This is a genomic window from Nocardia brevicatena NBRC 12119 (assembly GCF_000308495.1).
In the GTDB taxonomy this organism is placed as follows: Bacteria; Actinomycetota; Actinomycetes; order Mycobacteriales; family Mycobacteriaceae; genus Nocardia; species Nocardia brevicatena.
Genome location: NZ_BAFU01000032.1, coordinates 1 through 57,671 on the forward strand (window position 1 = coordinate 1; position 57,671 = coordinate 57,671).

Consider the following 57,671-nt stretch of genomic DNA (forward strand, 5'->3'; position numbering starts at 1 on the left):
TGAAGGCGGTGCCGATCAGCCCGGAGGCCAGGGCCGCGCTCGGCCTGCACGAGGACGTGACATCGCTCGCCCCACCGGAACTCATCCGCGCGATCCTGCTCGCCCCGGTGCAACTGCTGTGGAACGGCGGTATCGGCACCTATATCAAGGCGAGTACCGAGTCCAATGCCGAGGTCGGGGACAAATCCAACGACGCGGTTCGGGTGGATGCGAACCGGTTGCGGGTCAAGGTGGTCGGTGAGGGCGGCAACCTCGGGGTCACCGCGCTCGGCCGGATCGAGTTCTGCCGGGGCGGCGGCAAGATGAATACCGACGCGCTGGACAACTCGGCGGGTGTGGACTGCTCCGACCACGAGGTCAATATCAAGGTCCTGCTGGACGGCGTGGTGAAATCCGGGCTGCTGCCGGAATCCGAACGCAACCCGCTGCTGGCCTCGATGACCGACACCGTGGCAGATATGGTGCTGCAGGACAACGTATCCCAGAACTTCCTCATGGGAATCTCCCGCGCCGAAGCGCCGCGTATGCTCAATGTGCACCGCCGGCTGATCGAGGAATTGGAGTCCCGCGGACTGGACCGGGAACTGGAAGCACTGCCCACGGACGCGGAAATCAAACGCAGACTGGACGAGGGCACCGCGCTCACCTCACCGGAACTGGCGAATCTGCTGGCACATGTGAAACTCACGTTGAAGGCCGAGCTGCTCGCCACCGATCTGCCCGACAGCGCCTATTTCGCGGCGCGCCTGCCCGAGTACTTCCCGCCGCCGCTGCGCACCCGGTTCGGTGCCGCGATCAAGAAACACCGGCTGCGCCGGGAGATCGTCACCACCATGATCGCCAACGAACTGGTCGACCATGGCGGTCTCACCTACAGCTTCCGGCTGGGTGAGGAGGTCGGTGCCACCGCCACCGACACGGTGCGCGCCTTCACTGCGGCCACCGAGATATTCGGCCTGCATGACATCTGGGCCCGTATCCGCAGCGCCGACACCTCGACCGCCGTGCGGGACCGGCTGGAACTGGAAACCAAGCGCACCCTCGACCGGGCCTCGCGCTGGCTGCTCACCAACCGTCCACAGCCGATCGCCGTCGGCGCCGAGGTCAACCGGTACAGCCAGGGTATGCGGGAGCTGGCGCCGAAGGTACCCGGCTGGTTGCGCGGGCACCACATCGCCTCGCTCACCGACCGGGCCGCCGAGGTGATCGCTCACGGCGCGCCACTCGACCTGGCGACCGAGGTGTTCGGGCTGCTGAACAAGTTCCCTTTGCTCGATGTGATCGATATCGCGGATATCACCGACCGCTCCGGCGACGAGGTGGGTTCGCTGTACTACGCGCTGAACGAACACCTGCGGATAGACTGGCTGCTCGAGGCCGTGAGCCATCTGGAACGCGGCGATCGCTGGCATGCCTTGGCCCGGCTCGCGCTGCGCGATGACATGTACAGTTCGCTGCGCTCGCTCACTCTCGATGTGCTCACCGGCGGTGATCCGGAGGAGACAGCGGACGAGAAAATTGCATACTGGGAATCCAAGAACCAGTCACGACTCGGGCGGGCCAGGGCGGCGCTGTCGGAGCTGTTCGAATCCGGAGCCCACGACCTCGCCACGCTGTCGGTCGCGGCGCGGCAGGTGCGCAGCATGGTGAGCGGGGTGGGCGCCCAATCGGAGGTACCACGGTAACCAAGGAACGTAGCGCGCGGGCATTTGTGTTCAGGCCGAGGTCAGCGCATCTGGTACGCTCCAGGACTGTCGCCGCCGGGCCGGTGGGGACATGAAACGCCTGCGGAGCGGACGTAAGGCTGTGCAAGGCTCGCCCTGCCCGCTGTCTGCGGTAAAACAGGAAACCCAGCTTGCGAGGGTTGGAATTCCCTCCTTTCCAGGAGGGGAGGAGGTCAAGGATGCCGTTTCGCGCAACGGGTAATGCAACGGGCGGTTCCCACGATGCGGGAGCCGTACTCGCTCCCCGGCGTTTCCACACCCCGGTGGCCATCAGGTGGTCGGATATGGATGCCTTCCAGCACGTCAACCACGCGCGAATGGTGACCCTGCTGGAGGAGGCACGGATTCCGTGGCTGTTCGAGGACGGTCGTCCCACGGCCGCGCTGCGCAACGGCTGCGTCCTCGCCGACCTGCATGTGCGCTACCGCGGTCAGCTGCGCCACGAGGACACCCCGCTCGATGTCGCCATGTGGATCGAACAACTGCGGGCCGTGGACTTCACCGTCGCCTACGAGGTGCGGGCCGCGGGGACGGCGCCGGATTCGCCGCCGGCCGTCCTGGCCTCCACGCAGCTCGCCGCCTTCGATATCCAGACCCAGCGGCTGCGCCGGCTCACCGACGAAGAACGCGAATACCTGTCGCAGTGGAAGTTCTGACCGCCTCCGGGGTGATGGTCCGGCCGTGAGTTCCGACCAGCGGGTTCTGCATGTCGAGGACCCGGCCGAACGCGAGAATCTCGCCACCTTCCTCACCCGGGCCATGCGCTTGGACCCGGCGGCCGTGGTGCGCCTGCGCCGTCGCGGTGACCGGTACGTGGCGGCCTGGGTCGCCACCGGTTTCGAGGCATTGGCGGCCCGCACCGTGGTAGCCGCCCTCGGGGTCGACGATGTCACGGTCGGCGCCGATACCGTTCTGAGCGGTCTGCGCACGGGAAACCCCATCGACCTCGGGTATTCGCTGGATTCCGCCTGGCGTGGTGCGCTGCCCCCGGACACCGGTTTCGGTCATATCGACGACGTCCCGGCACGGACCCTGGTGGAACTCGCCGAACGGGGCGTCGGCCTGGCCAGGGAACACGGTTCCGGACACGGCCCGCCCGTGTCCCTGTTGGACCAGACCGTACTGACCGTCTCCGGGGAACAGACGCAGGTCCAGGTACCGATGCGGGTGGTGTTCGCCCTCACTGCCATGGACTTCATCCCCCACTCGGGCGAGAAGGCGGATTCCCGTCGCATCCCCTCCTCCGAAATCGTCCGTGTACGCGCCACCAACACCTGGTTGCGCCTGGACGCCCGCTACGGTTCGGTCGCCCGTCGACGTACCGGGCCTCTCCCCCTGACTCCTCGATAACGCCGCCGATCCGCCCTCTCGGGCTCCCTGTTGTGGTGAGCGGTGCCCTCGCCGCACGCCTTCGACCGACGTGGAAGGGATCGCTGCGTGAACCGGACAGGTGGTAGGAGGCCCGGCCACAGTGGCCGGGCCTGCGATTGCGGGGGCCGGCACGGTATTGCCTGCCTCGGAGTGAGGGGTCGGCGGATTGCTTGACGGGTGCGCTGCTGCGTCCTTGGTGTCGCCCGCTGAGCTCGGCGTCGAGTATGATCTGAGCCACTCGCATGACCTCGGCGTACACCGGGTCCTGCAGCCGTTGCCACATCTCGTCCTCGGTGACGTATTCGACGCGGCCGGTCACCCACCAGAGGTTGCCGAAGGGGCCCTTGATACGCCCTCCACGCTGCCCGAAGCGTCATCGGCCACGGGAGTGACGACCTGTCCGCCGGCAGCGAGAGCTCGAGAGAACGCCTCGTCCGCGTCGGCGCCGACCGGCCCAGCTCAGGCCGCGCCTTCGCCCAAATACTGCAACCACACCGGGTCTAGTTCGTTGACCGTTGACAGCAACCGCCAGTGCGGTCCCTTCGGCGATATCAGTTGGGTGCGGAGGGTCCAGCCCAATTCGCTGAGCAGTTTGTCGGCCTTGCGATGGTTGCAGGGAGCGCAGCTGGCGACGCAGTTTTCCCAACTGTGTTCACCGCCGCGGCTGCGCGGTATGACGTGGTCGATGGTTTCGGCCTTGCCGCCGCAGTAGCCGCAGCGGTAGCGGTCGCGCTGCATGAGCGCGGCGCGGGTCATGGGGACGCGGGCCCGGTAGGGCACACGCACGTAGGTGCGCAGCCGGATCACCGAGGGTATGGCGACCGAGCCGCCTGCCGAGCGCAGGACCGGCCCGGTGGGGTCGTGGTGGATGGCGTCGGCCTTATCGCAGACGAGCAGGACGATGGCGCGGCGCGCGGTCAACGCGGTGAGCGGTTCATAGGTGGCGTTCAGCAGCAGCACCCGGCGTTTGAGCCAGTTGGTGCCGACGACCGGCGAGGTGGACCGGGCGGATACGAAAGCGGGGTCGGAATCGGCGGAATGGGCGGAACGAGCGGAGTCCCCGGCGTACCGGGAACCGGGATGGTGATCGGACAACAACTGCAACGGAGGAGCCCCCGACCCACGAGCGTGGACGTCGGCGGGCTTCAGTTGTCGGTGAGCTCTCGCCTCCTGTGATCGGGCGCCGTTCCGGTGCTTCATGTCGACCCCAATTCCTGCTTCCAAGATCATGTGGTATCGCGTCCGGATACTGCAACCCAGTTGACCATGGAACGGGCCGCTGCGCACGACTATTTTGCACAATGAACGGTTAACTGTGGCTGAAGCGCGACGGGCACAATGGGGTGCGGGGGCAAATCGGTGAATCGAGAGGTGTATGAGTTCGGGAGAGCAGACAGCGACATCGTTCTACGAGGCGGTCGGGGGCGCGGAGACGTTCCGGCGGATCGTCGCCGCGTTCTACCGGGAGGTGGCCGCCGACGAGATCCTGCGCCCGATGTACCCGGAGGAGGACCTGGGCCCGGCCGAGCGGCGGCTGCGGATGTTCCTCGAACAGTACTGGGGCGGTCCGCGCACCTATTCCGACGAACGCGGTCATCCGCGGCTGCGGATGCGGCACATGCCGTTCGAAGTGGGACCGCTGCAGCGGGACGCCTGGCTGCGCTGTATGCGTATCGCGGTCGCCGAGGTCGAACCGGAGACCCTCGACGACGCGCACCGCCGCCAACTGCTCGACTATCTCGAAATGGCAGCGAATTCCCTGGTCAACACCGCATGGTGACTACCTCGTGATCAACTACTACACGCCATCGTCTACCGTTGTTCCGTGAGCATTCTCGAGACAGTGGCGGTTTTCGCCGGCATCCCGCTGGGGATCTACCTCATAATCGCCGGCTTGTCGTTTCTCGGTAAGCCGTTGCCCGGCGAGAAGCCGGTCCACTACGACCTGAGTAAGCCGTGGACCTCGGAGCCCGTGCTGTGGAGTGCCACCGACGAGGTGACCGGACTCGGCCACTACGACGTCAGCGAATCGTCGCACGGCGAGCATGCGGCGTTCGAAGCCCTTGAATCGAACCGGAAAGAGCTGATCGGAGGCCGGGCAAGTGGCAGGTTCTAAATGGCCGGCGGTGATCGAGTCGGAGCTGCCGCGCGGCTACACGGTCACCAGCAGCGGACGCGTCTCGGGCGTGCACGAGGCCGGCGACGTGTTCAAGGAAGCCCCGTTCAGCAATAACGAGCGGTTGGCCTTGGACAATGTGCTGACCGAGGTGACCCGCTCCACCAAGATACGGTTCAACATCTACATCGGTGATCTCGGTGAGGACCCGGGCGCCGCGGTGGACGCGCTGTTCCCGACCACCCCGGAGGCGACACGCTCGGTGCTCATCGCCGTCTCCCCGAACGACCGGGCCGTGGAGGTCCGCTCCGGCAAGGAGGTCGCCGACCGCGCCAACGACCGGGTCTGCCAGCTGGGCGTGACCGCGGCGCTGAGCTCGATCCGTCAGGGCGACCTCATCGACGGTCTGATCTCCGCCCTGCGGGTCATGGCCGCCGCTGTATAAAATCGCCGCCTCCGGCGGCGTGGGGTTGCGGCCCTATCGTGCCTCGGGTCTTCCCTCCCTCCTCGATTCCGCTGACGCGAAATCGCTCCGGTCGGTCCAGACCCGGCGCGGGCCGCAACCCTTTGAGTGATCCCTTCGACAGGTCGTCCACGGTGGTCGAACAAGCCGATACCTTCAGAGGGTAACCATCAAGATCGGGTCACAAGTCCCCGAAGGGTTGCGGCCCGTCTCGCGTTTCAGCGCCCGAAGCGCATGCGCCGAAGGCGCGAGTCTCGGGCGCTGAAACGCGAGACCCGTCAGGGCCGCGACCCCGCGCCGGCGGAGCCGGCGCCATTAGACACGGTCGAAGGCGCGGGCGCGCAGCGACCGTTCGATACCCGCCTTACCCTCGCTGACCAGGCGGCGCAGCGCCGGCGGGTGGTCCTGGGCGAGGAATTCGTCGGCCTTGGCCACCGCTTCCTCGCTGATCGCCCATGCGGGGTAGAGCCCGACGACCACCGTCTGCGCCGCCTCGCTGGAGCGTCGCTCCCACACATCGGGGATCTCGGCGAAGTACCGATCCACATACGGCATCAGCAGCCCTTGCTGCCCGGCCGGGGCGAATCCGCCGACGATCGAGCGGGCGGTGATATTGGGCACCGAATCGTCGCCTATCACCGTGGACCACGCCATCTCCTTCACCGCGGCGATCGGGCGCGCGGTGGCCGCCGCGGCGGCCTGGCGCCGTCCCGCCGCCGTCGGATCCTTGCTCAGTTCGGCGTCGATGGCCGGGGTGTCCGGGCCGTCGGCGTCGATCTCCCCGGACGCCGCGAGCGCGGTGATCAGATGCCAGCGCAGGTCGGTGTCCACGACCAGCCCCGGCAGGCCGACCCGGGCCGGGTCGCCGTCCAGGAGCTCACGCAGCACCTCGGTATGCCAGGCGGAGAGTTTGGCGCCGGTGAGGGCGTTGACGAAGGCCAACTGGTGGTCGGAGCCGGGTTCGGCTTCCCGGGCCAGTTCCAGCAGCCGGTTCGCGAAGTCCGGCCAGCCGGATTCGTCCGCCCACGTGGGGTCGGCGTAGCTGCGGATCGCGATATTGGCCTGCATGAGCAGCCGCTGCACCACGCCGATCTCCGATTCGGTGCCGATCCCGCGCTGCACCAGCGCCACGAAATCGCGGGCCCGCAGTTCGGCCTGCCTGGTCATCTCCCAGGCGGCCGACCAGGCCAGGGTGCGGGGCAGCGGTTCGGCGATATCTGCGATGCGGTTGACGAGAACATCGAGCGAATCGGGGTCCAACCGTATCGAGCAGTAAGTGAGGTCGTCCTCGTTGACCAGCACGAACTTCCCGCGCGGGATACCGACGAGGTCCGGCACCTCGGTGCGTTCGGCGGCGTCCAGGTCCAGTTCCATCCGGTGGGTGCGGACCAGGGCGCCGTCGCGGTCGTCGTAGACGCCGATGGCCAGCCGGTGTACCCGGCGTTCCCCGGCACCGGGTTCGGCGCCTTCCTGGATCACCGCGAAGGAGGCGAACCGGCCGTCGGCGTCGACGGTGAAGTCCGGGCGCAGGATGTTCAGGCCGGTGGTTTTGAGCCATTGCGCGCCCCAGGTCGACAGGTCCCGGCCCGAGGACTTCTCCAGCGCGGACAGCAGGTCGTCGAAGGTGGCGTTGCCGTATGCGTGTTCGGCGAAGTAGTCGCGCAGACCCGCCAGGAACGGTTCCGCCCCGACATAGGCGACCAGCTGTTTGAGCACGCTCGCGCCCTTGGCGTAGGTGATGCCGTCGAAGTTGACCTCCACGGCGGCCAGATCGGGGATATCGGCGGCGATCGGATGGGTGGACGGCAGCTGGTCCTGCCGGTACGCCCACGACTTCTCCACATTGGCGAAGGTGGTCCACGCGTTGGTGTATTCGGTGGCCTCGGCCTGGCACAGTGCCGCGGCGAACGTGGCGAACGATTCGTTCAGCCACAGATCGTCCCACCACTTCATGGTGACCAGATCGCCGAACCACATATGCGCCATCTCGTGCAGTACGGTTCCGGCGCGCCGCTCATAGGAGGCCCGGGTGACCTTGGACCGGAACACGTAGTCCTCCAGGAAGGTCACCGCGCCCGCGTTCTCCATGGCGCCGGCGTTGAATTCCGGGACGAAAAGCTGGTCGTATTTGCCGAACGCGTACGGTATCCCGAAGTTGCGGTGGTAGAACTCGAAACCCTGTTTGGTCTCGGTGAACAGCCGGTCGGCGTCCATGAACTCGGCCAGCGAGGCGCGGCAGTAGATGCCGAGCGGGATACTGCCGTGATCGTCGGTGTAGGTGTCGGTCCATTCGGTGTACGGGCCGGCGATGAGCGCCACCAGGTAGGTGCTCATCCGCGGGGTGGTCGCGAACCGGTGCCGACCGGACTCTCCGCCCGCGAGCGGGGCACCGTTGGAGATGACCTTCCAGTCGGCGGGGGCGGTGACCTCGACGTCGAAGGTGGCCTTGAGGTCCGGCTGGTCGAAGCAGGCGAACATGCGCTTGGCGTCGGCCGTCTCGAACTGTGAGTACAGGTACACCGCGTTGTCGGTGGGGTCGACGAACCGGTGCAGTCCCTCGCCGGTGTGCGAGTACTCGCAGTCCGCCTCCACCACCAGCTCATTGGTTTCGGCCAGCCCGGTCAGGGAGATACCGGTGGATTCGTCGTAGTCGGAGACGTCGATCGGGGTGCCGTTGAGCACGGCCGAACGCACCGAACGGGCGACGATATCGACGAACGTGCTCGAACCCGGTTTCGCGGTGAAGGTGACCGTGCTGCGGGAGGAGAAGGTCTGCTCGCCCGGTACGCCCGCCCCGTCGGTCAGGTCGAGTTCGATGCGGTAGTTGTCGACCGAGACGGTCTCGGCGCGCTCGATCGCCTGGTCGCGGGTGAGATTCGGTGCGGACATCGGACTCCTCGAGATCGGGAAACAACACGGGCTACAAGGGACACACTGTCACGTCGGTAGGGTGGCCCGCGCGGACAATATGTTCGTGGGAAACCCTATCGATGATCGGAGCCGCGACGTGAAGCATGTGCATGCCGGAAAGGTGCGCGACCTGTATGCCGACGGCGACACTCTTCTCATTGTCGCCTCCGACCGGGTCTCGGTCTACGACGTCTCCCTGCCGACCCCCGTACCGGACAAGGGCGCGCTGCTCACCTGGTTGTCGGCCTGGTGGTTCGACTACTTCACCGATATCCCCAACCATGTGCTGTCGACCACCGATGTCCCCGCGGAGTTCGCCGGTCGCGCCCTTCGGGTGAAACCGTTGAAGATGGTGTTGGTGGAGTGCGTCGCGCGCGGTTACCTGGTCGGGTCGGGTCTGAAGGAGTACCAGCGCACCGGCTCGGTGTGTGGGGTGCCGCTGCCGCCGGGTCTGCGGGAGGGCGACAAACTCCCCGAGCCGATCTTCACGCCCACCACCAAGGTCTCCGACACCGGGCACGACGAGCCCATGACCTTCGACGATGTGGTGAACCAGGAGGGGCGTGAGGTCGCCGAGAAACTGCGCCAGCTCACCCTCGACATCTATACCCGCGGCGCCGCGCACGCCGCCGAACGCGGGGTGATCGTGGCCGATACCAAGGTGGAGTTCGGCTGGGACGGGGATGTGCTCACTCTCGGCGACGAGGTGCTCACCTCCGACTCGTCGCGGTTCTGGCCGGCCGACGAATGGGAGCCGGGCCGCCCGCAGCATTCGTTCGACAAACAGTTCGTCCGCGACTGGGCCACCTCCACCGGCTGGGACAAGGAACCGCCCGGACCGGAGATCCCCGCCGATATCGTCGAGGTCACCCGGCGCAAATACATCGAGGCATACGAGCGCATTACCGGTCTAACCTGGTGACAGCCATACTTCGGCCCGCGCTCAGGACAGGTTCGGCCAGTCGACGCGGGGCTCGAGCCGTCCGGCCTCGACGAGACGCTGCTTGGCCTGGCGCCGCAGCGGGCAGACCGTGCCCCAGCAGTCGATATGGGTGCGCATCACCAGGTGCGCGGTCGCGATATCCATCACCGGAAGCGCGGCGTGGCCGAGGCAGGGTTCCAGGACGTGTGCCGGGTAGCTCATCGCAGGTCCTTCAAGGCGTTGAAGATGCGTTCGATCTGTCGCGGTGACATGGGCTGCCGCTGAAAGGTGTGGAAGGGGCGCAGGGTGATCACATCGGCGTAGTTCACGATCGCTTCCGGTTCGTCGTGGAGGTGACGGCGGTCCGGGACGAAGACCGCCTCGGCGATGGCGGCGTGGACGGCGGCGATGATCGGGGTGCGCCAGTCGGTGTCCTCGGGTTTCACTGTGATCGGAACCGGGCACAGGTCGTAGCCCAGCCGCCCGGCCAGGGCGTGGATACGGTCGCCGTCGCCTGTCCGTTGCCTGTCCGCGCGCAGGCACCACAGGGCGACCGGGATCTCCGGCAGGTCCATGACAACTCCTGAGGCTCGTGGGGCCACCAGGGATCGAGGCGGGGCACGCCATCCGCGTCGGCGCTACATGGCCGTCGTGGATGCCCGTGCCGGAAGTGGGGAGGGGATGACGACCCATCCGGCGCGGTGGCCCGATCCCTGGTGGTGGCGGTAGAAAACACCACGTCACCCATCCAGGGCATTCCGTAGTGGGTGGTTGGGCCGAATTCCTTCGTTTCCGCAGCAGCGACCCGGAGTAAGGGTCAAAATGCTTCCCGCCGGCGCGGTTACGTACCGCCCGGCCCGCGAATTCGTATCACCCAGTACTCGGCACACGTATCACCCAGGGGAGGACCACTGTGTCCGGTAAGCCACCGACCACGCTTCCGCGACGACGGCTGGGGCGGCGTCTGCGCGAACTCCGCTTGCAGGCGGGTCTGTCGATAGTCGATGCCGCCCGGCTCATCGAGCGCGGTTCGGGGACGCTACAGCGTCTGGAGAAAGGGGAGACGCCTCGAATTCGGCTGTTGGATATTCAGGCACTGTGCCAGATCTACGACGTGCCCGAGGAACTGGAAGACCTGCTGGAGTTGGCGAAGGTCGCCGCCGGGTCCGACGGGGAGAACGGGCTGTGGTGGCACGAGTATGGCGAGATGATCCGTGCGGACTTCGAGTTGTATGTGGGATTGGAAGCATCGGCATCCGATCTGACCATGTACCGGTCGGAAATTATCCCCGGCCTTTTCCAGGTCCCGGCATATGCGAGAGCCTTGGATGCGGCGTACTTTCCCGGAGCAACTTCGGAAGATCTGGATCAGCGAGTCAATGTCCGGCTGAACCGGCAACGCTTGGTCACTCGCAAGCGGAATCCTCTGCGGGTCGACCTAATCGTGGATGAAGCCGCGTTGCGGCGCATGGTAGGTGGCCCCCGCGTGATGGCCGAGCAGCTTCGCTACTTTGGCCGATACGCCGCCGAATGTTGTCGTGCGGATGCTCCCCTTCCGAAGCGGGCATCCCCTCGGCGCTGCCAGCGGGCCCTACGTCATCCTGGATTTCGACCCAGCCACCGGGGAGCCTTCGACCGTGTATGTGGAGGGGTACCGCGGCAACATGTACTACGACAAGCCCGAGGCGGTCGAGCAGTATCGAAAAGCGCACGAAGTACTGGGCAAGGTAACGTTTGGCCCCGCAGACAGCAAACTGGTGCTTCGCAAAATGGCAAGGGAGTACGGTCATGAACGTTGACCTGTCCAGCGCATCTTGGTACAAGTCCAGCCACAGTGCCGGGGGAAACGAGTGTGTAGAGGTCGCGCATCTGAATGGCGGTCGCGTCGGTGTCCGGGACTCGAAGAGCCCGAATGGCCCCGCCTTGGTGTTCACTCCTGCGCAGTGGGACTCTTTTCTGTCCGGAGCGACGAATGGCGAGTTCGACCGTTCCTGACCGGGCTCGCTTGGGCATTTGGTTGAATCCGCCCGCACGACATCTGTACAGTCGAGACGTCACGTAAGTGGTGCCGAGCGGGTGGAGCGCCGGGCCAATGACGCCCCACCTGGTGGGTCTGGCCGGCCCGCCGGACTCGACGGACCGTTTATGAGCGCCCCGGCGATCACAGCAGCTATCGTAAGTACGATGCCGTAGTCGACCGGGGCCTTGCTCTTCCTCCGGCGATGTTTGCCATTCCCCACCACCTCCTCACTGGGCGCGATGTCTGGACCGATGTCCACCGCCCCTCGTGAAGAGGTATCGACACATTACGGCACAACGCAATTCGCTGATGTGGGCAGACATGGCGCATCTGAGGCCACCGGTACGCGGGATCCGGGTGAAAGCGGGCCACGACGGCCCGGTGGCGTCTCGGTGGTGCCGGAGTATTTGCGAGCCGCTCCGGATCGACCGGGTGATCGGCTCGCCGCGGGCGATATTCGATAAGCGGCTCGATGAAGGCGAATCGCGGGCTACCGCCGGGGCTCTACTCGGGGGGACCGTTGGTGTCGGAGTTGTCGGTGCTGTCGCCGCTATTGCTATCGGCGCTGTCTGTATCGCTTCCCGGGACCACGCCGGGTATGTCGAGTCTGTCGAGCTCGGGTGGCGGTGTCCCGGTGAACCTCTCCCAGTCCTTCTCCAGTTCTTCTCCGTAGATGTCGAGATATGCACCGGGGTTACCACGCAGATGGTTGGCGATCCGACTGACCGCGTCCTGTCTGGTCAGCTCACCGTCGGCGTAACGGCGGTAGGTGTCCTTGGTGATGTCGTCGACGAGGCCGATATCCCGCCCGCCGTTGTCGAGGATTTCCTGCCGCGCCTGGGCGTTCGCCAACATCGCATTGGACTCGACCTGACACCTCTTGTACAGGTTGCCTGCGCGCCACTGCCAGTAGTTTTCGCCGGGTCGGGGCTCGGTGGGCGTAAAGGTGTATTCGGGGCCGGCGGTGGCATGACCGGTCTCGTGCGCCAACATTGCTGTGACCAGCAGTGGATCATTCTTATTAGCAGGGTTGATAAGGATCGTCTTCTTGTCATGGAAGGTGACGGCCCCCGCCCGATAGTCGGTCGGGCCGTAACCGATCGTCCAGCCCGCGGCCTGAAGTTCCCGCATTTTTTCCGACAAGGTGGGTGACATCGCGACCAGCCGGTACACCTCCGGACCCAGGTCGGTGGACAAGACCTCCGGGTCGTCGGTGTGCTCGCGGAGTGCGAGTCCGGCCTGGACACCCATAACGGCAGCAGTCCCGATCATGGCAGCTTTCAACAGGGTTTGTGCTCGGGTGTCGTTGTGGACCAGGTTGGTGTCCACCGCATGCAGGGCGTCAATAGTTTCACGGTAACGCGTCGAGAATACCGTAGCGGTGTTTCGGAACGCGGAGTTCAGCGCCCGTGCGGCAGCGAGAGCGCTCTCGGCAATCGGTGTCTTCATTCTGCTCTGGCCCTCGATACCCGAAATGCGCCGCCGGCGCGGTTGTTTTCTGTCGTGACCTGGTCGGATTCACCTCATCGAGCGGGCGGCCGCTGCCCGGCCCGCTGCTCGGCAACCGTGTGGGCGTGGGCTGCACGCTCGCCGGTGAAGGTGCGTTCCATCTCGGCGAACAGCACCGCCACCCGGCCCATCGCCTCGCCGGAGGTGTCGATCGATACGGATCGGCAAGGGATTTCACACTGATGCCCTGCTCGCTCAGGTTGTGGACGAGGTTCGGCACCTCCCGCTGGTGGTCCAACCGGTCCAGGGTGCGCACCACGATCCGGTCTCCGCCCGTGCGTGGGTCACCAGCCTGGTCGGGCCGGGCCTATCCACGGTCGCGTCGGTCTTCTTGCCGGCATAGGTCCGCGAATACGGAATCACAGCGTCGGCGAGCGCAGCCGGCCGGCGCTCGAGGTCTTGCTTCTGCTCGGAATGTGGGCATGGCCGAGATCCCAACCGCCCCCGCGTGCGGATCCGCCGTCATCATGGGGCAACGATATCGGAATCCGTTTCCGTACAAGGGTTCCGGAACATATCCCGATGGTCTTCAGCGGAACTATTTCCGGAACGAGGGGTGACCGAGTCGAGCCGAGTCATAACCAGGACAATTGCCCAACTATTTACCGATTCCGAGCTGCATCAGGTGCGTTCCCTTTCCAAGGAAGTGGAACGCACCTACGTCACTCGTGCTTCCGGTGGTGCGAAACCGGAGGCTGCTCGTGTCAATATGCTTTGACTCCCGAATGTGGCCCGGCGTCTCGCTCCTCGTCGGCATCAGCGCTTCGCTGGTGCCGCGAGCGGCATATGGCTCGATCGGGTATTGCGGTCGAACCGGCCCGGTACGCGGATTCGGGGCCGGTCCGAGATCCGGGCCATGGCGGCACGGTGGCATCACACACTGGTGTCGAACTATCCCGGGCCACTCCGGACCGGTTCGCTCGAGCGGGCTCGCGGTCGAGCGAAGCGGTTCAGACTGGTAGCTGTTCGATGGCCGATCCCGTGACATCCTATAAGTTCCTCGTGAGATTGTAGGAGTTCGATGAAGTACTACGGTGCCGTCGTGGGGTGCACGCTGACGGCAGCAGCGTTTCTCGTTTCGACCGCCGGCCCGGCGGCGGCCGATGCGCAAGCGGACAAGTCTCGGTCCACCACCACCGATGACGGCTGGGTTTTGCAGGTCACCAAGGCGGCGGAAACCTTTGACCGGGTTCCGAACCTGGCGGCCACACCGTTCACACGCGAAGGGTTCGTCAGTCTGAAGGCGGTGGCCGATATATCCGGGGAGGGGAAGTTTCCGGTGAACGCGGCCAGTGTGACCTACGGTTATCAAATCGGTTGCCAGGTGGATGTTTCCAACGGTGTCACGGTGGGGTTATCGGCGGCGATCGGGCCGAATGTGGGAATCACGGTGCTGCCGGTGCCGGGAGTCACCGTCGGCGGGAGCGCCCTGGCACTTCCGAACGTGTCCTTCACGCCGAAACCGGGAACCATCACCACCATCCCGTTCGGCACGAAAGAACTCGCGGGGCCACATGGTTCGGTGACGGCGGAGCAGGTGCAGGTCAAAATCGATGCCTGTGCGGGGCCGGTCAGTTTGCGTTCGTATGCGATCGCGACCATGTCGACGCCCACCGCGGACAATTCGGTTGCCGTGTACGGCGACCCGATCTGGTGGTGATAGTGATGCGAGGTATACAGGCCGCCGCGGCCCCGGTTCTGGGACTGCTGCTACTCGTCACCGGAATCGAATGCTCGCCCGCCCGCGCGGAAGGGTTCATGCTGCTGCCGTGTGGCACCGCGCCGCAGACCAACCCCGAGAAACCGTGCGACGGTTCGACGCCGACCAACCCACCCGGGCAGAAGCCGTCGACCGGTATGCAACCGGCGACGCCATTGCCCCTGCAAATGCTGGCCCCCTCCCAGCGAGCGGGTGGTAATCCCGCGCGTCCTTCCGGGCCCCCGGCGGCAGCACTGACCCCGCCGCCGGCAGGACATTCGAATCCGGTGAAACCCATCGTCCCGGTACCGGGCGACTGATCGGCGCGGTATCGGACGGTCACCACGACTCGATGAGGGGTTCGTCGTGCTCACGTCGGCGCCATTCCTCGGAGAGACGACCGAGTCGGGCCGTGCCGGCCATACCGCGCAGGGTAGCGATCCTCCCGTCGCGGACCTCCAGGACCACGACACCCACCACCCGGTCGTCGACCGCGGCGATCACGGCCGGGCAACCGTTGACCACGCCGGCGTGGAACGAGGGAGAGCCGCCGACCAGTTTCCGCTTCGCCGGGGACGGTTTGAAGGCCGCGCGTATCGTGGCGGCGATCCGCTCGGGCACAGTGGCCCGGATCAACTTCTCGGCCAGGCCGGCGCCGTCGGAGATCGCGGTCGCGTCGTCGGTCAGCAGCGCCACCAGCCGTTCGGTCCGGCCCGAGGAGGCGGCGGCGATGAACGCCTCGACGATTCGGCGGGCGGAGGCGTGGTCGATCTCATGGGAGTTGCGTTCGGCGGCGATACGGCGCCGGGCCCGGTGGGCGTGTTGTTGGCTCGCGGATTCGGTGATGTCGAGGATCTCGGCTATCTCGGCGTGGCTGTAGGAGAATGCCTCGCGCAAGACGTAGACGGCCCGCTCGACCGGTGACAGGCGCTCCATGAGCGTCAGCACCGCCAGGGTCACCGATTCGCGCTGTTCGACGGTGTCGGCCGGGCCCAGCATGGGGTCACCGTCGAGGAGCGGTTCGGGCAGCCAGGCGCCGACCGCGCGTTCGCGCCGCGCCTTGGCCGAACGGAGGCGGTCGAGCGCCAGATTGGTGACGATCTTGGTCAGCCACGCCTCGGGTACCTCGATACGTCCCCGGTCGGCGGCCTGCCAGCGCAGGAACGCGTCCTGCACCGTGTCCTCGGCGTCGGCGGCCGAGCCGAGTAGGCGATAGGCGAGTGAGGCCAGTCGATCACGACCGGCCTCGAAACGCTGGGCTGCGACAGTGTCCATGGGCGCCACCCTAGGCGGCAACCGCCTCGGTCAAATGCTCGGACGCGGTGGCCAAGCGGTATCTGCGGCTCGGTATTCCGTAGGTCGGGTGGGCGATGTTCCACGGGCCGGCCGCGAGAATGGCCGACTTGAAGTGCGCGGCCGGCCTGCCGCGTAATGCCCACGACTTCGACCGGGCGTCACCGTCGACCATTTGGAAGATCCCGTCCTTGCGTCCGAGGCTGATGTGGTTGCCGACGTATGCCAGCGAGGTCTGCACGATCTTGCGCCCTGTCAGGTCTCCGATGATCGCGGTCGCCGCCTGCATACCGGTGAATCCCGCCGAAGCGCAGGACATCGGCAGCGGCCTGCCGTTGTCGCCGATGACGAAGGCGCTGTCACCGGCGACGTAGACCCGCGGATGCGATACCGACCGCATCATGCGGTCGACCGTGATCCGGCCGTTGTCTTCCACGGCGAGGCCACTGGCTGCGGCGATGGGGTGAACGGCGAAGCCGGCCGCCCACACGGTGGTGTCGGTGGTGAAGACGGTGCCGTCGGAGGTGACGGCCCTCGTCGCCTCGACACGTTCGATTGTGGCGTGCTCGTGGACCGTGATACCGAACCGGTCGAAGGCGCGCAGCAGGTGACGACGGGCCTTCGGACCCAACCATCCGCCCAACTCGCCGCTGGTCGCCAGGGCGACCCGGAGGCCGGGCCGGGATTCGGCGATCTCGGTGGCGGCCTCGATCGCGGTCAGGTTGCCGCCGACGACCAGCACCGTCCCGTTCCCATCCAGCTCGTCCAGGCGCCGGCGCAACCGCAGCGCCGACGGCCGTCCGGCAACGTGGAAGGCGTGCTCGGCCACACCCGGAACGCCGTGGTCGGCGGCGGTACTGCCCAGCGCGTAGAGGAGGGTGTCGTAATCGAGGCGGTCGACGCCCGTGCCGTCGGTCACGGTGACGGTTCGGCGGGTGGCGTCGACGGCGGTGACGCGCGCGACGCGCAGCCGGATACCGGTGCCCGCGAATATCTTCTCCAGTTCGTGGCGGCGCAGCTCCTGGCCGGCGGCGAGCTGGTGCAGGCGCATCCGCTCGACGAAGTCGGGTTCGGCGTTGACGACGGTGATCTCGACGTCGGCGCGGTGCAGGCGGCGGGCGAGGATACCGGCGGTAAAGGCTCCGGCGTATCCGGCCCCGAGGACGATGATGCGGTGCTGCATGGTCTCGCTCCTGTCTGGTTCGCTTGCCCTCTGAACGAGACGGCCGCCGGATTCCTGACAAGATCCTTCTATGACGTGGGTCACCTCGGGCGTCGGTCCGGGGAGCCCACTACCGGAGGTGGTCGGGCGGCGCCGCGACACACGAATGCGGTGAGCCGGTGGGTGGTGGATTATCGGTGTGCGCGTAGTGCGTCGGCGAGCCAGGCGAAGGCGGGCACGCTGCGTGGACCCGGCGGGTGATTGTTGATCAGGCTCAGTAGTTCCCAGTAGCGTTCGACTCGGGGTTCGGCCACCAGGTCCAGCCATTCGAGCAGTGCGTGCGTTTCGGTGTCGCCCAGATCGGTGGGCACGATGCGGTCGAGGATCGCGCGGCCGGTGTCGGATTCGGGTGTGATTCCGTTGTCGACGGCCGGGCCGGCGTGCTCGAGGACCAGTGGCCGGATGCTGAGGCCGAATTCGATGCGGTTGTCGGGTTCGCCGCCGAGCACCATCTGCCGCATGGTGTGTCGGAAATCGTTGTCGGAGACGAGTTCGGCCAGTCCTATCCAGGCATCCACCTGTGCCGAGGTCGGGTCGTCGGGTAGCTGTGGGGGCATCTGTCGCATGAGGTCGGCGATGACGAGAGCGTCGGTGTCCTCGACGCCGGCGAAGACCGTGTCGACGAAGTCGTCGATGAGCTGTTGGCGTTCGCGGGCCGATGATCGGGCGAGATTATACATCAGGGTCAGTCCTTCGGTGGTGTTCTCGCGGTGGATGGCGTTGTGGAGGACGGCTCGGTTCAGCCGCAACATCCGGATCTGAGTGTCGAGCGCTTCGACGTGGATGGCGGCGACCTCGGCCAGGGTGGATGGTCGGTCGAGTACCTTGCGCACCGTGTCCAGGCCGAGGCCGAGTTCGCGAAGGGTGCGGATCAGTTGAAGGCGAGCGACGGCGCCGGCGTCGTAGAGGCGGTAGCCGCCAGCGGAGCGTTGCACGGGTGGAATCACTCCGCTGTCGGACCAGAATCGGATCGTGCGTGTCGACAGTCCGGTGCGGCGAGCGAGCTCTCCGATGGTGTAGCGGTCCGTCTCTGCGTCCATGCCACCAACCTGCACCTTCCACCCACTGGAAGGTCAAGCCGGACACCGCCCCCGGCGCGCCTACAGCAGCGGGACGAGATCGGAAGAGGGTGTCGCGGTGCCGCGGCGGCCGTATCCGCAGCGCCGCAAGGAGGCCGAACGTGATGTCGGCGAGCCTTCGGCTGTTGGGTCAGCGCGTCAGCGAGTGTGACGTAGCCGGGCGGCCCGGAGGGTGAGGTAGTCACGTTCGGCGACACTGCCGGTCCGGTGGGCCGCCGCGGCGTATTGCGCGATGGCGGCCGGGATATCGCCGGACATCTCGTAGAGGTGGGCGCGGACGGCGGCCAGACGGTGTGTGCCGGACAGGGGTTCGTCGAGATCGGCGATGAGCGTGAGAGCGGCCTCGGGGCCGTGCACCATGGCGGTGGCGACCGCGCGGTTGAGCGTCACCAGCGGGCCCGGTGCCACCCGTTCCAGCAGGTGGTACAGCCGCAGAATCGAGGCCCAGTCGGTGTTCTCGTGATGCGCGGCCTGGGCGTGCAGTGCCGCGATGGCGGCCTGGATCTGGTAGGGGCCGGTGAGGCCGTGCCGCATGGTGGCGGTGATCAGGCGGAGGCCCTCGGTGATCGTCGCGCGGTCCCAGCGGTGTCGGTCCTGGTCGGACAGCGGGATGAGCTCACCGGCGGGTCCGGTGCGGGCCGCGCGGCGGGCGTCGGTGAGCAGCATGAGGGCGAGCAGGCCGCCGACCTCGGGGTCCTCGGGAAGCAGTCGGTGTACCCGGCGGGTGAGTCGGATCGCCTCGGTGGACAGGTCGGTGCGCTGTAGCCGTGGGCCGGACGTGCTGGTGTGTCCTTCGGTGAAGATCAGGTACAGCACGCGCAGCACCGCGACCAACCGCTGTCGCCATTCGCCCGGGCCGGGTGGGGCGAACGGGCGGGCCTGCTTCGCGAGAAGCCTTTTGGCCCGGGTGATTCGCTGCGCCATGGTGGCTTCCGGCAGGAGGAAGGCCCGGGCGATCTCGGTGGTGGTGAGTCCGGCGACGGCCCGCAGGGTCAAGGCGATGGCCCCCGCGGGTGGAAGGGTGGGATGGCAGCAGAGGAAGAGCAGGGTGAGCGTGTCGTCGGGTTCGGGATCGGTGGCGTGCGGTGGCGCGGTGCGGGACGGTCGGGCGGGCGGGGGTGAGAGATCGCCGGTCGTCGGATCGGTGGCGGCGGCCGGTCGGGCGTCGTGGGAGCGGCTCTTCCCGGTGTCCGCCCGGAGGTTGCCGGAACGGCCGACCGGGGTGGGCGTCGGTGGCTCGGCCTGCCCTTCATGGCGTGCGGTGGTGGACGGCCCGAGATCCAGGGGGAGGGGCGCGTCCACGACCACCGATTCGGGTGTCGTCGGGGCCGGGCGCGTGTCCCGTGCGGCCGCGATGGCCTCTCGGTTGCGGCGGGCGATATCGGCGCGGATGGTGTCGGTGATCCGGCGCTGCGCCACCTGCAGCAGCCAGGCCTGGGGATTGTCCGGTACCCCGTCGGCGGGCCAGCGGGTGACGGCGGCGAGCATGGCCTCCTGCAGTGCGTCCTCGGCGGCGGTGAAATCGCCGAATTTACGGATCAGCGGGCCGAGGACCTGCGGCGTGAGATCACGCAGCAGGTCCTCGATCGTCCGGGTTCCGGTCATTCGCGGGTCACATATCGGTGGCCGGGGCGGTCATCAGCGGACGCACCTCGATGTACTCGCCGATGGGTTTGCCGCCGGGGCCGGGGGCGGCCGACGCCTGGGCGGCGATCTCGAGGGCGCGTTCTTCGCTGTCCACGTCCACGATCCAGTAGCCGGCCAGGAATTCCTTGGTTTCGGCCCACGGGCCCTCGGTCACCACGGGCGCCGAGCGGCCGTCCGAGCTGACGATCCGCGCCTGCTCCGGCCCGCCCAGTCCCTGGGCGTCCACCAGTTCCCCGGCCGCGGCGAGTTGCTCGCCGAGGGTGTGCTGGAATTCGATATGGGCGGCGATGTCCTCCGGCGCCCAGTCCGTTATCGGGGTGTCGCAGTACGCGGCGGGGGCGTAGGTCTTGATCAGCATGTACTTCATGGGTTCGACTCCTTCGTCGCGGTGCGCCCCGGTGGCGCTTTCGTGGACGGGTCGGAGCCGGCGCCGGCCGTTCGACGTATTTCCCCGAAATATTTTGTGATGCGTATCACATTCGCTACAGCGGTATCGAGGTGTCCGCAAGGCGTTCCGGATCGACCGGGTCGCCCGAGAGGATGAGTTCTCCGATCCGGTCGCCCACATCCCAGACATTGACATTCATCCCGGCCAGCACGCGGTTGACCGAGTCCAGCCAGAAGGCCACGAACTCCCGTCCCTCACGATCACCGCGCACCACGACCTGCTCGTAGTCGCCGGCGGCGGTGTAGCCGGTGTACTCCATCCCGAGGTCGTACTGGTCGGTGAAGAAGTACGGCAAGCGGTCGTAAACCGCGTGCTTTCCCAGCATGGTGGCCGCGGCCACCGCGGGCTGGTTCAACGCGTTCGCCCAGTGCTCGACCCGGATACGGCGGCCCAGCAGTGGATGCAGCTGTTCGGCGATATCCCCGACGGCCACGATATCGGGATCGCTGGTGGTCAGACCCGCATCGACCAGGACGCCGCTGTCGACCTCGAGCCCGGCCTGGGCCGCGAGCTCGATATCCGGCTTCGCCCCCACCGCCACCAGGACAGCGTCGGCATCGATGGTGGTCCCGTCACCCAGCCGCACACCGCTCGCACGGCCCCCGTCGGTGACGATCCGCTCGACCTGTACCCCGAACCGCAGATCGACCCCGTGCACGCGGTGCAGATCCGCGAACATCGCACCCATCTCCGGGCCGAGCGCACCGAGCAGCGGTGCCTGCGCCGCGTCGACGATCGTCACCTCGACACCGGCCGCGCGGGCCGCGGCGGTCACCTCGAGCCCGATCCAGCCCGCCCCGATCACGGCGAGCCGGCGCGCGGTGCCGAACAGCCGGATGAGCGCGTCGGAATCCTCCAGGGTGCGCAGGGTGTACACCCCCTCGGCGTCGGCGCCCGGGATCGGCAGCCGCCGCGGCGTGGCCCCGGTGGCCAACGCCAGTTTGTCGTAGCCCAGGGTCGAGCCATCGGGCAGCGAGACCGTTTTCGTGGCCCGGTCGATCGCGGTGACCTCGGTGCCGAGCCGGAGGTCGATATGGTGGTCGCGATACCAGGCGGCCGTCTCGACGGTGAAATCCCTCAGGGCCTTCTTCCCCGCCAGGTGTTCCTTGGACAGCGGCGGACGCTCGTACGGGAGGTGCTCTTCGGCGCCGATCAGCGTGACGACGCCTTCGAAGTCGTTGTCGCGCAGCGCTTGCGCCACCTTGGCGCCGGCCAGGCCACCGCCTACGACGACGAAATGGTGCGCAGAGGTCATAGCGGACTCCTTGATCGCGGTCGAACCGAACAGCGAGCCGAACTTCTGAGCGTCACCCTACTGGCGATACCGGCCGCCGTTCCGCAAAAACCGGGAACGAATACCGCGTCGTCATGGTTGCTGGATAGAGAGCGGTGATACCCGCCACTCCACGATGAACGGAGAGGACAACCCTGTGACCGAGCCTGGCAAAGACACTGCCAAAGACGTAGCCGACTTCTGGTTCGACCCGCTGTGCCCGTGGTGCTGGATCACCTCCCGCTGGATTCTCGAGGTCGAGCAGGTGCGTGATATCGAGGCCCGCTTCCACGTCATGAGCCTGGCCGTACTCAACGAGGATCGAGATCTGCCGCCGGAGTACCAGGAACTGATGAAGTCCGCCTGGGGTCCGGTGCGGGTGGCGGTCGCGGCCGCCCGTGAGCACGGCGACAAGGTGCTGTCGCCGCTCTACACCGCCATGGGCACCCGCATCCACAACCGCCGGGCCGAATACGAGCGCGACAGCCGACAGGAAACCCTCGCCGCGGTCGTCGCCGACGCCTTGGACGAGGTAGGGCTGCCCGCGTCGCTGGCCGCCGCCGCCGAGAGCACCGACTACGACGAGGAACTGCGCGCCGGCCACCACGCCGGTATGGACAAGGTCGGCAAGGATGTGGGCACGCCCACCATCCACGTCAACGGTGTCGCCTTCTTCGGTCCGGTGCTGTCGCGGATTCCGCGCGGCGAAGAGGCCGGGAAGCTGTGGGACGCGGTGGTCACTCTCGCCGCCTACCCGCATTTCTTCGAACTCAAGCGCACCCGCGACGAGGAACCGACCTTCGACTGAAGCCTCACCGCACGGTGGCGCGGCCGCGGGGTTCGACGGGCGAACGGGCCCGTCGGGCCCCCTGGCCTGTTCGCCCTGTCGCGCCGCGGGCAGACGGCAGCGGCGGCAGGTCCTCGCGCCGGTCGTGGTAGCGGTCGCCACCGGCGGACTTCCGGACGGTGCCGGTCCCGCACGGTTGCGGCGGGACCGGCGCGGCAGGGAATCCGTTCTGGGTCCGCAGGGGTACCCGCCCGGCTCGGAGGCCGGTTCGGCCGCCTGACACAATCGCACCCATGCGCGTATATCTGGGTGCCGATCACGCCGGTTTCGAACTGAAGAACGCCGTCAAGGCTCATCTGGAACAGGCCGGTCACGAGGTCGTCGACTGCGGTGCTCTCGCCTACGACGCTCTCGACGACTACCCCGCCTTCTGTATCGAGGCGGCGCGGCGCACCGTCGCCGACCCGGGCAGCCTGGGCCTGGTCTTCGGCGGTAGCGGCAACGGTGAGCAGATCGCCGCCAACAAGGTGCCCGGCGCCCGCTGCGCGCTGGCCTGGAGCGTGGAAACCGCCACACTGGCCCGGGAACACAACAACGCCCAGCTGATCGGGATCGGCGGCCGGATGCACTCCACCGAAGAAGCGCTGGCCATCGTGGACGCCTTCATCTCCACCCCGTGGTCGGGGGAGGAGCGGCACCAGCGGCGCATCGATATCCTCGCCGACTACGAGAAGACCGGCGAGCCCCCGGCGCTGCCCGCCGAATAGTCGGTCGTCGACGGTGCCGGAAGGTCACACCCTGCACCGCCTGGCACGTCTGCATCAGCGGCGGCTGAGCGGCGGGGTGGTGCGGGTATCCAGCCCACAGGGCAAGTTCGCCGCCGGGGCCGCCCTGGTGGACGGCCGAGTGCTGGTGCGGGCGCAGGCGTGGGGCAAACACCTGTTACACGAATACGAGTCGGACCTGACCGTGCATATCCACCTCGGGCTGTACGGCGCCTTCACGGAGTCGACGCTGCCGATGGGCGAGCCGGTCGGGCAGGTGCGGATGCGGATGTACGGCACCGGACGCGACGGTATCGGCTTCGGCACCGATCTGCGCGGCCCGAACACCTGCGAGATCCTCACCCCGCCGGAGGTCGCCGCGCTGATCGACCGGCTCGGTCCCGACCCGCTGCGCCGCGACGCCGACCCCGACCGCGCATGGCAGCGCATCCACCGCTCCCATCGGCCGATCGGCTCACTGCTGATGGATCAGCGAATCGTGGCCGGTGTCGGCAACGTCTACCGGGCGGAAGTGCTGTTCCGTCACGGCATATCCCCCGCCCGACCGGGCACCTCGGTGAGCGCACGGGAGTGGGCGGCGATCTGGTCGGATCTGGTGGAGCTCATGCGGGTGGGGGTGCGGCGCGGCAAAATGCACGTCGTGCGGCCCGAACATGATCACGGCGCGCCGTCGTACGCGCCGGATCGGCCGCGCACCTACGTCTACCGGCGGGTGGGGGAACCGTGCCGGATCTGCGTGACCCCGGTGACCCATTCGGTGCTGGAGGGCCGGAACCTCTTCTGGTGCCCGACGTGCCAGCCGGAGTGATCCGACTCGGCCGCCACCCGCAACGGCGCCGGCCGCGTGCGGCCGACCGTCGCGTCAGCCGGCGACGGCCGGAACCTCGTCGGCCTCGGCATGCACGAACCGCCGGCCGCCCGCCGTTTTCGCCGAGTACATCGCCTGATCGGCCCGACGCAGCAGCTCGTCGAGTTCGCATGGTGTCCCCGGCGGGGCGCAGGCGGTGCCCACACTCGCCGAGACCGGAACCGGGCCCGCCGAGGACCACACCGGATCGTTCAGGGTGGTCACGATCCGGCGGGCCAGCTCGCCCACATTGTGGGTCGAGTTGACCGCCAGTACGAACTCGTCTCCGCCGTACCGGCAGACCACGGCGTCGGGCGGACACACCTTCCGCAGCCGGATGGCCAGTTCGACCAGCACCTCGTCGCCGACCGCGTGCCCATAACCGTCGTTGATCTGCTTGAACCGGTCCAGATCCACCACCAGCAGCCCGACCCCGCGGTTCGGGTCGCCGGCCATCAGCCGGACCCGGTCCCGCAACAGGGTCCGGTTGGCCAGATCGGTGAGCGCGTCGTGGGTGGCCTCGTGCTGTAAGCGGTGCTGTAACGCGGTGATTTCCTGAACCCGCAGCGATACCGCCGCCGACAGATTCTGCTTCTGTTCGGCCAGGGCCCGTTCCTGGAGGGCCTGGGCGTAGCTGTCGATGGCCTGACTGGCGACCAGCGGCCACCGCGTGGCCACCAGCGACCCCCGGGGACCAGCGGGAAAGCCGAGCAGCGTACGGGTGGACAGGGCCAACATCCTGATGCGCTCACACGGGGCGGCGCACAGCCGCGCCCCCAGTCGTCGCGCGGGAAGGATCGGGAAGGGCTCGGCCGCGGCGAGCTCGAGCAGCCGCTCGATGATCTCGACGAGGACAGGTTCGACATCGTGCGGCCGTACCTCGGTGCCGGCCTGGGTACATGCGGCGGTCGCCCATTTCCTGGCGGCCTCGCGAATCGGTGGGGTGGTGTCGGTGCCCATGCCGATCACCGCGGACGGACGGCGTCGGCGTGTGGTCGGCCGCTGCCCGAGTGGGTTCCGAACCGACCCCGATCCTCGCTACCGCAATGCGGATGGTCCACCTTGCTCGGGTGCACGCTCACCGCCCCCTTTCCAGCTACCCCGCTCCAGCACGACGATGGTAGCAAGCGGATCCGACCCCAATAACCCCGATATGCAACAAGTTCTCGCCTTTCGGGGGAAATTGTCTCCCGCCGCGATCGCGGCCGAACCGCTTGTGCGCCATCCGATTGCCATTCGTTCGCGCGGTGCTCGTTCACGCGGGGCGGCCGAGGTGTCGCCACGACAGGCGGGGGGCTGATTGGCGTAGGGAAAGTGTGATTGGGTACAGTCGCTCATGCACACGACATCGTGGCGATCCCATCGGTGTCGTATGCCTGCGGGTGTAGTTCAATGGTAGAACCTCAGCCTTCCAAGCTGATGGTGCGGGTTCGATTCCCGTCACCCGCTCGTACGCGGCATGCTCGCCTGGTGGCCCCGGGCGAAGTCACGGGGTGTAGCGCAGCTTGGTAGCGCATCCGCTTTGGGAGCGGAAGGTCGCAGGTTCAAATCCTGTCACCCCGACACCTTTTCACGGTTTCGTGGTGGGGATACCGGGGGTATCGCTACTGGCCGAATGCCTGTTTCGCCTGCGCGGGCAGCGCCGCGGTCGGTAGTTCGGCGTAGCGGCCGAATGCCTGGTCGATCAGCTCCGACGCGGCCCGGGTGGCGATGAGCCGGGCGATGGCCAGTTCGGTTTCCAGCTTGGTGCGGTCCTTGGGGCTGCGTTCGGACCTCTCGTAGTTCTGACCCGCCAGAACGTAGAACAGCTCGTTCGCGTAGCGGCCGGCGATGCGGTCGCAGTCGGACCGGAGGCGCTCGACCAGATGGAAGGTCTCCTGCGGCGGGAGACCGGCGTCCGTCAGGCGGGTCGCCAGATCGCAGCAGCGTGGGTTGGCGATCCGGTACACATCGAACGGATCGCCGTCGGAGGTCAGCGCCTGCTGTACGTAGTCGGGCAGTTCCGCACGGGGGTCGGACTTCGGGGGGGCGGGTTCCGACTTCGGCGGTGCCGCGGTCTCTGCGGAGCCCTTCGCGGTCCCATTGGCGGCCGGTTGCTCCGCGGAGCCGTCGGCCGGGGTATCGGTGACGCCGAGGACCTCGGCCAGCCCGTCGCCGCGGTCCCAGGCCGCGAGCAGCTCCCTGATCCCGTTCAGCTTCATGCCCCGGCCGAGTAGCCGGCTGATCGTCTGCAGTCGATTGAGGTGGTCGCTTCCGTAGTACCCGATCCGTCCACGCACTTCGGGCGACGGCAGGAGCCCCCGCTCGTGGTACACGCGGACACTGCGCACGGTGGTCTCGGCGGCCCGCGCCAGCTCGTCGATCGTGTACTCGGACTCTCCAGACATATGTATAGGAAACCATAATCTGTGCCATAGATAAACGGGTCGTAAAGGAATGAACCGTTACCCAGTGGTCAGAACAGTCATATCGCAGGTCAACAGAGCGTTACATAACGGTAAGGGCGGTTGCCCGGCGCTCGACCGTGAGCTACCGTGCGTGGTGCAGCTAACATCAACTGCATTCCGGGGACTGTCGAGCAGCCCTGACGAACCTCCCGACCAACGGGCTACACACCGCTAGTTCGGTCATGCCCTCGGCAGTTCCGGAGATGGCCATGCGCACTGTGCAGATTCGTTCGCGCGCAACGAGTTCCCTTGCACCCAAGAAGATTTCGGTACACGCCCCAGAAGTGACGACGCTCCCCGTCAAGTCGGCGCAACGTCCTCCGTGTGCGGATCTTCCGGACAGCTGGGATCTGGACACCGGTACTCCGGATGCCTGGCAGTCCGCCGTGCGGACCTGCAACAGCTGTCCGATCATCGCGCAGTGCCGTCAATTGGTGCAGACACTCATCGACCGCGGCGACGGTCCTCGCGCGATGATCTGGGCGGGGATCGCCTACGACAACTCGGGTAATATCATCGAGAACCTCGACCGGCACCGCACGGTTCCGGTCGACCACAAACGTCCGCTACGGATCATCCGCAACGGCGGCCGGCCGCTACCCAGCCAGTCGGTGACGAGTGTGCCGCAGCGGCATATCGTCCTCGGCCGTCCGCTGCGGCCCACCGGAACCGGAGTCTGACCGTGGGCGGGGGTCTTTGTCGAAGAAACTAGTTCTGGTGGGTGTATAGATGACAGTCCTCGCCCTGGAGATCGGGCCCAGCCGGTTCGCCGCCATCGAAATCGCCGACAATGTCGGCGCCGAGGGGGTACGGCAGATTCCCGTACCCGAGCGTCAGGCCTGGGAACAATGCAAGGAGCTGCTGCTCGATACCGCGGCGGGCCGGGAGGTCGTCAGTGTGGGGATAGCCTCGAGCGGCCCGCTCGATATGGCCGCCGGGGTTGTGGCGCCCGCCGAGATCGCGGAGTGGGAGGCCGGCTTCCCGTTGGTGGACTCCGTGAAGAAGCTGTTCCCCACGGCCGCGGTGAATCTGGCGCTCGACGGCGTATGTCTCTCACTGGCCGAACGCCATTTCGGGGGGACCAGGGATGTCATGGACTCGATATCGATGATCGTCGCGGACCGGATCGTGGGTGGGGTGATGGTCGGTGGTTTCGTCGTCGTCGGACGAACCGGTAATGCCGGGCAGATCGGACATGTGCTGGTGCCCGGGTTCGATGATCCGTGCACCTGTGGCGGCCGTGGTTGTCTGGAATCCGTGGCCGGTGGGGCATCCCTGGTGCGCTGGGCGAACGGTCAGGGCTGGGGCGGTGCCTCGCTGCCGGCGCTGGTAGCCGGTGCGGAAGAAGGCGATCCGGTTCCCGTGGCGGCGCTGGAACGGGCCGGGACCGCGCTGGGGCGTGCCATCACTTCGGTGGCGGCGCTGTTGGATCTCGACCGTGTGGTGATCGGTGGTCCACTCACGCAAGCGGGGACGGCGCTGTGGAAACCGCTGAAGAGCACCATGGCCATGCATGCCCGGCTCAGTTTCCTGCCGGGATTGCGGGCGGTGCCCTCGGAACTGGGCGATGTCGGGCTGCTGGCGGGGGCGGGAGTACTCGCGTTGTCATCATCCCAGGAGAACTGACTTCGATCCCGTCGATCCGCCTCCGCGGTTGGCCGGATATTTGCCAATGCGGATAACCGTGACGAACTCGTGCGTTGCGGGGAGCTGTGCGCTCCCGGGCTGTCCAGGGATATTGATCCAAGATCGCTTGTGCTACAAACGATTACGTATCAGGTGTGTTGTATGCGACCGGAGGGGGTGCCGTAGCCGCTCGATTCGCCACGTCGAGCCGCTTTTGCGCGCCGTGGGCTCACTATTGAACGTGCCGCTGGGCAACGGTACATTGCACTTGCGGTACGTGTCTCACATGGGGCAACGATCGTGGATGGCTGGACAGACACAGGCGATGAGAGAAGTGGCGTGGTGATCCCCTGGGTGACGATCGAAACACTGGCACCGGAAGGTTTTTCGGTTGTCTCCGTGGGGGATGAGCCGCGTCGTTTCGTCGATTGGCGGCGGGTGCTGCAACGACAGTTGGCGAAGACGCCCGCCCTCTATGACGGGCTCACCACCCGCGATCTCATCGACGTCATCCGCACCGCCATAGAACAGGCGGACGATGTGGACTCGACGATCCCCACCGCGTCCGGCCCGCACCGGTTGCTCATCCGCCCGGTGTTCGGACCCGCCGGTGATGTGCACGCCGTGCAGCTGTGGGCCGGTCCCGAAGCGGCGCAGTTGCCGCCGCAGCCCGTGGCCGTCGGCGCCATCTGGGATCTGGCCAGTCAGACCATTCAGCTACCGAGCGGCATCACGCGGCTGTCGGGTATCGCGCCCGAGGAATATGTGCCGCGGCTGTCCATTGCCGAGTTCTTCCACCGAATCACGACATTCGACCGACACGCCGAAGTGCTCGACCTGCTCTACAGCCCCGAGTCGGAAGAGAAACTCCAGTTCGATGTGTCGATAATGCATTCGGCGGGGCGCGCCACCCGGTGGCGGGTCAGCATCCGGGCGCGTGACGACAACCGCACCCGGGGAGCCTGGTGGCTGATCGAGGACGTCAGTACGGACGACGAACCGGCGGTCTGGCCGACGCTGGAAAGCGTCGGACTGCGGGAAGCCCACCGTCGCGCGGGCAATCACATCGCCGTGGTCCAGTTGGCGCATACCAGCATCTCGCATTGGCTCACCGAGCCCGCGCCATGGATCCGATGGGACTACCTGTTCCGTCCGGTGGACGTATTCCACCACGAAGACCGCCTCCGATTGATCGAAATCGGCGCCCGCGTCCGTGCCGGCGATACCGCGGGGGTGACGGTGCGAACACTCAACTACAGCGGCGGCTACACGCCGACCTCGTTGTTGCTGTATCCCTATCCCGGTTTCTCCACGCGTGAGCTCGCCATCGCGCAACTGGTTCGGGTGGCGGAGGAGGGCACCCCGGTGGTCGAGCCGGATCCGGCTCGTCTGGGGTCGGCCGCATCGGATACGCCGATCGGCTACGACGACCAACTCCGGTACCGCCTGTCGGGGCACTTGCGAAGCAGCACAGTGCCCTGATCTATGTCCCCACTTCTGGGAACAGTGGGGACGGTGACGACCACAGTGCTCTCTACCATTTCGAGAGTGAGGACAGGGGCCGGCGGACGCGCAGATTCAGGCGAGGCTTTGCTTCGCCAGATGGCCGCGCGCCGTCGGCGGGACAACATAGTGGTCGCCGTCCTGGCCGTCCTGGCCGTCCTCGGGGGTGGACACGCGATATTCAGTCTGTTCTCCGCCGACCCCGCGCCGCCGGGCGACGAATCCACCATCACAACCCTCGGGCATGCGCGGCTCGCGGAATCGTTCGCCCAGGACTTCGTCGTCACCTACCTCGGTGCGTCGGCAGGGCAGCAGGACCGGCTGGCCCGATTCGTCGGTGGGACCGAGCAGGTCACTCTGCCGAAGACCGCGCAACATGTGAGCGACCCGCTCGTCGTGTACACCACCCGGAGCCTGAACAGTGGCTCGGTAGAGGTGTGGGCGGTGACTGTCTCGGTCAATACCGGCCGGCCCGGGCCCGACCAGGCACGTCACTATTACCGGGTGCCGGTGCTGGTCTCGGAGGGACGGCTGCGTGCGTTGACGTTCCCCACGGCGATCGAACCTCCCGCCGTCGGGCCGGAACTGGCGCAGGCCTATTCCTCGCCCTGCGCCGAGGACACTCCGCTCGCCCAGGTGGCCACCGGCTTTCTCAACGCCTTCCTCACCGGCTCCGGCGATGTGGCTCGCTACGTCACCGTCGATTCCGGTATCGCGCCCTTGGCTCCACCGCCCTATACCGCACTCGTCACCGTGACCGTCGCGGCCGACCAGTCCGCCTGTGGCACCACCGGTTCCAGTGCACGGGTACTCGCGACCGTCTCCCCCAAGGCCGACAGCGGCACTATGCCGTCCCTGGCCTATCCGCTGACCATGGTGCGTGGCGAAGGCCAATGGCAGGTACGGACCATCGATCCGATACCCGCCCTGTCGAATCCCCTGGCCGTGGTCGCGCAACAGGAGAACACACCGGGGCAGGCCTCCGCCTCGTCCACACCACCTACCACGACGGTGTCGATACCGCCGGCCACGCAGAACTGAAGCAGAAGAGGCAAGCACCATGAGCAATCTGAGCAACATCCTTTATGGCGTGCTGGTCTTCATCCGCTGGGCGGGACTGATCCTCATCACCATTATCAGTATGGGTGTGTTGATCGCCGAAGCCGCCAAATCCAAACTCTCGCCCGCCAAGATCCTCGGCGTGGCCGGATCGGCGATCCTGGCCGCGGTACTGTTCTGGATGCTGCCCACCCTCGTCAACTACGCTCGCAGCGACGCCAACATCATCGTCCCCGATCACCCCGTCGGTAGTTATCGATGACCCAGGCGCAGCAGGTTGTCAAGGTCTTCACGCCGATCAAACGGGTTCCCACCGTAATCGGCAAGGCCCAGAACGGGCAGAAACTGCCGTTCGGGCCGTACACCCTGCCGCAGGTCGCCGGGGTGGCCGTGGGCCTGCTGCTCACCTCGGTCTGTGCGTTGACCCTGCCGATGAATCCCGCGGTCACCTTTATCATCGGTGTGGTCTTCACCGTGGTGATCGCGTTCCTGCTCGGCCTGATCCCCTACACCGGTGTTCGGCTGATCTCCCGGGTGTGGTGGTGGGGGCGGTTGATCGTGGACCCGCGACCGGTCTCCGCCTCCGGTATGCCGGTATCGCCGGAGTCGGGCCGGCTCACCATGTTCATCGAGGAAACCGTTGTGCTCATCCTGCCGGACCGCGATCCGGCCACCCGGTCGGTGCGGGTGAAGGACGAACAACCGAACGGTCTGTTTCGAGATCTATTGGACCGCAACCGCGCCGAATTCGCGGCGAATGCCCCTGTGATGAAAGCCATCGCCTCGTCGTCGAGTTGGCGGGCCATGACCAACGGTAACGGGGTGCGAGCGACAGCCGGAGAGAGACGCTGATGGGATTCAACCGAGATCTACAGCCCACTGCTGCCATTCGCGGCCACCTTCAGTTCACCCATTCAGGGCTTGTCACCGCGACGTATTTCATCAGCCCGCTCGGGTACGGTCTGCGCAAGGCGAGCGATAAATTCGACGTGAAACTGGCGCACCACGCGCTGATCAACAACCTGCCCAATGGGTCTTTGCTGCTCGGCATACAAGCCCGTCAGAACACCATCGACGTGCTGAGCAAAATGGTGGAGGGCATAGACCTCGACGAATGCGAGGACTACGCCGACGAGGTGGTCGCCTCGTTCGAGCGGGTCCGGGCGATCGCGCCGCAGACCAGGATCTTCCTGCTGTCGATTCCGGTGGGCGCCTCCAACGCGAGTATGTCGGCACTGTCGCGGATGTGGCGGGGCAGCACCCCCACCATCGACGCTACCGCCTTGTCGCGGGCCGAGCTGGACAAATATGACGACGAGGCCAACGAGATCCTGTCTCGGATCGGCACCGACTTCGACCCGGTGCCGGTGCCCGCCGCCATGTTCCAGTGGCTGTGGGAGCACTACCTGGCCCGCGGCGCGGTGAACGACCCGGTCGCGCCGACCCGGGCGGGTGCCCTCGACGACGCGACGGCGGCGGTGTTCCGGTCCGCCGCGCTCGACGAAGGCGCGCGCACCGACAGCAACCGTCGGTTGCGGCCCTCCTTCGTGCCGGTGATCAAGGTCGTACAGCCGGATTCCGGGTACCGCCCCTCCTACCAGGCCATGCTCACCCCGCGGTCGTTCCCGTACGCCGGGATGGCGTTCCCCGGGGGCAGCGAATTCCTCACGGTGGTCGAAGGTCTCGGTGATGTCACCATCGACTGGGGGATGCGGATCTCCACCAAGCCGGCGGATGTGGTGTTGAAGAACAACGAGGTGAATCTGCGTCGGCTGGGTGAGCAGATGGACCAGCGTGACCAGGAGGTCTCGTTCGCGCAGAACACACTCATGTCCAAGGCGCAGATGCTGGGCGAATACAACCAGCACTTCGAGATGAACGGTGGCGAATCCGAGGTGTCGTTCACCACGGTGATCGCGGTCGGCGGTTCCACCCAGGACGCGACCATGGACGCGGTGAACACCTTGCGTCGCCGCTACAAGCGGTTCCAGGTGGAGATGACCGCACCGGTGGGCGCGCAGGTGGACCTGTGGTCGATGCTGGTTCCGGGCAGTCCGCACCGCCGCGCTTTCGACGATTTCGCGCATATCGTGCCCTCGGATATGTGGGCCGGTTTCGTGCCGTTCACCACCAGCCAGATCGGCGACGACAGCGGGCCGGTGATCGGCATCAACCTGCTGTCGGGGAATTTCGAGCCCATTCATTTCGGGATCATGGAAGCGGCGCTGCACGACCTGTCGGCATCGTTCGCGGTCACCGGCGAGCTCGGCTCGGGTAAATCGTATTTCCTGAAGCTGATCGCGGTGCTGGTACACGATATGGGCGGACAGTTCCTCGCCATCGACCGCAGTCAGGTGGGGGAATGGGAGCATTTCGCCTCCGCGATCGACGACGCGGTGGTCATCGATCTCGCCAATCCGTCGATCTCGCTGGATCCGCTGCGATTGTTCGATCCACGAGTGGCCGGGGAGCGCGCGCTCGACTCCATCCTGCCGCTGCTCGACCTGTCGCCCACCTCCGGCGCCGGTGCCGCGATCAGCTCACTGCTATCGCAGAAGGGTATCGCCCAGCACAATATTCACAGCATGCTCGACCTGTACCGGGTGGTGTGCCGGCTGCGGGACGAACCAGGAGTATCCGAGGAATACACCGACCTGGCGGCGCGGCTGGGCAGCATTGTCGAACGCGTCCCGGTGCTGTTCGATCCGACTCTGCGCCCCTTGCGGCTCGATGCCGCGGCCACCGTGGTCCGCAGCCACAAACTCGCCCTGCCGAGCGCGGAAGAACTCACCACCCCGCACCTGTACAACCGATTGCCCCTGACGAAACGGCTCGGGACCGCGTTGTACGAACTCGTCGGTGTGACGGCCCGCGAGGCGTTCCTGTCCGATAACGGACGCTTCGGACTGCTGGTGGGAGACGAGGCCCACCACTTCACTCAAACCCAGGTCGGTGCTGCGGTGACCTCCGATTTCAGCCGGGACGGTCGAAAGCATCTGGCGGCCATCGGACTCGCGTCGCACGATCCGGCCACCGACTTCCAGGGCGCGGCACACAACCTGATCCCCAACCGGTTCGTCTTCCGTCAGCGGGACGAGACGCTGGCTCGGAACAGCCTCGAATGGCTCGGGGTGGATCTGGAGGAGGCGCCGTTTCTGCTGTCGATCCTGCGAGAGGAGACCTCACCGCCGGTGGGGCCGGGACGGCAGGTTCCGGAGGAGCGGCGCGGGGAGATGTTCATGCGGGACGCGTTGAACCGGATCGGACGCGGGAAGGTGCTGGGACCGGCGCGACTGGACCGAGCCGCGGCCATCACCAGTACGCCGACACTTGCCGGTCGGTCGGAACAGCGGGAACCGGAGGTGGTTCGATGAGTGGCGATATCGTGGTGGCGGGTACCGCTCTCGCTGCGGTGCCGGTCGGTTCCGTGATGCGCTGACCGCGGTCGGGCCGAGCGATATCCATGGACAAATCCGTCAGAAACCTGATCGTGGTACTGGTGGTGCTGCTCGCGTCGTGCGGGCTGTGCCTGTTCACTCCACTGATGACCGTGGGAAACCATGTCTCCAACGGGGCGTTGGACTATCGGAACCAGTGCGACAGCGCCATCGGTATCGATCCATCGGTCACCGTGACGGCGACCACGACCCCCCGCGCAACGGTTTCGCCGTCGCCTCTGCCGAGCACCAACCCGTACGTATCGCTGACGCTCGAACCGGACGATCCGAATATCACCGACCGCGACCGGGCCTGTGTTTCCGCGCTGAAATCGGCTCCGTACCAGCCACCAGGAGACGTCGGGGAGCCGAATACCGGGATCGCGGTCGTATGCGCGCAAGAACTCGCGTTCCACTATGTCGATAACGCGACCGGTGATTCGGCCGTCATGACACGCGATGTGATCTATGCGGCGTCGGCGGCCGCGCTGAGTGGGAGGTGCGCTGTGCTGAGGACACCGGCGGGATCGGATACGAATCCGAGTGGATGCGGTGATCCGAACGGATCGGCCCGGGCTGTCGTGCTGCCGGAGACGGTGGGGCAGCAGAGTCACTGCGGTCGGCGGGTTCATTCATCCGCGATATCCGCGGGGGATCTCGTTTTCTGGGACTTCCGCAACGCGGCGGCGACACGAGTGGGTGTCGCAGTCGGCCCCGAGGAAATGGTGGCGGGCGATCCCGGCGGCGGCCGGTTCGTCCGTCAGCCGATTCCGACGAGCCGTGATGTCCTGGTCAAACGGGTGTTGGGCGGTAGGCGATGACGAGTGCCGAAGTAGGGCCACCGGTTACGGACCCCGAGGTCGAGGCGGGGGAAGGTGAATCGCCCGGCAAGGAGTCGCGTGAGTCGCCTATCCCATGGCAGCGGGGAGGACGCAAGTGGGGAAGCCCGGCCAATCCCGGTACGGCACCGGGGGCGCCGGCCGGGCAGCCGCCACCCACCGCGTCAAATCCGGCTACTCCGGCGCCATCCGCTCCACCCGGGACGGTGGCTCCCCCGGCAGGAGCAACCGCACCACCATCGGGAGCAGTGGCTCCTCCGCCCGCGGAAGTTCCTCCGCCCGCGGATCCGGGCCAACCTGCCGCACCGGCCGCAGGGGATTCGGCGCCGTTACCGGAGGTTCGGAAATCCGAGGAACCCGGTCCCCCTCAAGCCGAGCCTGCGGGGCCTGTGGTGGATCCCCAGTTGCTGGCGGATATGGCACCGATGGCGTTGATGGCGGGGGCGGGACTGTTGCCGATGCTCGGATCGGCGTTGTCGGGCCTGCTGGGCGGCGGCGGTAGCGGTGGTGCTGCCGGCTCGCCCCAGGCGGGGGCGGCCGGGCAGAGCGGGGGGATGACACCGGAGACCGAGCGCGCGCTCGCCGCGTTGGACATGCTGGCCGAGGTGTACGGCGATGGGCCGACCGATGACCCGAAGGTCCAGCAGCTGCGGGATGAGTTGGGTGTCTCCGGTGGTTCGTCGGATGGTACCTCCGGTGGTTCGTCGGGTGATACCTCCGGTGGTTCGGTGGGTTCGGGGGAGACCGCGACCATGGTGAAGGCCCGGCAGCTGTACCAGGCGAACGCTGCCATCGCGTTCAACAATCTGGACAACCAACTGGCCAACTACATCACAGGGATGGCCGGGTCGAACCGGGTGGACAAGCAGGCCGTCAGGTCGTTGATCCGGGAAGTGAACGCGGCGCTGAACGCGGCGCTGTCGGAGTTGGGTGTGCAGGCGTACACCAAGGAAGGACATCAGCAGGTCCGAAAGATCCTGACCGCGGCATTGAAGAAGGCGCAGACGATCGTAGCGGGCGGCCAGGCCAAGGCCGGTGACACCGCCACGGCGATCGATCGGCTCACCAACCAATACCTGTACAACATCGCCGGTACCGATGTCTCCGCCGGATACAACGGCGCGTCCACCGATTCCGGCGCGTCCACCAAGGCCCAGCGTATGGTGGAGGCGGCGCTCAAGCAGCGCGGTAAGCCCTACGTGTGGGGCGCGGAAGGGCCGAACGGTTTCGACTGCTCCGGGCTGGTGTATTATGCGGCCCGGCAGGCAGGGGTGAACATCGACCGCACAACCGCTGCCGGATACTACAACAAGCTGCCCAGGGTGAGTTCCCTCAAGCCAGGTGATCTCATCTTCCCCAAGGACAGTTTCCCCGGGAAGAATTTCGCGAATGGGCAACCCGGCCACGTGATGATCTACATCGGAAACGGTCAGTGCGTCCATGCTCCAGGGCGTGGGAAATACGTGACCACGACATCGCTGCCCTCCCAATATCAGGCCGCCCGCATGACGGGGTAGGGCAGGTTCGCCGCTTGTGCGCCGCGTGGTGTCCGTGCCGATACGGACCAATCGCCGCATCGGCACGAATACCGGTGGGGCGGTTTACGGATCCCAGGGATCGAGCCCCGAGGCCGGGTCGAGATGGTCGAGGTTGGCGATTCGGGTGGCCCACCGGGTCAGTTCCGTGCGGTTGGCCTGAGTGGGATTCGCGTAGTACGCGTGTGCGGCGTTGCGATGTGCGGTCGCGGCTTCCGTTGCGATGGCCCATCGAGTATTGCGCCCGACATTGTTCCACTCGTTCCCGGTGATCGCGGCGCGCAGTGCGGTATCCGAATCCCAGTTGCGGCGCACTCGGCCGATGAACGCGTGATCGATCGCCATACCGGGTATCGGCGCATTGGTGTGCCTGAAGAAGTTGTCCGCCGCGATGACCGCTTGGGCGGCGAAGGCCCGTTGAGCCTCGTAGGGGACACCGTCGATATGGTTGTTGACCGCGCGCGCTGCCGCGATCGCCTTCTGCAGCGGCGCGAAACCGAAGGGGTTCTGCGACATACTCGCCTTCTGCACGGCGACCGCTCGCTGCGCCTGGATGACGACATCGTGTTCTGCGCCGGTGCGGAGCAGCGTAGGGGCCAAGAAGCCGTCCGGAACCTTACTGTCGCCGAGGCCGTCGAGAGCGTTCGCGACTCCGAGCGGGTCGTGCATGCCCAGGTTGCCGGCACGCTGCAACGCTTTGCGCTGCCAGTTCGCGCGGCCGAGGTCGCCCCAGTGATACGTATCTATGCGTGCTTGCGCCGTCCTGATGTTGGCCAGATCGGACCTTTTCCTGCCGAATGCCAGCGGGCTCAGCGGACTCGACGTTCGCATTGCGAGCCAACCGACCAACGGTGAGGCATTGAACGTATTCAACGCGCCCAGGGCGGCGATGGAGCTCATACCTCCGCCGCCTCCGCCGCCTCCGCCGCCGCCCATTCCCAGTGCGCTGCCGCCCCGGCCACCTTGGCCGCCCTGGATCGCCAGCGCAAAACGGTTGGCGACCCAGCCGTTGCCCTTGCTCAGGCTATTGCCGAGTCGGCGTATCTGGAGGATGGCCACGATCTCCACCACGCAGGCGATGACGATAACCGCCATCACCTGATCGCGGGATTGGTTGAACAGATTGCCCATGAACAGGACATACACGCCGAGGAATATCGTATAGACGGTCATTCGCGCAGCGGCGATGAAACCGTCGACCACATTGCGGACCAAGAAGGTCTGAGTCGGGCCGTAGACGAAACCTCCTGCGGCGAAGCCGAATATCGCCATGAATCCGTGGTAGACGGTGTCCAGGGCCGCTTTGATGACCTTGATACCCAGGACTACCGCGAACAGCAGTAGCAGCGTGCCGCAGATCAGGAGTACGAGACCGGTTCCGACCTGTCCGACGGAGGGATTGGACGCCTTGGCGTGCGCGGCGGAGTCCCCGCAGTTCTTGACGGCCTTTTTGACATTGTCGGCCTCGCCGGACAGCACTCCGGACGACCACGCGGCCTCACAGGCTCCACTACGGTCCACCACGTGGCCGAAATTCCACACCTGCACCGGTTTACGAGCGAAGTTGTCGGCCAGATCGTGCTGCATGACGGTGACGAGCTGGTGGGGATTCGGATTGCCGTTCCCGTTCAGCCCCGCGGCCACCGAGATCCCCACATCGCGACCCCTGGTGAGCAGTCCGTCGGAGGACAGGACATCCTCGAGCGGGTCGGTGAGCATGATCGGGCCGAGGATCGCCACGGCCAGCATGGTGACGACCTGCATGGTCGCCTTGGCGTGAAACCCGCGCGCGACGAACCACGCCACGAAGAAGGCCCCGAGGGTCGCCGCGGTGATCAGGACGATCGGTGTGGCGATCTGCCGTGCGAGAGCGTCGGCGGTACCGGTCAACGCCCGGGCGAACATGTCCAGCCATTGAAAGCTGAACGCGTAGGTCACCACCCAGATCGCGGTGGTGACGATAGCCATGTACCCGACGAACTCGAGACCGAGTATGGCCCACAACACCGTATTGGCGGGGTTGAATATGTTGCCCTGGTCGGTGACGAACTGATAGCTGGACAGCGGCACACCGTTCGAATCCCGGATATTCATCCAACTGAGGCCGTCGATCTGGGACACTCCGCTACCGGTCTGGGCGGAAGCGATAGCGCCGATGACGGCGGGGAACACGACGAATGCGAGCAGGAGTACGAAGGCCCACAACAGGCGCCGCCGCCCCGGCCGGGCGGCGAGCCAGGAGCGCCACCGCCGGACGACGATGTCCGGATACCAGCGCAGTGGGTCCCAGTCGGGGGCGGTCTCGGTCATATCAGTCGGTCTCGGGTCCGGGGTATCGAATTATGGGGCAGCGGAGGCTCATCGGCTACTTCCTCCTGCTTCGGTCCCCCCTTCGGGGATGGTCTGGTGGTCCAGGTCGTGCGGCACGCACGGGTCCGACAGTCGAAGACCACTATCCTGACTGGTTCGGTCGAAATGCCGCTTCCCTGTGATGGGAATCATCGACAATAGGTGCGTCTGGAAGGGAGTCGGGCGCATGGTCGAATGCCTGCACAGGACTTGCGGGGCCTTCCCATGGGCTCAGTGCGCCACAAGTAGGGCGATACGGCCGGTGACGGCGCAGCGAGCGGGTAGGTGAGTCCATGGGTAGCCTGTTCGATTCGATCGCCGAGGGTGTTTCCACGGTTGCCGGGGGTGCTTGGGACTGGACGAAAGACAATTGGGACGGTATCGCGGTAGGCGTGGCAAGCGCGGCCGGCTTCGCCCTGGGCGGTCCCGTTGGTGCTGCGTTGGTCGGCGCTGCCGCAGGTGGAATCGCCGCCTACTGCAAAGGGGAGGATGTGCTTGCCGGCGCGACGATGGGTGCTCTCGGGGGGGTGCTCGGTGGTATCGGAGGGGCGGCTTTCCGGGGAGGTGGAGCCTGGGCGATGAAAAGAGTGGCGATGAGCAACTTTTCGCCGATCGGCTCTGTTGGCCGCGTAAGCAATGCTTTGAATATCTCCCGCACTCGCGCCTACTTTTCGATGGTGCAAAGGCGTTCGAACCTGGGTCTCTCCACAACTGGTACTATGCTTGGCTCAGGTGGCCTTTATTTGCTGGACAAAAACTTTGATTTTAATATAGCTGGGGGTGGGGAGGAGGATAAGAAAAGCTATGGCTTGATTCCCATTTCTCCCATTGGAGATCCTCCGGAAGGTATGCACCAGGTGTATATGCCGGACGGGTCCCAGCAGTCATGGCCCACAGATTTGGCAAAGCTTTCCCCTCCGATGCAATCGAATTACGAGAAATTGCCGGGGACTTATTCCGATCTATGGAGCAGTTTCGGTAAGAAGCCCGGCAAGTCCGAGTTGCCCAAGGAACTCGAGGTCCATGGGCTGAACCCGAATCAGGTGAAGGCCGCCAATATCCAGAACTATGAAGCAAGGGTCAACGACCTGAAGGAGCGGTTCACGGCACTGCGGATGGCCGACACGCAGGTTGCCGAGGCCGTCAAACGGACCGAGGAGTACTGCCGGGCCGGCAAAGGAGACCTCAACAGTTCGGTCGACGCACTCAAGCAGTTCGCCAGTATTCATCCACACAATTTCAACGAGATCGGCGAGAAGGCCTTGTACTACCAGAAGGCCGGACAGAACGGTAGTATCCCCCAATTCACGTTTACCGGGATCTCTGCTCAGAGCAGCGGAGGGATCGCGCCGGCATCCTCGCTGGGTGAGGATCCGAGCGAGGACAATTACGTGCTGAATCTGCTCGAGTCGGTGTATGCGACCAACGAGGGGATCGTGGGAGCGTGGGCGGCGAAGTTCCAGGAGCTCGCGGACGATATCAAGCCCCCGCCGGACTCGAAGGACAAGCCCGGGCCGAAGACCCAGGACAAGCCCGGGACGCAGGACCCGCCCGGGACACAGGATCCGAGAACCTCGCCGGATCCGAGAACGTCGCCGGATCCGAAGTGGGGGACTCCACCGACGTTGGACCTCACCGATCCCTCGAAGAACGGAAAGGACGGGTCGAAGTCGGGTACGGATGGCCGGGACCCGGCGGCGCGAGATGCCCTGGGAAACGCGGGGAAGAACGGTTACCCGTCGGTGCCGCCGTCATCGGCGCCGTCGGTGCCGCCGACGCCGACACCGACGGCCACGCCGAGTTCGGGGCTGGAAGGGATGATGCTGCCCATGCTGATGCAGACGATGATGGGCGCCATGGCGAAGAATCAGCAGCGTGGTCAGCAGCAGCGGGAGGACGAGCTCCGGCGGCGGGACAAGGACCGGGATCGGGACCGCTCGGAGCAGACGCCGATTCCGGCGCCGTCCCCGCAGGCTTCGCCGACGGCCCCGGCGTCGACTCCGCCGGCGACCACCCAGTCCGGGCCCGGCGGCCGGGTGTCGGCACCGCCTTCGTCCGCGGCTCCTATCGTGACCGGAAAGTCGCCCGCCACGGAGGAAAACCGGGTGTACACCTTCCCGGATGGTCGTACGCAAGAGGTGTCCGCGGTGGTCGCTCATGCCCTGGACGCCGCGTTCGGCAATGCCGTCGGAACCGACGCGCAGGCGGCCTACGCCAATACCTCGGCGAAGTGGACCGACATCAAGAAGATCGGCACCCGAGTCGATCCCTACCAACTGATGACGGGAGACGTCGGAGTCTGGGAAGGCCGCAACGCCCTGCTGGTCGTGTTCGGAACGGAGACCAGCGGAACGCTCGAAGCGGTGGTCGACGGCCAGTTGCAACCGGTGGCAGGGGCGGCGGAGATGCGTGATGGGCAGGGTGAGTTCGGTCCGTTCATCGGGTTCTTCCACCCGCCCGGTATCGAGAAGAAGGCCTCGGCGCCGGAGGTGCCGGGTGCGCAGACCCCGCCGGCGGCAGCGGCCGAGCAGGCTGTCGCTACCGCGCCTGTGTAGGAGCGCGCATTGGATATCAAGTCGTTCGTCGTCGATGTCGCGGTGAGTGCTGGTGTGACCGCGATCATGCCGGGCGGCGCGCTCATAGCATCGTTCGCCGGCGGCGCGGTCGGCGGAGTTGCCGGCTACTGGTCCGAACACGGATTCTCGCTCAGCGGGGACGCTCTCACCGCGGCATTTGCCGGTGGTGTCGGTGGTGTGGCGGGCCGCTTCCTGGGTGGGTTCTTCGGCAGGCGCATGACCGAAAGCGTGACGAAGGCGGCCGAAAGGGTTGCCAAGGCGGGAGAACCGGAGGCAGCCAGAGAAGCAGCCGAGGCTGCAGTGAAGAGTGGGGAAACCGCCAAAAAGAATGCTACTGACGCGCTCAAGAAATGGCAAAGAAAAAATTCTGGTACTTTAAACGGGAAGCAACAAAATAAATTAAATGATTTAAGGGGCAATATCGATGATGCCAAAGACGAACTCAGGCGGTTGAGACAAGAGCTCTCGGATGCCAAGAGCAAGGAGCAGCAGGGCGCATCGGAATTGGCTGCAGCCAAGAAATCAAAGGAGGCGAAAGACGGGTGGAACAAGAGACTCTTCGCTAAAGGCGACAAAGTCGAATGGTATCACAAGATAGTTCCCGGTTCTTTTGTCGGCCTGGGTTCCGCCCTGGCGGTCCTCGGGTGGGAGAGCGGATACAACCCGTTCAATGGTGATGAGCAGGGTGGCGACAAGCCCCCGGGCGCGGTACAGGCCGTCCCCCTGAAGTGGGCTGGACTCGAGGCGGCCACTCAGGCCGGCTTGATGTGGCAGGACCCGTTCAAACCCGATCCCGCCATCACCGCTCAGGGCCTCGGCTTTCTGGTGCATCCCGTCGAGTTGGCTCCGCACCTCGCAACCTGGTACGGCGGCCCATCGCAATCGTTCGCGTCGTCCCTCGTGGATTACTATCAGCTGTTCGGGGATCCCAAGAACAAAAAAGAGCTCCAACCCACACCTCCCCCGAAAATAGCGGCGGCTCCGGCCGGTCTGGCGCAGGGAAGCAAGACGGGAGCCGGTTATGCCGAGGCGGTAAAGGCGATCAACGACGCAACCGATGCGTTGAAGACCTCGGATGCTCGCCTCCTGGAAGTTATAACGGATACGGAGAAAATCTCTCGGCAGGGGCAGGAGGATATCGGAAACCTGATCCGCGGCGTGAACCGTACCATGGTCGAGATCCCCGACAAAGAAGATGTCACTTTTCTCGAGCTCGCGACGCCGGCTCTCAGTGAACTGATCCAACTCATCGAAAAAGCGATCGGGGAATACCAGCGCACCGCGAACGGCGTCCCGGATCCTACCGCGGGCGACAAGAAGGCCACGGAGGATCTGAACAACTCCGTCAACAGGTTCGCGGACAGTACGAACGACCCCTCTCTGTGGCCCAAGCCACCCAACTCAGGGCTCACAGATCCCTCCGATATCAAGGGTCTGACACCTCCTGGCGTCGACGAAACGGGCACGAACCCAGCGGATCTGGACAAGGCCATCGATCGACTGGACCGACGGGCATCGGATCCGGCGGTGAATCCGCCCCCCACGCCAGGGATGAACACGCCGGGGGCGATCCCTGCGGTGGCTCCTCCCCCCGTGGACACGATGGGCCCCCTGCTGAGTTCACTGTTGCCGTCGATGCTGATGGGGAATACGATGGGCGACGATCTGGCCGGTAGCCGGTATCTCGACCCGGCACGTTACGAGCGGGACCGCGCGGCCACGGCACCCCCGCCGGTCGCCCCGCCCGCCGCGACCACACCCTGGTCCGCTCAATCCACGTCGCCCGCCGCGACACCGGCCGCGACACCGGCTGCCGCGACACCATCCGGACAGACGCACGGCACACCTCCGACCGGAGCTTCGACGTCGCCGGCCGGTGGGCCGCCCCCGCGCACGCCGAACGCCGACGGCAGTGTGCTCTATACCTTCCCGGACGGCCGCACTCAGAAGGTCTCCCCGACAGTGGCGCAGGTCTTGGACAAGGCGTTCGCCAATATCCAGGGCACCGACGCCCAGGCGGCGTACGCCGATACCAAGGCCAAGTGGAAGGACAAGAAGGAGATAGGCGATCGGGTGGATCCATACCAGCTTATGACCGGCGACGTCGCGACCTGGGACGACCGCACCGCGATCCTGGTGGCGTTCGGCTCCGGCGAAGAGGGCACCTTGGAAGCGGTGGTCAATGGCGAGTTGAAGAAGTTCACGCCGGAAATGTCGGACAGCGCCGGTGAATTCGGGCAGTTCACCGGGTTCAGGCATCCGCCGGGTATCGAACTCGCCGCGTCGAATGGCAAGGACGACACCGCGAAGCCGGTCGACGACCAGCAGTCCACGGTCACGGCGACCGACGCACCCTTGGCCGTGGCTCCGGCGTGAACGGCTCGTCGATGGATGAGAGGAGACGGTGATGGCACTGGACATCGATCTCGGCGAGCAGGCGGCGGGCGCTGTGCAGATCTCGGAACTCGTCAGGAACACAGGGGCGGCGCTGCCGCGGGGGTGGGCGTTGCCGGCGGGCACCGACCCCAAATCCGCGGAGGCCGTTCCGGGGTTGAACGCGTGGGCGGAGGGATTGTTCAATGGTGTGGTGGGGGTGATGAACAACGTACAGGAATTGGCGCACACTACCGGCGCCGCGCTCGTGCGCTACGCGGACACCGATGAGCGGGGAGCTCGAATGATCGCCGCTGTGGGGGGCGGGCATGATATGACGAATCCGGTTCCTGCGGTGGAGCCGCTGAAGTATCGCCGGGTGCCGCCACACTTGAGCAGTATGACCAGTGTTACCGGTGATCCTCTGGTCTTCGCGCAGCAGCTGCACAGCGGCCCGGGCCCAGGGCCGGTACATAGGTTCGCCGAGTCGGTGCGGACGTTCGCTAGCGATACCGTCACCATCGCGAGCGGTGATATGGATCGTGTCGCGTCGATACTACGGCGCTGGACCCCGGTTGGCAGTGAGGTGGCCGATAAACTCACCAAATACCGGGGCCGGCTCGATGAGCTCGGGACGGGATTGAAACTGCTCGCCGACAGCGCCGATGCCTATGGCAACGCATTCGCCAAGGCGAAGGCCAAACATCCCACGCCCGAGGAGATCATCGCCGCGCGAAAGGAACTCGTGCGTGCCATGCGCTCCCGGGACGAGATCGGGACGCAGGCGGCGTTGGCGAAATTCCAGGAGCAGAACGCACGGTCGGCCGAGACCGTCAGCTCGTACACGGCAGAGGCGAATTCCACCGAAGCCGCCGGAGCCACCGGAGCCGCCGGAAACGGAACCGGGGGGAGCGGATCCCAAGACAGCAGTGCGCTCATGCAGATGCTGCCGACCTTGATGAGCATGATGGGCACGGGTATGGACGGTCTGTCGGACACCACGGACATCCCCGATGATTACTATGACGACTCCTACGACGACTACGGAACGGATTACGGGATACCTTCGCTCGGGTCGTCGCCGGGGACCGGCGGAATACCGTCCCTTGGAGGTGTTCCGAGTGTCTCCCAGGTAGAGGATGTCGCGGTGGGAGCGATGCCGATGGTCGCCGGGACCGGTATGGCGACCGGCACCGGACTCGGCGCGGCACCCCGGGTGCCGGTTCTCGAGTCGGCGGCCGCCTCCTCACCGGGAACCGCATATGGCCGTGGCGGCTCGCCGATGATGCCGTATATGCCGATGTCTCCCGGTATGGGCGGGGCGAACGGTGGCGGAGGTGGCGAGCGGAACCGGGTGGTCGCCTGGCATCCCGACCGGCTGATGTACGTAGACGACACCCCGCACACCGAACCTGTGATCGGCGAACGTCCGACCATTGCCCCCACGGTGACATCACCGACACCACCGCCGCCCAATCAGGCGCCGACCCGCTCCGGAGGTACCGCATGAGCGATATTCATCCCGATGTTCAAGCTGCCCTGGCCGCCGCCCGCGACCTACGCCATCGAATCGCCGATATGCGCGAGCGCATCGATACGGTGCGGGCTCGCCGGCCTTCGCCCAGCGGACTGGTCATCCCGGAAGTGGACGCCATGGGCCGGCTGACCAACCTCTACCTGGAACCCGGCACGGTCAACAGGTTCACCGGCGAGGAGCTGGCAGCCGAGATCATGGCCGCCATCCGCGAGAGTACAGCCGACGCGGCCCGCCAGTACAGGACGATCATGGATACGACGATCGTCGACGAACCCGCGGACGGGGCCGAGGGCAGTGGATCCGGTAAGCTCGCCGAATCGGGCCGGACCTCGGAGACGGTGTCGTGACGGGGGCCGCTGTCACCGACGAGAGCGGCGTATCCGCCAGCGACGCCGTGTGTTGGCTGCACGAGGAAGGTCTCAACCGGCTGGCCGCGCTGGGGGAGAGTTCGGGTCCGGTGGTGGCCTACACCGTCGAGGTCACCACCGGGCTGATCACCGTATACCCGTCGACGAACAAAGGTATCGGTGTCGAGGCCACATCCCTCGCGGCGGACGATCTACCCGCCCCGGCGGAGCACTCGAACCGACTTGTCGTCGTGGGCATCACGCATAACGACGCGCTGTTGGTGGTGGATCTGGCCGGCTCGTTGATGGTCGCCGTCAACGGTGACCGGCCCGAATTGGTAGCCCGGTCCTGGGCCACTCAACTGCTGTTGAACCCGGACATCACGCTCACCACCAACAGCGCCGAGATCGCCATCGGTACGAGCCCACGATGCAAGAAGAGTTTCATCCCGGGCGGCGGGGGGTCGATCATCAGCGTGGACGATGGGAAACCGCCGGTGACCACGATCGCCATGAACTCGCCCATGGACAGCACGGATTACCTGGAGATATCCCCGGGCGGTCTCGGAGAGATGTATCTGGGGCCCAGATTCTGGCAGCTGAGCCATGTCATGACCATTGCCGACGGACCGTGGGAGAAACTCGCCTCCGTCCTCGGCGGAATCGCCGGCTGACACCGTCCCGGCCCGATATTGTGGGGAGCCATCGATGACCAACGACTACGACGACGATTTCGACCTGGACGCCGAACTCGACCAACCACCCGCCGCGGACAGCCGGAAGGTTTACGAGGTGTTCAATCCCGATGGCACGGCGGGAGTGGCCTGCGACCGCGATGGTGAGATCGTGGGCCTGCACATATCCGATGACGCCCGCGATAACGGCGATGTATGGTTGGGTGCCGAAATCGTGAAACTCGCGAAATTGGCCCATATGAAGTCGCGACTGGGACTGCGTAAGGAAATGGAGGAGAAGGGCACTCGCTCCTACACCATTGACTCGTTCGGGCTCCCGACCGAGGCGTCCTACCGTGCCCTGGAGGAAGCGGAGTTCGGCACCCGGGCCAATTGACCGCGCAGTCCACCGCAGAAGACGACGACAGGAAGACCACATGCTGGATATCGACGACCCCGACGAGGTGATCAGGGCAGCCGGCAAATTCACTACCGCGCTCACCACGACGAAAGATCATGTCGTCGGCACCGTGGCCGACGGTTTCACCCTCCCCCGGGGGCCGCGTGCCGAGTTTGATTGCCGCGGCGAGGAGGTGAACAAATGGATATGCACCACCATTGTCAACGCAGCGCTGAAACTCGGCGACCAAGCGGAGAAACCCTCCCACGCGACCAGGGTGGGTGTCACTGCCTTGAACGATGTGGATATCGACGGCGGTAGCACCATAAGTAACGCCTCGGTTTGAGCGGTGCCCATGCATCCGGAGCGCGAAAGTCCATACTGGGATCGGATCGTCGGCAACGACTGGCCCGAGATATCACCCTCCGCATGGAACGCGCTGGAAACCGCGGCCCGCGAGGGCGCCGACGCGCTGAATTCGGGCGACGCCGCTCAGGCCCTGCGCGGTTTCGACGAGACCGTCCGCGCGTCCGAGGCGCTAAAAGTCGTGCGCGATGCGATGGCGGTCCTCCAACACAAACCACAGGCATTCGCCGACGCCCTGTATGCCGCGGCGGACACATACGGCGATATCGCCGGACTGGCGCGCCGGACCCGTAATCAGATCCTCGATGTCGTGGACAACGCCACGACCCGTATTCGTAATGAGACCCGGGGCGACAACGACGGCGACGGGGAAACCGACAACGAGGCCGAAGCCGCCGCGGATGCCGCGACCACCGATAAGATCGTGAAACAGGCCCGGGCGGAGGTGGTCGATATCGTCAATACGGCACTGGCCTCCTTCGGACCGCGGGGGCTGCCATCGCTGGACGATATCGCCGAAGCCCTGGGTCAGCCCGGCCCGTGGAACACCGGAAGTCCACTCCCGGAACATCCCCGGCGGGCACCGAACGTCGGCGGCGGCAACCCGAACGTTTCGGTCGGGCCCGGGCACAACAACGACGGTGTGGGCCCGCATCCGGGATCAGGCCCGCTTGTCCCGCCATCGGCTCAACCTTTCGGCCCGCTCTTTCCTCCGATCGACGCCGGGATTCCGGGCGCCGATGCGCCACCCGCACTCGATACCGAGCAGCAGTGGGGGCCGGAGCACGGTGAGACACCTCCGGCGGCGCCGGACGAGCCGAGAGCAACAGATGTCGGAACCACTCCTCCGGTGTCCGACGCTCAACCTGCCGGCCACCGGACCGACTTCCCCCCGGGTACCGAGACCGGGGCGGGGAGCCCGGTTCGTCCGGCGTCGAATACCACCGGGGCGGAGACGTCCGCTGCGGGTCGGGATCCGGAACCGGAGGATACGTCGAGGCCGGAGGACGCCTCGGGACCGAAGGGCGCCTCGGGACCGAAGGACGCCTCAGGGCCGGAGGACACCGGCGCGGCCTCCCGCCGCGAAGAGCGCGGGAAGGAGCACGGCGAGACCTTCGGCGATACCGGCCGTACGGACGCGGCGGCCAAGGCCGATCTGCCCCCATCTCCGACACCGGGAACCGTCGCCGCGGGACCGACATCCGCAGCCGTGCCGACCATCGTGCCGCAGCCGCCTGGTACGGCCCCGTCCACAGGCGTACCGCCCGCCGCGTCGACAGCACCGGCGCAGCACCGGTTCGCACCGCCGCAGCCTGTCGAAGCGCCACGTGTCCAGCCGGCGGCTTCGGTGAAACTCCCGGGCAGTCCGGGGGCGGTGCCTCATGCCGGGGTGACGGCCGCTACCGCCGGCGGTGTGCAGCCATCGCCACGTGACCAGGCGGCGATTCGGCGACCGGGTGAGGACGCCGAATCGTCGAGGAGCGGTAACGAAATCGTCAGAGATGCCGTTGGTGCTGCGATGAAGTCTTCCGCCGCACCGTCTTTCGTTGTCGGTGAACGCGTCGACGGCGATCTGATCCTTGCCCGGACGCTGCTGGGCAGTATTCGCACGGCGGTCGGCTCTTGGTTGATCGGTGTCGACTGGGCCGTCTCGGTGATGCGACATCAGAGCGGAGTGAGTGCCTTCGTCACCTCCAACGAAGGCCGCGGCTGGCTGCCGGCTCGTCTGTTCCTACCGCGGGAGGTGTCCACTCCGTGGCAGTGGTCGGTCTCCGAGAACGCGGGGTGGGAGGGTGTGGCCGACCCCGCTCGCGTTCTGGCCGAGTTCGCATTCGCCTGGGGTGGAAAGTCAGGGGCGAAGCTTTCGGCGCTTGTATCGTCCCAACCGATCGACCCCGGACTCCGCCGACAGCTCGGTGAGATCGCCACAGCGGGTTCGGTATCTCCGTCCGCGGAGATGGACCTCTCCTCACCCTCGGGCGGCACGTTGGACCGACTCGGTATCACCGGTTCGCCGCGTTTGCTCGACCGCGCCGCAAAGGCTCCTGATGGCTCGGTCGCGCTTCGCTGTCTCGAATTGGCCGTCGACGCGCATATTCGGGTGGAGCAGGCCGGTTACCTCCCCATGGAATCGGTGGACGCGCCCGGCATCCGGCTGCGTATCTTGCGCGCGCTTCGTCGTGGCCGTGAGTTCCCGACCAGTTGGTGGGAGGAACTGCAGGACGCCGACGATCTGCTGGCTGCTTCGGTGCTATCGCATCGCTCCGATGTAAGCCGTGTCACTCTGGGGGAATTGCGATCCGACCAGTCGAGTGGACACTCCGAATCCGAGCTGATGGTGTTGCGGGAGCTGACCTTCCATCGTCGCTGCAATGAGTTGGTTCTGCTCCTGGCTGAGGAGGTGACCCGGCAAACCTTGCGCGACGCGGTGTTCGCGCACGCGCAAATCCTTTCACATCCCCTGTTCGCCCACCGTTCGCCCACGGACTCGGGTGGTCCGGAACGGCGTTCCACGGTATCCGCTTTCCCCCCACGGTAAACCGCCTTTCGCCGACCTCCTCTCCCTCCCATCTTTGGGAAGGATCGACAATAGGGAGGTCCGTGGTGGGAAAGGATTGATCGAGCATGCCGGATAGGCTGGAAATCGACCCCGCGGTGCTACGCCAGCTGGAGCAACGGCACCGCCAAGTGGCGCAGGAAACTCGGGAGTGGGCGCAGCCTCCGACCGACTGGCTCAGGGACTTCGAACCCACCTACGGCAAGATCGCTCGCCCGGTGAAGAGGGCGCTCGAACGGTACTATAAGGCACGCCAAGAAGCCGGTGAAGCACTCGCCCTAGAACACGAACGGACCGCCGATTCACTGCGCGCCTCCGCAGATTCCTATGAGCGGACCGATGCCGAGAGCGCGGCGAGTATCAACCGGCATGGTGACGAATTCTACGATTCGCCCGGCAGCAGCGCACCGAGCTCACCGACCGCCACATCTCCTGTCGGGGAGCCGGTGGCAGGGCCGGTAACAGGGCCGGGGGCAGGAACGAGCGGTTCACCCTCCAACGGGGTCGTCGGATCCGTGCCCGGCGGCACCATGCCGGGAGCGGGAGCCGCCGGGTCCGAGGGCGCATCCGCCCCGTCCTCTCCGGGCTCCGTGACTCCGTCGATTCCCTCGATGCCGCCAACGGACACCACTGCCGGCACGAATGGGTCGGCTTCACCCGCGGCCGCTTCTGCCGGGCCGGCGGCACCGGCCGGCGGTATCCCGCCGTCCACGGTGGGCGGGTTGCCGGTCGGCGCGATGGGTTCTCCCAGCGGTGGTCCCGGATACCTCGACGATCGACAGGTCGGTCAACCCCCGATCGATCCCGGCGCGAACGGAACGCCGATGCCGGTGGCTCCGACACCGTTCGGCGCCGCGGTCGAGTCCGCCAAGGACAAGGCAGCCGCACCCGATTACATCGTCGGTGAGGAAGTGAACGAGGACTTGGTGATCGCCCGCACCCTGTTGGGAGCGGTGTTGGCAGCGGTGGAGCCGACCGTCGGCATGACCTGGGCGGTCTCCGTGATGCGCGGCCCGGCCGGTGCCGGTGTCTTCATCACCTCGAACGAGGGCCGCGGCTGGCTTCCCGCCGGCCTGTACCTGCCACGCGAGGTATCGACACCCTGGATGTGGGACGAACTGCTGCGCACCGAGGACAGCTCCGGGTCGCCGTGGGAAGGTGTTTCCGACCCGGCCCGTATTCTGGTGGAATTCGGCTTGGCCTGGGGCACCAAGGCCAATGCCCAACTGTCGGCGCTGGTGTCGTCCGGCCAGATCGACCCTGGCCTGCGGGTGCATCTCAACGATGTCGCCATGGAGGGTATGGTCGGTCCCTCCTACGACGTCGATCTCCGAGTGTTCACCCCCGATACCGTCGACCGTCTCGGCCTCACCGGCTCGGTACCGGCTCTGGAGAGCGTCGCGGCGACCCCGGACACCCGGGTCCGGGCCCGCTGTCTCGAACTCGCGGTGGATGCGCAGGCCCAGCTCATCCGGTCGGTGGCCGCTCCGCCGGAAAGCGGCGGGGTGCGCGCGATCCGGGACCGTATTCTGGCGTGGCTCCAATCCGGGAGCGACGTTCCCCGAGAATGGTGGGACGAATTGCGAGACGCCGATGATCTGCTCGCGGTGACCATGATCTCGCGGCGTGTCGACGTGGGTCGGGTCGGTTTGGGCGAATTGCGTGTCGACGACGAGGCCTCGGTCATGCGCGCCCTGGCATGGGAGCGCCGCTGTAACGAGCTGGTCATGTTGTTGGACCAAGAGGAGGAGAGCAGGCAGATGCTGCGTGACGCGGTATACGCGCACGAGCAGGTGGTGCAACATCCGTCCTTCGTTGCGGCGCCGGCACCGGTATCCACTGTCGAAGGCGAGCGGGTCGAGCGTCCGGCGGCGACTTCAGGTGCCGTTTCCGCACCCGAGCAGCGGACGGAGGCGGCTGCCGGGCCGACCGGTGTGTCCGTGCCGAGCGGCACGGTATCGCCGCCTCCCGTGGTAACGGGTCCGCCCGCCGGGACCATTGGACCGCTGGTATCCCCGCCTCCCGGCGTGGAACGGGGCTGAGGCAGGTGCATCAGGGCAACGGAATCCGATGGGTGACACCCAGCGGAACTCTTATCACCGGTGTAGAGAGGTGATATTCCATGCCCCCGGATGAAGACGAGGACGAACCCCACACCGGCCCCGACAAGCCCACTGACATGAAGTGGGACGATAAGGGTTACCTTACCGAGGACGGTCACGGCAACAGCATCAAATACGGTCATGATGAGCATGGCCTATACCCGGATGGCCCCGGCGAGGGTGACAACACCTACCTGCGCCATGAAATCCGCTCGAACAACGGCGATTACGCGCTGCGGTTCGAGGACGGCGACCTCGTCATCAAGTACGTCGGATCCGATGGGCGCGAGCGGACCCTGTGGAATTCGAAAACCGGTGACGAGAGCTGGGGCGGCGACGTCTCCGGCCTCAAAGTCGGCCCGAACGGTGAATTGATCATCACCCATAGGGACGCCAATCTTCCCTCGGCCGTTCCTTCGTCTACGTACAAACTGACGGAGGGTATCAAGGGTATCGAAGGCGCTACTTTGATACTCAACGACGACGGCAGCCTTGTCATCGTCGATAAAGATGGTGATGTACGTGCACAAATCTCACCACCTGATGACAAGAAGAATCGCCCGCTTCACCTGTACCGTCCGGAGAATATATCCAATGGCCTCAGGGAATTCATCGGTGTCTGTGAGTCGATCATCCTGGATGGATATTACTTGCTCGGAGCGGGCACGCCGAAGTCGATGCCGAATTTCTCGTCGCTACTGAGCAACAAGGGGCTGAAAGATGTCGACAACATAAGCCACCAGTCCGAGTATTACAACGACAATGTCGGTGCTGTCGCGCGTTTGAAAGAAGACATGATAGCCACCAGTGCCAAGGTTTCCGCTGCCGCGAAGGACATGTCTTCGGAAGGGCTCGCAACGAGGAGCTTCGTCAAAGCCGAGGTGAAGGCCCTCAACGAGAAACTGCACGCCGTAGATGATTACGACTCCATCCACCCGAAGGAGGATGAGAAGAAGAAAAAGAAGGAGGAGTACGATTTTCCTCTCGAGTGGGACAAGGAAGCCGGAGAACTACGGATCCAGCCTGCAAAAGAAGATCGGATATTCAAGTGGCTGGACGATACGACCGATAAGATAACCGACAAGATTCAAAAGACATCGAACTGGGCCGAGAAAACCGGTAAGGATGTTCCAGAAGATCCGACCCCCAAGCCGAAGAAGACCCCGGATACCACCAATAAGACTCCTACCGACCAGGGCCCCACCAATCAATTTCCCGTCGACCAGACGAATCCACCCGGAACCGATCCCACCCTGCAACCGAACAACCCCCAGCCGACCAATACCGACTTCGGCAATCCCACGGGTACATCCGGTTCCAAAGACCCGTCGGGCTCCTCGACCAAGGGCGCCGATGCGATCGAGCAACTGCTCGCCCCGATCAGGGAAGCCCTCACCAACAAATCGGCGGCCGGTTCTCCCGGCGCGGGTCCCGCGACGGGTGCTACGGGGTCTCCCGGTGCCGGCGGGGACTTGATGTCGTCCATGATGCTGCCAATGATGTTGCTGCCGATCATCACCCAGATGATGGATAAGCGGAAGCAGGAAACAGAGCGGGACAAAGAGGAACGCGAGCGGGAAGAAGAGGAGCGCGACGAAGAGACCGGTCCCGGCGCACCGGGACCGGGTGCGACCGCCCCCGCACCCTCGCCGGCGCCCGGCCCCGCGCCCGCTGCCGAGCCCGGGGTAACCGCGCCCTCGCCCGAGAGCACGCCTCCTCCACTCACACAGAAATCCATGGTCGACATGAAACTGCCGAACGGCACCTCGCAGCGGGTGTCGTCGGTGGTTGCCGAAGCGGTGAACAGGGAGCTGAACAACCCGAACGGCAGCGACGCCCGGGCCGCGTATCAAGGCACAGCGGGTGAGTCGTCGTCGGCCAGTCCGTGGGTGGCAGTGGAGAACTCCTCGGTGGCACCCGGGGAGAGCTCTCCGGTGAAAACCGGCGATATCGCGCTGTGGGATAACCGGTCCGCGCTGGTGATAATGACCGATTCCGGAATGCAGACCATCATCAACGGACAGATGGTGCCCTTGGACCCGAACAACCCGCCGGATGGCGGGCAGGGCGGATATGGGAATTTCCGTGGTTTCTTCCACCCGACCGGTGCCGATATCACCGATGTGAACCAGATGGCGACCGTGGGCGCACCGCCGCCGGTGAGCACCGCACAGCCGAGCGCACCCGCCACGCCTCCCGCGGTCACACCGCCGCCGAGTGTGGAACTCAGGTGAGCGAATGTCGGGCTATGAGGCGCTCTACTGCGCGTGCGTTCTCGTACGAGTAGTGGAGGCTTCGTAGCCCGTAGAGGTGGTGGTCGGACCGAGGAACCCGGTGCCGGCTGCGGTGGCCCGCCCTCCGGCGCGGGAGTACCGCCTTGCGGCGCACCGGTACCCGCCCGGTCCTGCGGCGCACCGGGCTGTCCCTCCAGAGTGGTCGCCCCGGTCGGTGGTGCGGTGGGGTCGATCGCCGTCGGAGCGGGTCGGCCGGGGGACCTCTTCGCCCTTCTCGCCCTTTTCGGCGTCGCCATCCTTTCTTCTGGGGTCAACAGTTCCGGCAGCATGCTCGCCGGCGGTATGACCCCATCAGAGACAGCATGGGAGCGCCTGTAGCAGCGAGGACAGGACTTCCGCGGCGGCTTCACCGCCCGCACCGCCACCTGTGCCCTGACCATTCGATGACCCCGGGTCGCCGGAGCCTTCGTTGCCGGAATTTCCGGTCAACTGTGCGTAGTCGTCGGCCACCCTGGTGACCTTGTTGTATACCGACTCCACGGTGTTCGCCACGAGGTCCATGAGTTTGGTCTCTAGTGCGGCCTTCTTCGCCGCCTCGAGATTGGTGAGGTTGACATCTTTCAGAGTGCTCTCGAGTTGCTCGACGAGATTGATGATCGAGCGAAGGGTCTCGTCCTGCTCGGCGGCGACCACGATCGAGGTCTCGATGACCTGGTTGTCCATCTGAAGCAGCGAGGTCTGTCGGGCCTGGACCGTGGTGAGGGTTTGTTGATACGCCTTTCCGCTTTCCCTTTACCCAAATTCTGGTGGGTTGTGCTGGTGAGCAGATCGTCCATGTTGGGCGGTGGTTTCGGCATGCCACGACCGAGTAGATCGACCGCGGTCTTCGGCCATCGCGATATAGGAAACCAACGCCGGGGAGCTCCGGAAGGCAGCTTCAGGTCGGCGGTCCAGTACTTTCTGTCATCCCCCTTGTCGCCGAACTCGTCATCGTTCCGAACGGCCCGCACCACTCCTGCGCTGGACTCGTCGCGGGCACTGACCGTTGCGGTGTAGGTGGTCTCACGGCCTGTGTCCTTGTCGCCGACGATATCGGTCGTACCGCCCGACATACGCAGACACCCGCCTTCCCGAAGTTCTCATTCCATTGTGTTGTCTTCCCTGGTATGGGAATAGTGACTCGCCGTTTCCGGGCCGGGCTGTCGCATAGTCGAAAAAGCCCGAGCGGGGGAGCGTTCGCCGGGCCGTTACCAGGTAGGAGCCGGGGGTCGGAGAGGTGGTCGGTGAGATGAGCGATAGCGAGTCGGTCCCATGCCAACTCTGACCGACGATGTGAACAGCGTGTTGAACGACCTGCTCAAACTGTACGGCGACGGTCAACCCTCGGAAGGGGCCGTAGTATCGCTGGCGCAGGCCAACGCCGCCGATGTGAAACTGCAGGCGGGCAGCCTGGTGGCCGGATACGAGAACCTGCAGAACGCGCACAAGAACCTCATCGAAACACAGCACAGCCGTGAAGGCATCGTGCAGAAGGCGGTAGTGGATTCGGGCAGCGGCACGGTGGCCGGCCGGGGGATGCTGAACAACCAGATCGCGGATCTGCAGGCGCGTATCCAGGCCATCACGGCGGTGGCCGATACCCGGTTCAGCGGGCCCGCGCTGCTCGAATCGGCGCATCGGACGATCGCCTCGGCGACCAGACAGGTGAACGCCGACGTGGATGCCGCACGCCAGCAGGCGAACAGGATCATGCCGCCGGTCGCGCCCCTGGCGCGTGCCCCCCGGCAGATCTCGGCGCCTCCGCGCAGGCGTCGGCGCAGGCGTCGACCGCAGCCCATTATGGGACGGTCGCGGCGGCGATTGCGGCCGCCGTCGGACCATACCGCGGGTGGGAGGGCGGTCGGCGCCGCGCATGCCTGGCTCGGCACTCCATATATCTGGGGCGGCGGCGGCGCGGGCGGACCGACCGGAGGCGGTTTCGACTGCTCGGGACTGACGCAGTACGCGATAGCCCAGGCCACCAACGGAGAAGTTGTCCTCCCTCGGACCACATACGAGCAGATCTACGCGGGAGAACGAGTGTCGCCGCGGGAGGTGCAGCCAGGTGACCTGGTGTTCCCGGCCGGTTCGTTCAGTGCACGGGGACCGGAGCACGTTCAGTTGGCGGCAGGCAACGGCATGGTGATCGAGGCACCATATTCCGGTTCGACCGTGAAGTACTCGCCGATGTCGAGCAATGCCGTCGTGGTGCGGGTCTTATAGCGGAGGCGAGAGCGCGGCGGCCGGTGGCTCGCTGTTTCCACCGGCCGCCGCCTATCGGATCGGTCATCAGGATGAGGGGACTGATGACCTGTCGCTAACTATAGCGTTAAGCGACGTACCGTTCAATAGCGGCATCAATCTGAAAGATATCGATCGCGGCGTGGGGGGCGGAGTTCGGGGCGAGGATCGAGTTGCCGGCGAAAGCGGGCTGTCGAGGTGGCGAGACCGAGAACGGCCCGCCGATAACGTATTTCATACGGCGGCTGGTTGCCGGATCGCGGCCGACCAGCCGCCGCCAGAGGAAGGGTCTTCGATGATTAGGTGTTCACCGACCCGAGGTGAACTTACCATCAAACAACGGTTCGTTCAATAAAGGACACTTGTATAGGGGTGTATTTTTCCCGTAGCTTCCCCCTCATCGGGGATGGACTCCGCGATCCGATCGTTCCTCGCTCCACTTATTCGGTGCTCCTTCCCAGCCGCGGGAAACGAGGTGTATGCCGGTCGGTCGGCCGTGGCATATCGTTCATTTCCAGGCGATATCGGCGGAAGGGAAGTCTGAGGTGTCTGCAGCCGAAGACGCGTTCTACACGGGTGTTCAGAGTCTGGGTTTGGTTGCCGGTGGGGTGCGTAACGAGGAACATGCCCGTGCGGCGTTCAGAGCTGCTACGGATCTCGATCCGGATATGTGCGACGCCTGGCTTGGGCGCGCCATGGCGGGGGATATCAGCTCCGAGGTGATCTACGGGGCGTATCGCTCCGTGCACAATCTGTACCGGGATCAGCAACGAGCCGGTTTGGTCGATCGGGCGCTGTGGTGTCAGGTCGAGATCGGGGTGTTCGGACTGCGAGTGGCCATGGCCGACCGCGACCAGATCGCGATCGCACAGGCGTGCTCGTATGCCGAAGCGGGGGAATGGCAGGAGGCGGCGGCGATCCTGGACGAGATCCGTGGCGACGATGTCGCGGACTTCGTGCGGATATCTCTGTTCTACCGCACCAAACGGTGGACCGACGTCATCACGGCGCGCGGCGACAATCCGCGGATCGAGGACGGACTCCTCGATATCGCGGCGGAGCTGATGGCGGCAAGCGCCATGGCGCATCTGGGTCGGTTCGGAGAGGCGTTGCCGCGGGCGCAGCGCATCGTGGAGGACAGCCAGTCCGGCAACCTTTCCTATATCTGGGCCGACGCGCACTATCTGCTCGGCATGATCATGCGGCACAACGGTGAGCACGAGACGGCCGACAAGATCCTCAAGGGCCTCCAGGGTTCAGGGCTGTGGCCGGACCGTCCGGAGTGGCAGCAGGCGGTGCGGGACAAGAACTTCCG

The 57,671-nt window shown here is 65.8% G+C and carries 50 protein-coding genes, 2 tRNA genes and 1 pseudogene (1 of these 53 running past the window's edge); 38 read left to right on the forward strand and 15 right to left on the reverse strand.

Going from position 1 to position 57,671, the window contains the following annotated elements:
• The 3 genes from ON20_RS06455 to ON20_RS06465 form a co-directional block, all read left to right on the forward strand.
• A partial coding sequence (locus ON20_RS06455; protein ID WP_040834040.1) for an NAD-glutamate dehydrogenase domain-containing protein occupies positions 1-1,685 on the forward strand: 1,685 nt, incomplete at its 5' end.
• Positions 1,686-1,903: 218 nt separating this feature from the next.
• A complete protein-coding gene (locus ON20_RS06460; protein WP_051161798.1) occupies positions 1,904-2,380 on the forward strand; it encodes an acyl-CoA thioesterase in 477 nt (158 codons plus the stop codon).
• 25 nt (positions 2,381-2,405) lie between these two features.
• A complete protein-coding gene (locus tag ON20_RS06465; protein WP_040834042.1) occupies positions 2,406-3,074 on the forward strand; it encodes a DUF8185 domain-containing protein in 669 nt (222 codons plus the stop codon).
• 480 nt (positions 3,075-3,554) lie between these two features.
• On the opposite strand, the gene ON20_RS06470 is transcribed toward ON20_RS06465, so the two are convergent.
• Complete coding sequence (locus tag ON20_RS06470; RefSeq protein ID WP_174361862.1) at positions 3,555-4,295, reverse strand: HNH endonuclease; 741 nt, start codon at positions 4,293-4,295, stop codon at positions 3,555-3,557.
• A gap of 175 nt (positions 4,296-4,470) precedes the next feature.
• Here ON20_RS06470 and ON20_RS06475 point away from each other — a divergent pair, with 175 nt between their 5' ends.
• Genes ON20_RS06475 through ON20_RS06485 form a run of 3 tightly spaced genes read left to right on the forward strand, consistent with a single transcriptional unit; the run spans position 4,471 to position 5,656 of the window.
• Positions 4,471-4,875 carry a globin gene (locus ON20_RS06475; protein WP_040834043.1) on the forward strand — a complete coding sequence of 135 codons (405 nt, stop codon included), beginning with the start codon at positions 4,471-4,473 and terminating at the stop codon, positions 4,873-4,875.
• A 45-nt stretch (positions 4,876-4,920) separates the two neighbouring features.
• The gene (ctaJ, locus tag ON20_RS06480) at positions 4,921-5,211 is read left to right on the forward strand and encodes an aa3-type cytochrome oxidase subunit CtaJ (protein ID WP_040789392.1); all 291 of its coding nucleotides are present in this window, start codon (positions 4,921-4,923) and stop codon (positions 5,209-5,211) included.
• A 10-nt stretch (positions 5,212-5,221) separates the two neighbouring features.
• Positions 5,222-5,656 carry a DUF5130 domain-containing protein gene (locus ON20_RS06485; protein WP_040834044.1) on the forward strand — a complete coding sequence of 145 codons (435 nt, stop codon included), beginning with the start codon at positions 5,222-5,224 and terminating at the stop codon, positions 5,654-5,656.
• A 333-nt stretch (positions 5,657-5,989) separates the two neighbouring features.
• Here the strand turns inward: ON20_RS06485 and pepN are convergent, their stop codons facing one another.
• Positions 5,990-8,563, reverse strand: coding sequence for an aminopeptidase N (pepN, locus tag ON20_RS06490; protein WP_040834045.1), 2,574 nt, complete (start codon positions 8,561-8,563; stop codon positions 5,990-5,992).
• 118 nt (positions 8,564-8,681) lie between these two features.
• On the opposite strand from pepN, the gene ON20_RS06495 reads away from it, so the two are divergent.
• On the forward strand, positions 8,682-9,506 hold the full coding sequence (locus ON20_RS06495) for a phosphoribosylaminoimidazolesuccinocarboxamide synthase (protein WP_040834090.1): 825 nt from the start codon (positions 8,682-8,684) through the stop codon (positions 9,504-9,506).
• Between the two features lie 21 nt (positions 9,507-9,527).
• Here ON20_RS06495 and ON20_RS06500 read toward each other — a convergent pair whose 3' ends face one another.
• Together ON20_RS06500 and ON20_RS06505 are read right to left on the reverse strand one after the other, a co-directional pair.
• On the reverse strand, positions 9,528-9,728 hold the full coding sequence (locus ON20_RS06500) for a hypothetical protein (RefSeq protein ID WP_040834046.1): 201 nt from the start codon (positions 9,726-9,728) through the stop codon (positions 9,528-9,530).
• The gene (locus ON20_RS06505) at positions 9,725-10,081 is read right to left on the reverse strand and encodes a hypothetical protein (RefSeq protein WP_040834047.1); all 357 of its coding nucleotides are present in this window, start codon (positions 10,079-10,081) and stop codon (positions 9,725-9,727) included. The genes ON20_RS06500 and ON20_RS06505 overlap by 4 nt, the downstream gene beginning before the upstream one ends.
• Positions 10,082-10,419: 338 nt before the next feature.
• Between ON20_RS06505 and ON20_RS40465 the strand changes: the two are divergent.
• The 3 genes and pseudogenes from ON20_RS40465 to ON20_RS34085 all read left to right on the forward strand — a co-directional run.
• Positions 10,420-10,956 (forward strand): annotated as a pseudogene (locus ON20_RS40465) (Scr1 family TA system antitoxin-like transcriptional regulator); the annotation flags it as partial.
• A gap of 61 nt (positions 10,957-11,017) precedes the next feature.
• Complete coding sequence (locus ON20_RS39805) at positions 11,018-11,305, forward strand: Scr1 family TA system antitoxin-like transcriptional regulator (RefSeq protein WP_281032845.1); 288 nt, start codon at positions 11,018-11,020, stop codon at positions 11,303-11,305.
• Positions 11,295-11,501, forward strand: a complete 207-nt coding sequence (locus ON20_RS34085; RefSeq protein ID WP_083864708.1) for a DUF397 domain-containing protein — start codon at positions 11,295-11,297, stop codon at positions 11,499-11,501. Before ON20_RS39805 ends, ON20_RS34085 begins: the two co-directional genes overlap by 11 nt.
• Before the next feature lie 529 nt (positions 11,502-12,030).
• On the opposite strand, the gene ON20_RS06515 is transcribed toward ON20_RS34085, so the two are convergent.
• Positions 12,031-12,855, reverse strand: a complete 825-nt coding sequence (locus ON20_RS06515) for a hypothetical protein (protein ID WP_218002457.1) — start codon at positions 12,853-12,855, stop codon at positions 12,031-12,033.
• Between the two features lie 1,201 nt (positions 12,856-14,056).
• Here ON20_RS06515 and ON20_RS06525 point away from each other — a divergent pair.
• Positions 14,057-14,695: an MspA family porin gene (locus ON20_RS06525; protein ID WP_051161804.1), complete on the forward strand. Its 639-nt coding sequence runs from the start codon at positions 14,057-14,059 to the stop codon at positions 14,693-14,695.
• Between the two features lie 5 nt (positions 14,696-14,700).
• Positions 14,701-15,054, forward strand: coding sequence for a hypothetical protein (locus ON20_RS06530; RefSeq protein WP_157228724.1), 354 nt, complete (start codon positions 14,701-14,703; stop codon positions 15,052-15,054).
• 19 nt (positions 15,055-15,073) lie between these two features.
• On the opposite strand, the gene ON20_RS06535 is transcribed toward ON20_RS06530, so the two are convergent.
• The 6 genes from ON20_RS06535 to ON20_RS06560 form a co-directional block, all read right to left on the reverse strand.
• Positions 15,074-16,009 (reverse strand): sigma-70 family RNA polymerase sigma factor, encoded by a 936-nt coding sequence (locus ON20_RS06535; RefSeq protein WP_040834092.1) that lies wholly within the window; start codon positions 16,007-16,009, stop codon positions 15,074-15,076.
• Between the two features lie 10 nt (positions 16,010-16,019).
• Positions 16,020-17,210 (reverse strand): NAD(P)/FAD-dependent oxidoreductase, encoded by a 1,191-nt coding sequence (locus ON20_RS06540; RefSeq protein WP_040834050.1) that lies wholly within the window; start codon positions 17,208-17,210, stop codon positions 16,020-16,022.
• Positions 17,211-17,380: 170 nt separating this feature from the next.
• Entirely contained in the window at positions 17,381-18,289 is a 909-nt protein-coding gene (locus tag ON20_RS06545) for a helix-turn-helix domain-containing protein (protein ID WP_040834051.1), read from the reverse strand.
• A 177-nt stretch (positions 18,290-18,466) separates the two neighbouring features.
• On the reverse strand, positions 18,467-19,933 hold the full coding sequence (locus tag ON20_RS34090; protein WP_083864709.1) for an RNA polymerase sigma factor: 1,467 nt from the start codon (positions 19,931-19,933) through the stop codon (positions 18,467-18,469).
• A 7-nt stretch (positions 19,934-19,940) separates the two neighbouring features.
• A complete protein-coding gene (locus ON20_RS06555; RefSeq protein ID WP_040834052.1) occupies positions 19,941-20,342 on the reverse strand; it encodes a YciI family protein in 402 nt (133 codons plus the stop codon).
• A gap of 115 nt (positions 20,343-20,457) precedes the next feature.
• The gene (locus ON20_RS06560; protein WP_040834053.1) at positions 20,458-21,678 is read right to left on the reverse strand and encodes an NAD(P)/FAD-dependent oxidoreductase; all 1,221 of its coding nucleotides are present in this window, start codon (positions 21,676-21,678) and stop codon (positions 20,458-20,460) included.
• Positions 21,679-21,832: 154 nt separating this feature from the next.
• Here ON20_RS06560 and ON20_RS06565 point away from each other — a divergent pair, with 154 nt between their 5' ends.
• From ON20_RS06565 to ON20_RS06580, 3 genes are all read left to right on the forward strand, one after another.
• Positions 21,833-22,504: a mycothiol-dependent nitroreductase Rv2466c family protein gene (locus ON20_RS06565; RefSeq protein WP_051161806.1), complete on the forward strand. Its 672-nt coding sequence runs from the start codon at positions 21,833-21,835 to the stop codon at positions 22,502-22,504.
• Positions 22,505-22,776: 272 nt separating this feature from the next.
• Positions 22,777-23,250, forward strand: coding sequence for a ribose-5-phosphate isomerase (locus tag ON20_RS06575; RefSeq protein ID WP_040834056.1), 474 nt, complete (start codon positions 22,777-22,779; stop codon positions 23,248-23,250).
• Between the two features lie 13 nt (positions 23,251-23,263).
• Complete coding sequence (locus tag ON20_RS06580) at positions 23,264-24,076, forward strand: Fpg/Nei family DNA glycosylase (RefSeq protein WP_040834057.1); 813 nt, start codon at positions 23,264-23,266, stop codon at positions 24,074-24,076.
• Between the two features lie 54 nt (positions 24,077-24,130).
• Here ON20_RS06580 and ON20_RS06585 read toward each other — a convergent pair whose 3' ends face one another.
• Positions 24,131-25,075, reverse strand: coding sequence for a GGDEF domain-containing protein (locus tag ON20_RS06585; RefSeq protein WP_040834094.1), 945 nt, complete (start codon positions 25,073-25,075; stop codon positions 24,131-24,133).
• Between the two features lie 418 nt (positions 25,076-25,493).
• Here ON20_RS06585 and ON20_RS06590 point away from each other — a divergent pair.
• A tRNA-Gly gene (locus tag ON20_RS06590) sits at positions 25,494-25,564 on the forward strand.
• A 40-nt stretch (positions 25,565-25,604) separates the two neighbouring features.
• A tRNA-Pro gene (locus tag ON20_RS06595) sits at positions 25,605-25,678 on the forward strand.
• A 41-nt stretch (positions 25,679-25,719) separates the two neighbouring features.
• Here ON20_RS06595 and ON20_RS06600 read toward each other — a convergent pair.
• The gene (locus ON20_RS06600) at positions 25,720-26,502 is read right to left on the reverse strand and encodes a MerR family transcriptional regulator (RefSeq protein ID WP_040834058.1); all 783 of its coding nucleotides are present in this window, start codon (positions 26,500-26,502) and stop codon (positions 25,720-25,722) included.
• A gap of 344 nt (positions 26,503-26,846) precedes the next feature.
• On the opposite strand from ON20_RS06600, the gene ON20_RS32880 reads away from it, so the two are divergent.
• From ON20_RS32880 to ON20_RS32885, 9 genes are all read left to right on the forward strand, one after another.
• Positions 26,847-27,242, forward strand: a complete 396-nt coding sequence (locus tag ON20_RS32880) for a hypothetical protein (RefSeq protein WP_051161809.1) — start codon at positions 26,847-26,849, stop codon at positions 27,240-27,242.
• A 49-nt stretch (positions 27,243-27,291) separates the two neighbouring features.
• Positions 27,292-28,188: an ROK family protein gene (locus ON20_RS06610; protein ID WP_040834059.1), complete on the forward strand. Its 897-nt coding sequence runs from the start codon at positions 27,292-27,294 to the stop codon at positions 28,186-28,188.
• A 354-nt stretch (positions 28,189-28,542) separates the two neighbouring features.
• The gene (locus ON20_RS06615) at positions 28,543-29,670 is read left to right on the forward strand and encodes a GAF domain-containing protein (RefSeq protein ID WP_040834096.1); all 1,128 of its coding nucleotides are present in this window, start codon (positions 28,543-28,545) and stop codon (positions 29,668-29,670) included.
• 120 nt (positions 29,671-29,790) lie between these two features.
• The gene (locus ON20_RS06620) at positions 29,791-30,732 is read left to right on the forward strand and encodes a conjugal transfer protein (protein ID WP_040834060.1); all 942 of its coding nucleotides are present in this window, start codon (positions 29,791-29,793) and stop codon (positions 30,730-30,732) included.
• 19 nt (positions 30,733-30,751) lie between these two features.
• Complete coding sequence (locus tag ON20_RS06625) at positions 30,752-31,012, forward strand: hypothetical protein (protein WP_040834061.1); 261 nt, start codon at positions 30,752-30,754, stop codon at positions 31,010-31,012.
• Positions 31,009-31,602, forward strand: coding sequence for a hypothetical protein (locus tag ON20_RS06630; protein WP_174361863.1), 594 nt, complete (start codon positions 31,009-31,011; stop codon positions 31,600-31,602). The genes ON20_RS06625 and ON20_RS06630 overlap by 4 nt, the downstream gene beginning before the upstream one ends.
• Positions 31,602-34,124, forward strand: coding sequence for an ATP-binding protein (locus ON20_RS06635; RefSeq protein ID WP_040834062.1), 2,523 nt, complete (start codon positions 31,602-31,604; stop codon positions 34,122-34,124). Before ON20_RS06630 ends, ON20_RS06635 begins: the two co-directional genes overlap by 1 nt.
• An 89-nt stretch (positions 34,125-34,213) precedes the next feature.
• On the forward strand, positions 34,214-35,008 hold the full coding sequence (locus tag ON20_RS06640) for an NlpC/P60 family protein (RefSeq protein WP_040834063.1): 795 nt from the start codon (positions 34,214-34,216) through the stop codon (positions 35,006-35,008).
• Between the two features lie 407 nt (positions 35,009-35,415).
• The gene (locus ON20_RS32885; protein ID WP_051161811.1) at positions 35,416-36,543 is read left to right on the forward strand and encodes a C40 family peptidase; all 1,128 of its coding nucleotides are present in this window, start codon (positions 35,416-35,418) and stop codon (positions 36,541-36,543) included.
• 84 nt (positions 36,544-36,627) lie between these two features.
• Here ON20_RS32885 and ON20_RS36140 read toward each other — a convergent pair whose 3' ends face one another.
• Positions 36,628-38,871: a hypothetical protein gene (locus tag ON20_RS36140; protein ID WP_040834064.1), complete on the reverse strand. Its 2,244-nt coding sequence runs from the start codon at positions 38,869-38,871 to the stop codon at positions 36,628-36,630.
• A 332-nt stretch (positions 38,872-39,203) separates the two neighbouring features.
• On the opposite strand from ON20_RS36140, the gene ON20_RS06655 reads away from it, so the two are divergent.
• From ON20_RS06655 to ON20_RS06700, 10 genes are all read left to right on the forward strand, one after another.
• Positions 39,204-41,465: a hypothetical protein gene (locus tag ON20_RS06655; RefSeq protein WP_157228725.1), complete on the forward strand. Its 2,262-nt coding sequence runs from the start codon at positions 39,204-39,206 to the stop codon at positions 41,463-41,465.
• A 9-nt stretch (positions 41,466-41,474) separates the two neighbouring features.
• Positions 41,475-43,862 carry a hypothetical protein gene (locus ON20_RS06660; RefSeq protein ID WP_157228726.1) on the forward strand — a complete coding sequence of 796 codons (2,388 nt, stop codon included), beginning with the start codon at positions 41,475-41,477 and terminating at the stop codon, positions 43,860-43,862.
• Positions 43,863-43,893: 31 nt separating this feature from the next.
• Positions 43,894-45,369 carry a PPE domain-containing protein gene (locus ON20_RS06665; RefSeq protein ID WP_040834067.1) on the forward strand — a complete coding sequence of 492 codons (1,476 nt, stop codon included), beginning with the start codon at positions 43,894-43,896 and terminating at the stop codon, positions 45,367-45,369.
• The gene (locus ON20_RS06670; RefSeq protein ID WP_245547083.1) at positions 45,366-45,743 is read left to right on the forward strand and encodes a YbaB/EbfC family nucleoid-associated protein; all 378 of its coding nucleotides are present in this window, start codon (positions 45,366-45,368) and stop codon (positions 45,741-45,743) included. Before ON20_RS06665 ends, ON20_RS06670 begins: the two co-directional genes overlap by 4 nt.
• Positions 45,740-46,417: a hypothetical protein gene (locus ON20_RS06675; RefSeq protein WP_040834068.1), complete on the forward strand. Its 678-nt coding sequence runs from the start codon at positions 45,740-45,742 to the stop codon at positions 46,415-46,417. Before ON20_RS06670 ends, ON20_RS06675 begins: the two co-directional genes overlap by 4 nt.
• Positions 46,418-46,451: 34 nt before the next feature.
• Positions 46,452-46,814, forward strand: a complete 363-nt coding sequence (locus ON20_RS06680) for a hypothetical protein (RefSeq protein ID WP_040834069.1) — start codon at positions 46,452-46,454, stop codon at positions 46,812-46,814.
• A gap of 40 nt (positions 46,815-46,854) precedes the next feature.
• Positions 46,855-47,163, forward strand: a complete 309-nt coding sequence (locus tag ON20_RS06685) for a hypothetical protein (protein ID WP_040834070.1) — start codon at positions 46,855-46,857, stop codon at positions 47,161-47,163.
• 3 nt (positions 47,164-47,166) lie between these two features.
• Positions 47,167-49,722, forward strand: a complete 2,556-nt coding sequence (locus tag ON20_RS06690; protein WP_157228727.1) for a hypothetical protein — start codon at positions 47,167-47,169, stop codon at positions 49,720-49,722.
• An 86-nt stretch (positions 49,723-49,808) separates the two neighbouring features.
• Positions 49,809-51,782: a type VII secretion target gene (locus ON20_RS06695; protein WP_040834072.1), complete on the forward strand. Its 1,974-nt coding sequence runs from the start codon at positions 49,809-49,811 to the stop codon at positions 51,780-51,782.
• Between the two features lie 80 nt (positions 51,783-51,862).
• On the forward strand, positions 51,863-54,076 hold the full coding sequence (locus ON20_RS06700; protein ID WP_040834073.1) for a hypothetical protein: 2,214 nt from the start codon (positions 51,863-51,865) through the stop codon (positions 54,074-54,076).
• Between the two features lie 351 nt (positions 54,077-54,427).
• On the opposite strand, the gene ON20_RS06705 is transcribed toward ON20_RS06700, so the two are convergent.
• A complete protein-coding gene (locus ON20_RS06705; RefSeq protein ID WP_040834074.1) occupies positions 54,428-54,799 on the reverse strand; it encodes a hypothetical protein in 372 nt (123 codons plus the stop codon).
• A gap of 588 nt (positions 54,800-55,387) precedes the next feature.
• On the opposite strand from ON20_RS06705, the gene ON20_RS06710 reads away from it, so the two are divergent.
• Together ON20_RS06710 and eccA are read left to right on the forward strand one after the other, a co-directional pair.
• Complete coding sequence (locus ON20_RS06710; RefSeq protein ID WP_040834075.1) at positions 55,388-56,338, forward strand: C40 family peptidase; 951 nt, start codon at positions 55,388-55,390, stop codon at positions 56,336-56,338.
• 563 nt (positions 56,339-56,901) lie between these two features.
• A protein-coding gene (gene eccA / locus ON20_RS06715; protein ID WP_040834100.1) for a type VII secretion AAA-ATPase EccA crosses the window boundary here: on the forward strand, positions 56,902-57,671 show its start. 988 nt of this gene lie beyond the right edge of the window; the window shows 770 of its 1,758 coding nt (coding positions 1-770); it begins with the start codon at positions 56,902-56,904; its stop codon lies off the right edge, out of view.

What these genes read in the sequence shown, in the direction of transcription:
- ON20_RS06460 (WP_051161798.1), top strand. Translation starts at nt 1,904, where the DNA reads ATGCCGTTTCGCGCAACGGGTAATGCAACGGGCGGTTCCCACGATGCG.
- ON20_RS06470 (WP_174361862.1), bottom strand. Translation starts at nt 4,295, where the DNA reads ATGAAGCACCGGAACGGCGCCCGATCACAGGAGGCGAGAGCTCACCGA.
- ON20_RS06475 (WP_040834043.1), top strand. Translation starts at nt 4,471, where the DNA reads ATGAGTTCGGGAGAGCAGACAGCGACATCGTTCTACGAGGCGGTCGGG.
- pepN (WP_040834045.1), bottom strand. Translation starts at nt 8,563, where the DNA reads ATGTCCGCACCGAATCTCACCCGCGACCAGGCGATCGAGCGCGCCGAG.
- ON20_RS06500 (WP_040834046.1), bottom strand. Translation starts at nt 9,728, where the DNA reads ATGAGCTACCCGGCACACGTCCTGGAACCCTGCCTCGGCCACGCCGCG.
- ON20_RS06505 (WP_040834047.1), bottom strand. Translation starts at nt 10,081, where the DNA reads ATGGACCTGCCGGAGATCCCGGTCGCCCTGTGGTGCCTGCGCGCGGAC.
- ON20_RS34085 (WP_083864708.1), top strand. Translation starts at nt 11,295, where the DNA reads ATGAACGTTGACCTGTCCAGCGCATCTTGGTACAAGTCCAGCCACAGT.
- ON20_RS06525 (WP_051161804.1), top strand. Translation starts at nt 14,057, where the DNA reads ATGAAGTACTACGGTGCCGTCGTGGGGTGCACGCTGACGGCAGCAGCG.
- ON20_RS06530 (WP_157228724.1), top strand. Translation starts at nt 14,701, where the DNA reads ATGCGAGGTATACAGGCCGCCGCGGCCCCGGTTCTGGGACTGCTGCTA.
- ON20_RS06535 (WP_040834092.1), bottom strand. Translation starts at nt 16,009, where the DNA reads ATGGACACTGTCGCAGCCCAGCGTTTCGAGGCCGGTCGTGATCGACTG.
- ON20_RS06540 (WP_040834050.1), bottom strand. Translation starts at nt 17,210, where the DNA reads ATGCAGCACCGCATCATCGTCCTCGGGGCCGGATACGCCGGAGCCTTT.
- ON20_RS06545 (WP_040834051.1), bottom strand. Translation starts at nt 18,289, where the DNA reads ATGGACGCAGAGACGGACCGCTACACCATCGGAGAGCTCGCTCGCCGC.
- ON20_RS34090 (WP_083864709.1), bottom strand. Translation starts at nt 19,933, where the DNA reads ATGACCGGAACCCGGACGATCGAGGACCTGCTGCGTGATCTCACGCCG.
- ON20_RS06555 (WP_040834052.1), bottom strand. Translation starts at nt 20,342, where the DNA reads ATGAAGTACATGCTGATCAAGACCTACGCCCCCGCCGCGTACTGCGAC.
- ON20_RS06560 (WP_040834053.1), bottom strand. Translation starts at nt 21,678, where the DNA reads ATGACCTCTGCGCACCATTTCGTCGTCGTAGGCGGTGGCCTGGCCGGC.
- ON20_RS06565 (WP_051161806.1), top strand. Translation starts at nt 21,833, where the DNA reads ATGAACGGAGAGGACAACCCTGTGACCGAGCCTGGCAAAGACACTGCC.
- ON20_RS06575 (WP_040834056.1), top strand. Translation starts at nt 22,777, where the DNA reads ATGCGCGTATATCTGGGTGCCGATCACGCCGGTTTCGAACTGAAGAAC.
- ON20_RS06585 (WP_040834094.1), bottom strand. Translation starts at nt 25,075, where the DNA reads ATGGGCACCGACACCACCCCACCGATTCGCGAGGCCGCCAGGAAATGG.
- ON20_RS06600 (WP_040834058.1), bottom strand. Translation starts at nt 26,502, where the DNA reads ATGTCTGGAGAGTCCGAGTACACGATCGACGAGCTGGCGCGGGCCGCC.
- ON20_RS06610 (WP_040834059.1), top strand. Translation starts at nt 27,292, where the DNA reads ATGACAGTCCTCGCCCTGGAGATCGGGCCCAGCCGGTTCGCCGCCATC.
- ON20_RS06620 (WP_040834060.1), top strand. Translation starts at nt 29,791, where the DNA reads ATGGCCGCGCGCCGTCGGCGGGACAACATAGTGGTCGCCGTCCTGGCC.
- ON20_RS06625 (WP_040834061.1), top strand. Translation starts at nt 30,752, where the DNA reads ATGAGCAATCTGAGCAACATCCTTTATGGCGTGCTGGTCTTCATCCGC.
- ON20_RS06630 (WP_174361863.1), top strand. Translation starts at nt 31,009, where the DNA reads ATGACCCAGGCGCAGCAGGTTGTCAAGGTCTTCACGCCGATCAAACGG.
- ON20_RS06635 (WP_040834062.1), top strand. Translation starts at nt 31,602, where the DNA reads ATGGGATTCAACCGAGATCTACAGCCCACTGCTGCCATTCGCGGCCAC.
- ON20_RS06640 (WP_040834063.1), top strand. Translation starts at nt 34,214, where the DNA reads ATGGACAAATCCGTCAGAAACCTGATCGTGGTACTGGTGGTGCTGCTC.
- ON20_RS36140 (WP_040834064.1), bottom strand. Translation starts at nt 38,871, where the DNA reads ATGACCGAGACCGCCCCCGACTGGGACCCACTGCGCTGGTATCCGGAC.
- ON20_RS06655 (WP_157228725.1), top strand. Translation starts at nt 39,204, where the DNA reads ATGGGTAGCCTGTTCGATTCGATCGCCGAGGGTGTTTCCACGGTTGCC.
- ON20_RS06665 (WP_040834067.1), top strand. Translation starts at nt 43,894, where the DNA reads ATGGCACTGGACATCGATCTCGGCGAGCAGGCGGCGGGCGCTGTGCAG.
- ON20_RS06670 (WP_245547083.1), top strand. Translation starts at nt 45,366, where the DNA reads ATGAGCGATATTCATCCCGATGTTCAAGCTGCCCTGGCCGCCGCCCGC.
- ON20_RS06680 (WP_040834069.1), top strand. Translation starts at nt 46,452, where the DNA reads ATGACCAACGACTACGACGACGATTTCGACCTGGACGCCGAACTCGAC.
- ON20_RS06685 (WP_040834070.1), top strand. Translation starts at nt 46,855, where the DNA reads ATGCTGGATATCGACGACCCCGACGAGGTGATCAGGGCAGCCGGCAAA.
- ON20_RS06695 (WP_040834072.1), top strand. Translation starts at nt 49,809, where the DNA reads ATGCCGGATAGGCTGGAAATCGACCCCGCGGTGCTACGCCAGCTGGAG.
- ON20_RS06700 (WP_040834073.1), top strand. Translation starts at nt 51,863, where the DNA reads ATGCCCCCGGATGAAGACGAGGACGAACCCCACACCGGCCCCGACAAG.
- ON20_RS06705 (WP_040834074.1), bottom strand. Translation starts at nt 54,799, where the DNA reads ATGGACAACCAGGTCATCGAGACCTCGATCGTGGTCGCCGCCGAGCAG.
- ON20_RS06710 (WP_040834075.1), top strand. Translation starts at nt 55,388, where the DNA reads ATGCCAACTCTGACCGACGATGTGAACAGCGTGTTGAACGACCTGCTC.